Source organism: Thiomonas sp., from assembly GCF_054608695.1.
This window is the reverse complement of sequence record NZ_JBTRXV010000030.1, coordinates 1-43940: the sequence shown is the minus strand read 5'-3', so window position 1 is coordinate 43940 and position 43940 is coordinate 1. Positions and strand designations below refer to the sequence as shown.

General features: G+C 64.8%; 35 protein-coding genes, 3 tRNA genes and 1 pseudogene. 28 read left to right on the top strand and 11 right to left on the bottom strand.

Annotation, left to right across the window (positions count from 1 at the left end; all coding sequences use genetic code 11):
• Positions 1 to 180 precede the first annotated feature (180 nt).
• Complete coding sequence (locus ACYCUK_RS11605; RefSeq protein ID WP_461594917.1) at positions 181 to 1380, top strand: IS4-like element ISCARN35 family transposase; 1200 nt, start codon at positions 181 to 183, stop codon at positions 1378 to 1380.
• Between the two features lie 303 nt (positions 1381 to 1683).
• Positions 1684 to 2025 (top strand): annotated as a pseudogene (locus ACYCUK_RS11600) (IS1634 family transposase); the annotation flags it as partial.
• Between the two features lie 351 nt (positions 2026 to 2376).
• Here ACYCUK_RS11600 and serB read toward each other — a convergent pair.
• Both serB and mfd read right to left on the bottom strand, forming a co-directional pair.
• Entirely contained in the window at positions 2377 to 3267 is an 891-nt protein-coding gene (gene serB / locus ACYCUK_RS11595) for a phosphoserine phosphatase SerB (protein ID WP_461594916.1), read from the bottom strand.
• Between the two features lie 78 nt (positions 3268 to 3345).
• Positions 3346 to 6999: a transcription-repair coupling factor gene (mfd, locus tag ACYCUK_RS11590; protein WP_461594915.1), complete on the bottom strand. Its 3654-nt coding sequence runs from the start codon at positions 6997 to 6999 to the stop codon at positions 3346 to 3348.
• Positions 7000 to 7054: 55 nt separating this feature from the next.
• Here mfd and ispD point away from each other — a divergent pair, with 55 nt between their 5' ends.
• The 7 genes from ispD (at position 7055) to pssA (ending at position 13781) form a co-directional block, all read left to right on the top strand.
• The gene (gene ispD, locus ACYCUK_RS11585; RefSeq protein WP_461594914.1) at positions 7055 to 7786 is read left to right on the top strand and encodes a 2-C-methyl-D-erythritol 4-phosphate cytidylyltransferase; all 732 of its coding nucleotides are present in this window, start codon (positions 7055 to 7057) and stop codon (positions 7784 to 7786) included.
• Positions 7779 to 8285, top strand: coding sequence for a 2-C-methyl-D-erythritol 2,4-cyclodiphosphate synthase (gene ispF, locus ACYCUK_RS11580; protein WP_461594913.1), 507 nt, complete (start codon positions 7779 to 7781; stop codon positions 8283 to 8285). The genes ispD and ispF overlap by 8 nt, the downstream gene beginning before the upstream one ends.
• Before the next feature lie 256 nt (positions 8286 to 8541).
• Positions 8542 to 10344, top strand: a complete 1803-nt coding sequence (locus ACYCUK_RS11575; RefSeq protein ID WP_461594912.1) for an acetolactate synthase 3 catalytic subunit — start codon at positions 8542 to 8544, stop codon at positions 10342 to 10344.
• A gap of 172 nt (positions 10345 to 10516) precedes the next feature.
• Positions 10517 to 11008: an acetolactate synthase small subunit gene (ilvN, locus tag ACYCUK_RS11570; RefSeq protein ID WP_112486392.1), complete on the top strand. Its 492-nt coding sequence runs from the start codon at positions 10517 to 10519 to the stop codon at positions 11006 to 11008.
• A gap of 33 nt (positions 11009 to 11041) precedes the next feature.
• Positions 11042 to 12058 carry a ketol-acid reductoisomerase gene (gene ilvC / locus ACYCUK_RS11565; RefSeq protein ID WP_112486391.1) on the top strand — a complete coding sequence of 339 codons (1017 nt, stop codon included), beginning with the start codon at positions 11042 to 11044 and terminating at the stop codon, positions 12056 to 12058.
• Between the two features lie 154 nt (positions 12059 to 12212).
• On the top strand, positions 12213 to 12866 hold the full coding sequence (locus tag ACYCUK_RS11560) for a phosphatidylserine decarboxylase (RefSeq protein ID WP_461594911.1): 654 nt from the start codon (positions 12213 to 12215) through the stop codon (positions 12864 to 12866).
• Positions 12867 to 12884: 18 nt separating this feature from the next.
• On the top strand, positions 12885 to 13781 hold the full coding sequence (gene pssA, locus ACYCUK_RS11555) for a CDP-diacylglycerol--serine O-phosphatidyltransferase (RefSeq protein WP_112486389.1): 897 nt from the start codon (positions 12885 to 12887) through the stop codon (positions 13779 to 13781).
• Positions 13782 to 13977: 196 nt separating this feature from the next.
• On the opposite strand, the gene wrbA is transcribed toward pssA, so the two are convergent.
• A complete protein-coding gene (wrbA, locus tag ACYCUK_RS11550) occupies positions 13978 to 14580 on the bottom strand; it encodes an NAD(P)H:quinone oxidoreductase (RefSeq protein ID WP_461594910.1) in 603 nt (200 codons plus the stop codon).
• A gap of 188 nt (positions 14581 to 14768) precedes the next feature.
• On the opposite strand from wrbA, the gene ACYCUK_RS11545 reads away from it, so the two are divergent.
• The gene (locus ACYCUK_RS11545) at positions 14769 to 15167 is read left to right on the top strand and encodes a winged helix-turn-helix transcriptional regulator (RefSeq protein ID WP_461594909.1); all 399 of its coding nucleotides are present in this window, start codon (positions 14769 to 14771) and stop codon (positions 15165 to 15167) included.
• Here ACYCUK_RS11545 and ACYCUK_RS11540 read toward each other — a convergent pair.
• The 5 genes from ACYCUK_RS11540 to fabI form a co-directional block, all read right to left on the bottom strand.
• A complete protein-coding gene (locus tag ACYCUK_RS11540) occupies positions 15164 to 16468 on the bottom strand; it encodes an SGNH/GDSL hydrolase family protein (RefSeq protein ID WP_461594908.1) in 1305 nt (434 codons plus the stop codon). The genes ACYCUK_RS11545 and ACYCUK_RS11540 overlap by 4 nt on opposite strands.
• Positions 16468 to 16560 (bottom strand) — tRNA-Leu (locus ACYCUK_RS11535). Before ACYCUK_RS11535 ends, ACYCUK_RS11540 begins: the two co-directional genes overlap by 1 nt.
• 44 nt (positions 16561 to 16604) lie before the next feature.
• Positions 16605 to 16678, bottom strand: a tRNA-Cys gene (locus tag ACYCUK_RS11530).
• 191 nt (positions 16679 to 16869) lie between these two features.
• Positions 16870 to 16945 (bottom strand) — tRNA-Gly (locus ACYCUK_RS11525).
• 53 nt (positions 16946 to 16998) lie between these two features.
• Positions 16999 to 17805, bottom strand: coding sequence for an enoyl-ACP reductase FabI (fabI, locus tag ACYCUK_RS11520; protein WP_461594907.1), 807 nt, complete (start codon positions 17803 to 17805; stop codon positions 16999 to 17001).
• Between the two features lie 113 nt (positions 17806 to 17918).
• Here fabI and ACYCUK_RS11515 point away from each other — a divergent pair, with 113 nt between their 5' ends.
• The 12 genes from ACYCUK_RS11515 to dusA all read left to right on the top strand — a co-directional run bounded on the left by ACYCUK_RS11515 (position 17919) and on the right by dusA (position 34138).
• Complete coding sequence (locus ACYCUK_RS11515; RefSeq protein ID WP_461594919.1) at positions 17919 to 19799, top strand: extracellular solute-binding protein; 1881 nt, start codon at positions 17919 to 17921, stop codon at positions 19797 to 19799.
• On the top strand, positions 19796 to 20845 hold the full coding sequence (locus ACYCUK_RS11510) for a microcin C ABC transporter permease YejB (RefSeq protein ID WP_461594906.1): 1050 nt from the start codon (positions 19796 to 19798) through the stop codon (positions 20843 to 20845). Before ACYCUK_RS11515 ends, ACYCUK_RS11510 begins: the two co-directional genes overlap by 4 nt.
• On the top strand, positions 20842 to 21915 hold the full coding sequence (locus ACYCUK_RS11505) for an ABC transporter permease (protein ID WP_461594905.1): 1074 nt from the start codon (positions 20842 to 20844) through the stop codon (positions 21913 to 21915). The genes ACYCUK_RS11510 and ACYCUK_RS11505 overlap by 4 nt, the downstream gene beginning before the upstream one ends.
• A 10-nt stretch (positions 21916 to 21925) precedes the next feature.
• The gene (locus tag ACYCUK_RS11500; protein ID WP_461594904.1) at positions 21926 to 23545 is read left to right on the top strand and encodes an ABC transporter ATP-binding protein; all 1620 of its coding nucleotides are present in this window, start codon (positions 21926 to 21928) and stop codon (positions 23543 to 23545) included.
• Between the two features lie 345 nt (positions 23546 to 23890).
• On the top strand, positions 23891 to 24520 hold the full coding sequence (locus ACYCUK_RS11495; RefSeq protein ID WP_461594903.1) for an LSm family protein: 630 nt from the start codon (positions 23891 to 23893) through the stop codon (positions 24518 to 24520).
• Positions 24517 to 25995 carry a transcription termination factor NusA gene (nusA, locus tag ACYCUK_RS11490; protein WP_461594902.1) on the top strand — a complete coding sequence of 493 codons (1479 nt, stop codon included), beginning with the start codon at positions 24517 to 24519 and terminating at the stop codon, positions 25993 to 25995. Before ACYCUK_RS11495 ends, nusA begins: the two co-directional genes overlap by 4 nt.
• 24 nt (positions 25996 to 26019) lie before the next feature.
• Positions 26020 to 28872: a translation initiation factor IF-2 gene (gene infB, locus ACYCUK_RS11485; RefSeq protein WP_461594901.1), complete on the top strand. Its 2853-nt coding sequence runs from the start codon at positions 26020 to 26022 to the stop codon at positions 28870 to 28872.
• Between the two features lie 114 nt (positions 28873 to 28986).
• Positions 28987 to 29355 (top strand): 30S ribosome-binding factor RbfA, encoded by a 369-nt coding sequence (gene rbfA, locus ACYCUK_RS11480; protein ID WP_461594900.1) that lies wholly within the window; start codon positions 28987 to 28989, stop codon positions 29353 to 29355.
• Positions 29356 to 29381: 26 nt separating this feature from the next.
• Positions 29382 to 30326 (top strand): tRNA pseudouridine(55) synthase TruB, encoded by a 945-nt coding sequence (truB, locus tag ACYCUK_RS11475; RefSeq protein WP_461594899.1) that lies wholly within the window; start codon positions 29382 to 29384, stop codon positions 30324 to 30326.
• 7 nt (positions 30327 to 30333) lie between these two features.
• Positions 30334 to 32160: a translational GTPase TypA gene (gene typA, locus ACYCUK_RS11470; protein ID WP_461594898.1), complete on the top strand. Its 1827-nt coding sequence runs from the start codon at positions 30334 to 30336 to the stop codon at positions 32158 to 32160.
• 41 nt (positions 32161 to 32201) lie between these two features.
• Complete coding sequence (locus ACYCUK_RS11465; RefSeq protein ID WP_461594897.1) at positions 32202 to 33131, top strand: DMT family transporter; 930 nt, start codon at positions 32202 to 32204, stop codon at positions 33129 to 33131.
• The gene (dusA, locus tag ACYCUK_RS11460; protein ID WP_461594896.1) at positions 33128 to 34138 is read left to right on the top strand and encodes a tRNA dihydrouridine(20/20a) synthase DusA; all 1011 of its coding nucleotides are present in this window, start codon (positions 33128 to 33130) and stop codon (positions 34136 to 34138) included. The genes ACYCUK_RS11465 and dusA overlap by 4 nt, the downstream gene beginning before the upstream one ends.
• A 61-nt stretch (positions 34139 to 34199) precedes the next feature.
• On the opposite strand, the gene mnmH is transcribed toward dusA, so the two are convergent.
• Both mnmH and ACYCUK_RS11450 read right to left on the bottom strand, forming a co-directional pair.
• Positions 34200 to 35258 carry a tRNA 2-selenouridine(34) synthase MnmH gene (gene mnmH, locus ACYCUK_RS11455; RefSeq protein WP_461594895.1) on the bottom strand — a complete coding sequence of 353 codons (1059 nt, stop codon included), beginning with the start codon at positions 35256 to 35258 and terminating at the stop codon, positions 34200 to 34202.
• Between the two features lie 6 nt (positions 35259 to 35264).
• Positions 35265 to 35912 carry an arylesterase gene (locus ACYCUK_RS11450; RefSeq protein ID WP_461594918.1) on the bottom strand — a complete coding sequence of 216 codons (648 nt, stop codon included), beginning with the start codon at positions 35910 to 35912 and terminating at the stop codon, positions 35265 to 35267.
• A gap of 63 nt (positions 35913 to 35975) precedes the next feature.
• Between ACYCUK_RS11450 and ACYCUK_RS11445 the strand changes: the two genes are divergently transcribed.
• The 3 genes from ACYCUK_RS11445 (at position 35976) to ACYCUK_RS11435 (ending at position 39975) form a co-directional block, all read left to right on the top strand.
• Positions 35976 to 36725, top strand: coding sequence for an ABC transporter ATP-binding protein (locus ACYCUK_RS11445; protein ID WP_461594894.1), 750 nt, complete (start codon positions 35976 to 35978; stop codon positions 36723 to 36725).
• Positions 36722 to 37480, top strand: a complete 759-nt coding sequence (gene rlmB, locus ACYCUK_RS11440; RefSeq protein ID WP_461594893.1) for a 23S rRNA (guanosine(2251)-2'-O)-methyltransferase RlmB — start codon at positions 36722 to 36724, stop codon at positions 37478 to 37480. Before ACYCUK_RS11445 ends, rlmB begins: the two co-directional genes overlap by 4 nt.
• Positions 37481 to 37602: 122 nt before the next feature.
• The gene (locus ACYCUK_RS11435) at positions 37603 to 39975 is read left to right on the top strand and encodes a DUF1631 family protein (protein WP_461594892.1); all 2373 of its coding nucleotides are present in this window, start codon (positions 37603 to 37605) and stop codon (positions 39973 to 39975) included.
• 9 nt (positions 39976 to 39984) lie between these two features.
• On the opposite strand, the gene ACYCUK_RS11430 is transcribed toward ACYCUK_RS11435, so the two are convergent.
• On the bottom strand, positions 39985 to 41268 hold the full coding sequence (locus ACYCUK_RS11430; protein WP_461594891.1) for a DUF3422 family protein: 1284 nt from the start codon (positions 41266 to 41268) through the stop codon (positions 39985 to 39987).
• Between the two features lie 313 nt (positions 41269 to 41581).
• On the opposite strand from ACYCUK_RS11430, the gene rpsB reads away from it, so the two are divergent.
• The 3 genes from rpsB to pyrH form a co-directional block, all read left to right on the top strand.
• Complete coding sequence (gene rpsB / locus ACYCUK_RS11425; protein WP_461594890.1) at positions 41582 to 42340, top strand: 30S ribosomal protein S2; 759 nt, start codon at positions 41582 to 41584, stop codon at positions 42338 to 42340.
• A 71-nt stretch (positions 42341 to 42411) separates the two neighbouring features.
• A complete protein-coding gene (gene tsf, locus ACYCUK_RS11420) occupies positions 42412 to 43320 on the top strand; it encodes a translation elongation factor Ts (protein WP_461594889.1) in 909 nt (302 codons plus the stop codon).
• A gap of 37 nt (positions 43321 to 43357) precedes the next feature.
• The coding region (gene pyrH, locus ACYCUK_RS11415; RefSeq protein ID WP_461594888.1) for a UMP kinase at positions 43358 to 43940 on the top strand (583 nt) is incomplete at its 3' end.

The window sequence follows — 43940 nt, the reverse complement described above, 5'->3', positions numbered from 1 at the left end:
TCCGCTGGACATTTCCAGCCCATTGCGGCAGCGCCTGCGTTTGCTGGCGGCCCACCGGAGTTCGACAGTTCGCACCCGAAATCACCTGAAATCGGTCTTTGCGGTCTAGGCCCAATACTGTTCAGATAGAAGAAACTCATTGATAATCCATGTTTGTCGAAACTGCGATGGGCATGGACGATGGCGAGAACCCGCAAGGCGCTACCAGCGAAGGTGGACGTTGCGCATCTGATCAGCGCTGGTGTGCTGGCCAGCGTGTGCCCACGAGCGTTGATCGAGGAGGTGCTGGCCGAGACGGGCAAGGCGAGTCAACGCGAACGCCTGCTGCCGGCACCGGCGGTCGTGTACTACGTGATGGCGCTCGCCCTGTGGCGCGAGGCGCCGCTGGAGGAAGTGCTGCGGGTGGTGTGCGAAGGCCTGCAATGGCTCGGCGGCGGCGAGGCGGGCGCGGTGCAGGCCAGCAAATCGGCGATCTCTCAGGCGCGTACCCGGTTGGGCCCGCAGGTCATGCGCCGGCTCGCCGAGCGCGTGCTGCGGCCACTGGCCGATGTGGGGACGCCGGGCGCGTGGTACCGAGGGCTGCGCATCATGGCGCTGGACGGCAGTTGCATGGACGTGGCCGACGAGGCGGCCAACGCCGAGTACTTCGGCTATCCGGGTGCCTCACGCGGCCAGAGCGCCTTCCCGCAGGCGCGCTTGCTGGGCCTGGTGGAGTGCGGCACGCATGTGGTGACGGCCGCCGAGGTGGCCCCCTATGGCCATGGCGAGCAGGCCATGGCCGCGCAATGGCTACCGGCCAAGCTCCAGCCCGACATGTTGGTGTTGGCCGACCGCAACTTCTACGGCTTCAAGCTCTGGCGCATCGCCTGCGCCAGCGGCGCCAAGCTGGCCTGGCGGGTCAAATCCAACCTCAAGCTGCCGGTGGAACAAGTGCTGCCCGATGGCTCGTTCCTCAGCACCGTCTTCGACAGCGCGGACAGGCAGCGCCGCGAAGGGCAGATCGTGCGCGTGATCGAGTACACGCTGCACGACTCAGCCACCGCGGTGCACGACAGCTACCGGTTGGTCACCAACATCCTCAACCCCGAACAGGCGCCGGCGCTGGAACTGGCCGCGCTGGACCACGAGCGCTGGGAGATCGAGGGGGTGTTCGACGAGTTCAAGACGCACCTGCGCGCCAACAGCACCGTGCTGCGCAGCAAGACGCCAGAGCTGGTCCAGCAGGAGTTGTGGGGCTTGCTGCTGGCGCACTTCGCCATCCGGCAGTTGATGGCGCAGGCTGCGTGGCCGCGCGGCCTCGACCCGGACCGCTTGAGCTTTACGCACGCCGTGCGCGTCATCAAACGCAAATTGCCGCAAGCCGCGGCCGTTCCCCCCTGAGCGTTTGACGGCGTGGCGCGACGCCGTGCTCGATGAGATCTCGCGCGGTCGCTGCGTCAGCAGTCGCGGACGCTTCAACCCACGCGGTGTGAAGCGCAAGATGAGCAACTTCAACGTGCGCCATCGAGGCGAATTGCTCCACCAACGGCATCAGCCAACGCCAGCGCTACGTATCTGAACAGTATTGGGTCTAGGCGCGACGCGCACTGACGTGCGATTGGGGCCGAAGTGCGTGTGGTGGCACGTTTGCATCCGCATGCTGCCTGACTTCCATGCGTTGGAGGAAGGCCGCATGGTGGCGGCGTGTTCGTGAAAGCCACCAGTTCAGGCGGCCGCCGCGAGGGGCAACGCGTCGCGTCGCATCGCGACGAGGCCGGGCGGGTCAAGCCGCAGCGCACGGTGGCCACGCTCGGGCGCGCCGATCAGGCTGGCGGACAACTCGACAGCGTGATTCGGGGCCTGCAGCGGCTGCGCGGCCAGACGCCGGTTGGCGAAGCGCAAGCTGCCGGCGGGCCTGCCCTGCAGAACGTCGCGTTCGCGCCCAGCCGCAACCTCGGCGACGTGTGGGCGCTGACCAAGCTTTGGGAGGAACGGGGATACGGCGAGTTCAGGCGCGTGTTGCGTCGCACGCGCCGCCGCTTCGATGGTGCTCAACCGACGGCGCGATCCGACATCCAAGCGTGTTGCGCTTCACTCTTGAAACCGCCATGTTCTGAGCCAACTCGGAAGGATTGAGAGGGCTATCTGCAATCTTGCGCAGCGCTTTCGGCGCGTCCTCCATGGGCGGATCTCCCACCGAATAGTCGCCAATATCAGTTCGTTTTTTTACCACTGGGGTAAGTCTTCGAGACAGCGATGTGACCCGTAAGGCTAACACGGGGGTCTACGTCACAATAAACCCATCTTAGTGACACTATTGCAGAATCTATAGGCCTGCTGCAACGCATATGTTGTGAGTTGTTTCGGTCATTGGTTCGACCGTGTTGGAAGGCGCGCTCAGGCCTCGAACAGCCACAACGCTCCATCCAACCCGCAAACATTCAGCGCCGCGTTTGCCGCATCCTGCACCGCCGGCTTGGCGTGGTAGGCCACGCTGAGGCCTGCGGCGTCCATCATCGCGAGGTCGTTGGCGCCGTCGCCGATGGCGATGGCTTGTTGCGGGATGCAGCCGATGCGGGTGCAGGCGTCGAGCAGTGCTCGTCGTTTGCCTTGGGCGTCGACGATGGGGCCGAGTGCGTGGCCGGTGAGCTTGCCGTCGTGCATCTCCAGGGTGTTGGCGGCGACGAAGTCCAGGCCCAGGCGCTGCTGCAGGCGTTCGGTGAACCAGGTGAAGCCGCCGGTGGCGAGCAGCACTTTGAGGCCGGCGGCCCGGGCTGCAGCAATCAGCGCCTCGGCGCCGGGGTTGAGGCGCAGCCGGGCGTACACCTCCTCCAGCGCGCTCTCGGGCGTGCCGGCGAGCAGGGCGAGGCGGCGGCGCAGGCTTTCGGCATAGTCGGCAATCTCGCCGCGCATCGCGGCTTCGGTGATGGCGGCGATCTGCGCTTTCTTGCCGCTGGCGGTGCCGAGTTCGTCAATGGTTTCCATGTCCACCAGGGTGGAGTCCATGTCCAGCACCAGCAGCTTGAAGTCGGCCAGGCGCAGGCCGGCGGGGACGACGGCCCAGTCGATGCCGTGCTCGCGGGCGATGGCTGGCATGAAGCCGCGCACCACATGCGGGTCGACGCCGATGTCGCGCAGGCGCATGGCATGCGCGCCCCAATCACCTTTCGGGCCTTGCGGGCCGGGGAGTTTTTCCAGCCCGCCGGGTTGGGCGTGCTCGGCGATGCGCGCGACGAGGTCGGCATTCAGAGTGATGGGTGCGGGAACTTGCAGAACGAGGTGGTGCATGGCTGGGGTTGTGGTGCCAGATCGCGGCGGATGGGGCGGGGTGGGTTTGGGAAGGAAGGGGCGTTGAGCTGAACGGCCTCAGGCCGCCAGGGCCTCGCCGCGCGGCTCGCCGAGCAGACGCAGGGTGTCGCGCACCAGGCGGGCACGGGTGGGCGCGTCTTTCGCATCGCGCTCGATGCGCAGCCGGTCGTTGCCGGCCAGGCGCACATGGCGGTGGTTCTGCACCAGCCAGATGATGCGGGCGCCATCGATGGGCGGGTTGGGGCGGAACTGGATGAGCGTTTGCTTGTCGGCCGCATCCACCTTCTGCACGCCGTAGCGTGCGGCCAGCAGGCGCAGGCGGTGGGTCTCCAGCAGGTTGAGCGCGGCGCTGGGCATGCGGCCGAAGCGGTCGACGATTTCTTCCGCCACGTCCTGCAGCTTGGCTTCGTCACCCGCGCTGGCGAGCCGCTTGTACAGGCTCAGGCGCGCGTGCACGTCGGGGCAGTAATCGGCCGGCAGCAGGGCCGGTTCGTGCAGGTTGATTTCGGTGGTCACGCCCAGCGGGTGCAGCAGGTCGGGCTCGCGCCCGGCTTTGAGCGCCTTCACCGCTTCGCCCAGCATGTCGATATACATCTGGTAGCCGACCTCCTGCACATTGCCGGATTGCGACTCGCCCAGCGCCTCGCCGGCGCCGCGAATTTCCAGGTCGTGCATGGCGAGGTAGAAGCCCGAGCCCAGTTCTTCCATCTGGGTGATGGCGTCCAGCCGCTGCAGCGCGGTTTTGGACAGCGACTGCACTTCCGGCACCAGCAGATAGGCATAGGCCTGATGGTGCGAGCGCCCGACGCGGCCGCGCAACTGGTGCAACTGCGCCAGACCGAACTTGTCGGCGCGGCTCATGACGATGGTGTTGGCGGTGGGCACGTCGATGCCGGTTTCGATGATGGTGGAGCACAGCAGCACGTTGAAGCGCTGGGCGTGGAAGTCGCGCATCACGCGCTCCAGGTCGCGCTCGTGCATCTGGCCGTGGGCGATGGCGATGCGCGCCTCGGGAATCAACTCGGCCAGCATCTCGCGCCGCCGCTCGATGCTCTCCACCTCGTTGTGCAGGAAGTAGACCTGTCCGCCGCGCTTGATTTCGCGCAGCACCGCTTCGCGAATCACCGCCTTGCTTTCGTTGCGCACGAAGGTCTTGATCGCCAGGCGCTTTTGCGGCGCGGTGGCGATGACGGAGAGGTCGCGCAGTCCTTCCATCGCCATGCCGAGCGTGCGTGGAATGGGCGTGGCGGTGAGGGTGAGCATGTCCACCTCGGCGCGCAGGGCTTTCAGCGCCTCTTTATGGCGCACGCCGAAGCGGTGTTCCTCGTCGACGATGACCAGGCCCAGTCGCTGGAACTTCACGTCGGCCGACAACAGCTTGTGGGTGCCGATGACCACGTCCACCGTGCCGGCGGCCATGCCCTCGAGTGCGGCTTTCACCTCCTTGCTGGTGCGAAAGCGCGACAGCTCGGCAATCTTCACCGGCCAGTCGGCGAAGCGGTTGCGGAAGGTTTCCACATGCTGCTCGGCCAGCAGCGTGGTGGGCGCGAGCACGGCCACCTGCTTGCCACCCATGATGGCGATGAAGGCGGCGCGCAGGGCCACCTCGGTCTTGCCGAAGCCGACGTCGCCGCACACCAGGCGGTCCATCGGCCGGGGCGAGATCATGTCCTGCACCACGGCGTGAATGGCGGCGCGCTGGTCCGGGGTTTCTTCGAAGCCGAAGCCGGCGGCGAAGGCCTCGTAGTCTTGCGCGGCGTAGCGGAAGGCATGGCCGGGACGTGTGGCGCGGCGGGCATAGATGTTGAGCAATTCGGCCGCGGTGTCGCGCACCTGTTCGGCCGCTTTGCGCCGCACCTTGTCCCACTGGCCGGAGCCCAGGGTGTGCAGCGGCGCGTTGTCCGGGTCCACGCCGCTGTAGCGGGCAATGAGGTGAAGCTGGGCCACGGGCACATACAGCGTGGCCGCTTGCGCATAGCTCAGGTGCAGGAACTCGGCCGGGCCGTCGCCCAGGTCCAGCGAGGTCAGGCCCTGGTAGCGGCCGATGCCATGCTGCTGGTGCACCACCGGGTCGCCGGGCTTGAGTTCGGAGAGATCGCGAATCAGGTTCTCGACATCGCTGGCGCGCTCTTGCGTGCGGTGCCGGCGCTGGCTCGGGCTGAGGGCGAACAGCTCGGTCTCGGTCAGCAGGGCGATGCCGGCATCGGGCAGGGCGAAGCCGGCGGCGAGCGGGGCGACGACGAGGCCGAAGGCCGAGTCGGCCGCGGCGAAAGCGGCCCAGGACTCGGTGACGCGCGCGTCGAGCCTGGATTCGCGCAGCAACTCCAGCAGGGTTTCACGCCGCCCGGCGGACTCGGCGCAGAGCAGGACGCGCAGCGGATGCTGGGCATCGCGTTGCCCCGCCTCGAGCCAGGCCTGCAGGCGGCGCAGGGGCTGCTCGCTGCGCCGCTCGATGGACAGGTCGGGCAGGGCGCGCGCGGGCAGGCCGGGCACGGGCTTGGTTTGCAGCGCCGCAAGGATTGGGGACGCCGAGGATGGCAAATCGGATGGCGTTTCGGCAGAGGCTTCGGGACTTGCAGCCGGTTCGGCGGCGCCCGGCGCTTCGGACTCGTCAGCGGCCAGCTTCGCCGCGAAGGTTTGGGCGCCGCTGCGCAGGCCGAGCTGCGCCAGGGGCTTGATGCGCAGGAAGAATTCTTCCTCGCTCAGGTACAACTCGCCGGGAGCCAGCGCCGGGCGCTCGGGGTCGTGGCGCAGCAGGCGCCAGCGGTCGGTGGTGTCGGTCCAGAACTGGCGCATGGCGCCGGTCACGTCGCCCAGCAGCACGACGCCGGCATGCGCGCCGGCGTAGTCGAGCAGGGTGGCGGTCTGCTCGAAAAACAGCGGCAGGTAGTACTCGATGCCGGGGCCGGCCACGCCGCTGGCCATGTCCTTGTACAGCGGGCTGCGGCTCGGGTCGCCCTCGATGCGCTCGCGCCACTGGGCGCGGAAACGCTGGCGCGCGGGTTCGTCCAGCGGAAACTCGCGGCCCGGCAGCATGCGCACGGTCTCCACCGGGTAGAGGCTGCGCTGGCTGTCGGGGTCGAAGGTGTGGATGGACTCCACCGTGTCGCCGAACAGGTCCACCCGCAAGGGCAGGGCGCTGCCCATGGGGTGCAGGTCGAGCAGGCCGCCGCGCACGGCATACTCGCCCGGCGCCACCACCTGGGTCACATGGGCATAGCCGGCCAGCACCAGTTGCGCGCGCAAGGCGGCTTCGTCGATGGCCTGACCCTTCTGGAAACTGAAGGTGGTGGAAGCGAGAAAAGCCGCTGGCGGCAGGCGCTGCAGCGCCGTGGTGGCGGGCACCAGCACCACATCCAGCGCCGCGTGGTGCAGCGTCCAGAGCGTGGCCAGGCGCTCGGAGACCAGATCCTGATGCGGCGAGAACGCGTCGTAGGGCAGGGTTTCCCAATCGGGCAGCACGCCGCAGCGCAGGCCGGGCGCGAACCACTGGATTTCGGCCAGCAGGCGCTGGGCGTCGGCCGGGTCGCCGGTGACGACCACCCACGGCCCGCGCCCAGAGGTTGCGGGGCTGCGCGACTGCGCCAACTCGGCCAACAACAGGGCGTCGGCGCTGCCGGCGGGCTTGGGCAGGGCGTGGCGGTTGCCGGGTTTGAGCGTGGGCAGGCCGGGCGCGAGAAACAGAGGTTGCGGGGAGGAGGTTCGGGACATCTCTAGAATTTTCGCAGGTGCGGCCTTTCGCCGTGCGCAAAGCGAAGCGATGTCCATGCATGCCCTCATTCCCTGCGCGGGCTCGGGCGCACGCCTGCCGGGCGATGTGCCGAAGCAATACCGCCAGTTGGCCGGCGCAGCGGTCGTCGCCCATACGGTGCGGGCGTTTCTTGCCTGCCCGCAAGTCGCCTCGGTGCACGTGGTGGTGCAGGCAGGTGATGCGCAAGCGCGGGCGGTGCTGCCGACTCACCCACGCTTGCGCATCCACGAAGCCGGTGGCGCCACCCGCGCGCAGACGGTGCTGCAGGGTTTGCGCGGTTTGCGGGCGCAGGGTGCGGGTGAGCAGGATTGGGTGCTGGTGCACGACGCTGCGCGCTGCTGCATCACGCCCCAGGCCATCGCCGGCTTGATCGAAGCCTGTCAGCACGACGCCGTGGGCGGCCTGCTGGCCCTGCCGCTGCCGGATACGCTGAAACAGGCCGCAGCCGACGCCAATGCGCCGCAGACCGTGCGCGTTGCCGCAACCCTGCCACGCGACGGCCTGTGGCTGGCGCAGACGCCGCAGATGTTCCGCCTCGGCACCTTGTTGGCGGCCTTGCAGCAGAGCGATCCGGCCGGGATCACGGATGAAGCCTCGGCGGTGGAGCGCATGGGGCTGCGGCCCAAACTCGTGCTCGGCAGCGGCAGCAATTTCAAGGTGACGTTCGCCGACGACCTGATTCTTGCCGAGGCCTTGATCACGACGCGTGCCCAGCATGCCGCAACCCCAGGAGCCGAACATGCATGAACCGAAACTGGAATGGCGCGTGGGGCAGGGCGAGGACATTCATGCCCTGGTTCCCGGCCGCAGACTGGTGCTCGGCGGTGTGGAGATTGCGCACCACAGCGGCCTGCTCGGCCACTCGGATGCCGACGCGCTGCTGCACGCCATCACCGACGCGCTGCTGGGCGCGGCCGGGCTGGGCGACATCGGCACGCATTTTCCGGATACCGACCCGCGCTACAAGGGCGCCGACTCGGGTGCCTTGCTGCAGGCGGCCATGGCCGCGCTTGCCGCGCAAGGCTGGCAGGTGGTGAACGTGGACAGCACGGTGCGAGCCCAGGCCCCGAAGCTGGCGCCGCACCGCGAAGCCATGCGGCAGTCCATCGCCCGGCTGCTGGCCATTGCGCCGGAGCGGGTGAACGTCAAGGCGAAGACGGCCGAGCGCCTGGGCTTCGTCGGCCGGCAAGAGGGCATGGCCACCAGTGCGGTGTGCCTGTTGCAGCGCGAAACACCCATGTGCTGAAGGTCGCGTGCGCTTGGGTTGCGTCGGCTGGTGGCGCCGGTTTGTCGCAACGCGTCCTTGTCCGTGATGCGGCGCCGCATTACACTTGATGGTTTCGCCAGTCATCAACTTGCTGAGCGCGGGCCTCCTGTGTTGTTTTGGCCTACGCTTGAACCAGCAAACCCACAAACTGCGCGATGAAGCTTCAAGAGCAGGTCACAAGCCTGGCTGGAGAGGCGCCAACGGTCTTTCGTCAGAGAAATTCATCGAGGTGATCATGGACATGTCCAGAACTGAAATTCAATCGGCCGCAACGGCCGCTGCGCAGCAAACTCCTCACAAATCGTCTTCCGGCGCCGCTGAAATCACCGGTTCCGAGATACTCGTGCGTTGTCTTCAGCACGAGGGCGTCAAGTACATCTGGGGCTACCCCGGTGGCGCGGTGCTCTACATCTACGACGAGCTGTACAAACAAAAAACCATCCGGCATGTGCTGGTGCGCCATGAGCAAGGCGCGGTTCATGCGGCCGACGGCTATGCGCGCGCCAGCGGCGAAGTGGGCGTGGCGCTGGTGACCTCGGGGCCGGGTGCGACCAATGCCGTGACCGGCATCGCCACCGCCTACATGGATTCGATTCCGATGGTCATCATCACCGGCCAGGTGCCCACCTTCGCCATCGGGCTCGACGCCTTCCAGGAATGCGACACGGTCGGCATCACCCGCCCCATCGTCAAGCACAACTTCCTGGTGAAGGACGTGAAAGACCTGGCGCTGACCCTGAAAAAGGCCTTCCATATCGCCCGCAGCGGCCGCCCCGGCCCGGTGGTGGTGGACGTGCCCAAAGACGTGTCGCGCGACACCGCGCCGTTCCATTACCCCGAGCATGTGGAAATGCGCTCCTACAACCCGGTGCGCAAGGGCCACGGCGGGCAGATTCGCAAGGCCGTGCAGTTGCTGATGCACGCCAAGCGCCCCTATCTCTACAGCGGTGGCGGCGTGGTGCTGGCCAATGCCTCCGACAAGCTGCGCGCACTGGCCACGCTGCTGGGCCTGCCGTGCACCAACACGCTCATGGGGCTGGGTGCGATTGCCGCATCCGACCCGAAGTTCCTCGGCATGCTGGGCATGCACGGCACCTTCGAAGCCAACATGGCCATGCAGCACAGCGACGTGGTGCTGGCCGTGGGCGCGCGCTTCGACGACCGCGTCATCGGCAACCCCAAGGACTTCGCCCAGATCGAGCGCAAGATCGTTCACATCGACATCGACCCTTCGTCCATTTCCAAGCGGGTGAAGGTGGACGTGCCCATCGTCGGCGACGTCGGCGAGGTGCTGACGGAGCTGATCGAGCAGATCGAGCAGTTGAAGGCGGCCGGCCAGCGCCAGGACATGGCGGCCCTGGCCACCTGGTGGGGGCAGATCGAGGAGTGGCGCAAGCGCGATTGCCTGAAGTACGAGAAGTCCGATCAGGTCATCAAGCCGCAATACGTCATCGAGACGCTGTACGAGCTGACGAAGGAGCGCGAAACCTATGTCTGCTCCGACGTCGGCCAGCACCAGATGTGGGCGGCGCAGCACTACCGCTTCGACCATCCGCGGCGCTGGATCAACTCCGGCGGCCTCGGCACCATGGGCGTGGGCCTGCCTTATGCCATGGGCATCAAGCTGGCCAAGCCCGATGCCGAATGCGTGGTGATCACCGGCGACGGTTCGATCCAGATGAACATCCAGGAACTGGCCACCTGTCTGCAGTACGGCACGGCGGTGAAAGTGCTGCTGCTGAACAACGGCTACCTCGGCATGGTGCGGCAGTGGCAGGAGATTGAATACTCCGGCCGCTACTCGCATTCCTATATGGATTCGCTGCCCGACTTCGTCAAGCTGGCCGAGGCCTACGGCCATGTGGGCATGCGGGTGGTCAAGCCCGAGGACGTGCGCCCGGCGCTGGAGAAGGCCTTCGCCATGAAAGACCGCACCGTGTTCATCGACTTTGCCGTGGATCCGACCGAGAACGTCTGGCCCATGGTGCAGGCGGGCAAGGGCATCACCCACATGCTGCTGGGGTCGGAAGATCTCTGAACGGTGGGCTGGCCGCGGCCGTGCAGCGGGCTCACCCGTCCCCGCGCAGCGCGACGGTCGCCAGCCACTTGTGGAGCCGCCCCGTTTTTCATCCATTTCCATCCACCATCACGCCTCAAGAGCCAGGCCCCGCTTACCGGCGGCGCACGAAGCCTGAGGTGGGAGATTGCACATGAAACACATCATCGCCGTCCTGCTCGAAAACGAACCCGGCGCCTTGTCGCGCGTGGTCGACCTGTTCGCCGCGCGCGGCTACAACATCGAGTCGCTGTCGGTGGCGCCGACCGAAGACGATTCGCTCTCGCGCATGACCATCGTCACCAGCGGCTCGGACGAAGTCATCGAGCAGATCACCAAGCATCTGAACCGCCTGATCGACGTGGTGAAAGTGGTGGACCTCACCGAGGCCAACTACATCGAGCGCGAGCTGATGATCATCAAGCTGCGCGCCGTCGGCAAGGAGCGCGAGGAGATGAAGCGCATGGCCGACATCTTCCGCGGCCGCATCATCGACGTCACCGACAAGACCTACACCATCGAGCTGACCGGCGACGAAGCCAAACTCGACGCCTTCATCCAGGCGGTGGAGCGCACTGCCATTCTGGAAACCGTGCGCACCGGCGCCAGCGGCATCAGCCGCGGCGAGCGCGTGCTGCGCGTTTGAGCCAACCAACCCATTTCATCCCGAGGAGCTGACATGAAAGTGTTTTACGACAAGGACTGCGATCTTTCCCTCATCAAGGGCAAGAAGGTCACCATCATCGGCTACGGCTCGCAAGGCCATGCCCATGCCCAGAACCTGAACGACAGTGGCGTGAAGGTCACCGTCGGTCTGCGCAAGGGCGGTGCGTCCTGGGACAAGGCGAAGAAGGCCGGGCTCACGGTGAAGGACGTGGACGACTCGGTCAAAGGCGCCGACGTCATCATGATCCTGCTGCCTGACGAGAACATCGCCCAGGTGTACCGCGACCACGTCGAGCCCAGCGCCAAGAAGGGCGCGGCGCTGGCCTTCGCCCATGGCTTCAATATCCATTACGGCCAGATTGCGCCCCGCGCCGACCTGGACGTCATCATGATCGCGCCCAAGGCCCCCGGCCATACCGTGCGCAACACCTACACCCAGGGCGGCGGCGTGCCCCACCTCATCGCCGTGGCGCAGGACAAATCCGGCAAGGCACGCGATCTGGCGCTGTCGTACGCCATGGCCAATGGTGGCGGCCGTGCCGGCATCATTGAAACCAGCTTCCGCGAAGAAACCGAGACCGACCTGTTCGGCGAGCAGGCCGTGCTGTGCGGCGGCGCGGTGGAACTCATCAAGGCCGGTTTCGAGACGCTGGTGGAAGCCGGATACGCGCCCGAAATGGCCTACTTCGAGTGCCTGCACGAACTCAAGCTGATCGTCGACCTGATCTACGAAGGCGGCATCGGCAATATGAACTACTCGATTTCCAACAACGCGGAATATGGCGAGTACGTCACCGGCCCGAAAATCGTCACCGACGACACCAAGAACGCCATGCGCCAGGCCCTCAAGGACATTCAGACCGGCGAATACGCCAAGAGCTTCATCCTGGAAAATCGCGCCGGCGCTCCCACGCTCATCTCCCGCCGCCGCCTCACCACCGAACATCCGATCGAGAAGGTGGGCGAGCAGCTTCGCGCCATGATGCCTTGGATCAAGGCCAACAAACTGGTGGACAAGAGCAAGAACTGATTGGCCTTGAAAGAAAGGCAGTGCCGCGCCTGCAGGCGCGCTTCATGCCGGCCCTGTGCGACGCTTCGAACAGGGCCGGTTGTGCTTCGAAAGACCTGGAAATGATTCGAATGTCGCGGCCTGACTGGCCAACCCCCGCGACTACACTGCACCCATGCACTATCCCCATCCCATTCTTGCCCGCGAAGGCTGGCCGTTCATCGGCGGCATCGTCCTGATTTCGATTCTGGCCTGGCTGTTCGCCGGTTTCTGGTGGTCATTGCCGTTCTGGCTCGTCAGCATCTTCGTCATCCAGTTTTTCCGCGATCCGCCGCGTGCCGTGCCGCAAGATCCCTTGGCCGTGCTTGCTCCGGCCGATGGCCGCATCGTTGCCATCGAGCGTGCCCACGACCTCTACGCCAAGCGCGATGCGCTCAAGATCAGCGTGTTCATGAATGTGTTCAACGTGCATTCCAACCGCGCACCGGTCACGGGCATGGTGCTGGCCGTGAGCTACTTTCCGGGGAAGTTTTTCAACGCCGACCTCGACAAGGCTTCACTCGAAAACGAGCGCAATGCCGTGGTCATTCAGCACAACGCCCGCATCGTGACGGCGGTGCAGGTGGCTGGCCTGATTGCGCGCCGCGTGCTGTGCTACACCAAGCCCGGCGATCAACTGCAGCGGGGGCAGCGTTTTGGTTTCATCCGCTTCGGCTCGCGTGTCGATCTCTACTTGCCACTCGACACCGTGCCCCGCGTGTCCATCGGCGACAAGGTCTACGCCACCAGCACGGTGCTGGCGGCGTTCCCCGCCGACATGCCAGCCTGAATCCAGGGGGAACTCGCCATGCCACGTAACGTCACACGATTTCCAGACTCCGCCCAGCGGTCGGGTGGCGGCAGCAAGCGCGCGGCAGACGAGGACGAAGGCCTGGACCCAGGCCTGCCCGATCCGGGAGAAGACTTGCATCACCTGCCGCAGCGCCACCGGCGCGGCATTTACCTGCTGCCCAACTCATTCACGGCTGCGGCTTTGTTCGCCGGTTTCTACGCCATCGTCATGGCCATGGGGCAACGCTACGACCTGGCCGCCACGGCCATCTTTGCTGCGATGGTGCTCGACAGCCTGGACGGCCGGGTTGCCCGCCTGACCCATACCCAGAGCGAGTTCGGCGCGCAATTCGACTCGCTGGCCGACATGGTGTCGTTCGGTGCGGCGCCGGCGCTCATCATGTACCAGTGGTCCCTTCACGGTCTGGGCAAACTGGGCTGGCTCGCGGCTTTCGTCTACTGTGCCGGAGCGGCGCTGCGCCTGGCGCGGTTCAACACCAATATCGGCGTGGTCGACAAGAATTACTTCCAGGGCTTGCCCAGCCCGGCCGCCGCAGCGCTGGTGGCGGGGTTCATCTGGATCATGTCGGATGCCAGCGTTCTCGGCACCCATGTACCCTGGGTCGCCTTCGCCATCACCGCGTTTGCCGGCGTCACCATGGTGACCAATGTGCCGTTCTACAGTTTCAAGGCCGTGAGCCTGCGGCGCAGCGTGCCGTTCATCACGATGTTCCTGATCGTGCTGCTCATCGGCTTGATCGCCTACCGACCGCCGCTGGTGTTGTTTGGCCTGTTCGTGCTGTACGCGCTGTCGGGTTACGTGCTGTATGCCTGGCGCCGCTTTCACGGTAAAACGGCCAGCGTGATTTCCACCTCAACGGACGAGCCCGACGAGCGCGGGCTGCACGGTTAGGTCGCCGCGTCGTCACGAGCCAGCATGAAACGGCTGGCCAGCGGCCGATCATCATGCTCGGCGCGCTGATGGGGACGCCAATCAGCGTGGACATGGTGGGCGCAGCAGCCGCGCGCTGACCGGCCACGCCGCGTACTCGCAATGGACTGTCCATCACGCACCGTCTCCGGCGCCCACCCTGTGCCACGCTCCTGCTTCAGCCGAAGAGCTTTTTCGTGATGCCAGCGACATGCGCACCCTGAAACTTGGCAATGGCCAGTTCGTTGGCGCTTGGCATGCGGCTGCCGTCGCCCTTGCTCAAGGTGGTGGCGCCGTAGGGCGTGCCGCCAGAGATTTCGTCCATATTGGTGAGTTGGGGGCAGGCGTAGGGCACGCCCACCACGATCATGCCCTGGTGAAACAAGGTCGTGTGGAACGAGGTGATGGTGGTTTCCTGGCCGCCATGCTGGGTGGCGGTACTGGCGAACACGCTGCCCACCTTGCCCACCAGCTTGCCCTGCTGCCAGAGGCCGCCGGTCTGGTCGAGGAAGTTGCGCATCTGCCCGCACATATTGCCAAAGCGGGTTGGGGTGCCGAAGATGATGGCGTCGTACTCGGCCAGTTCTTCCGGCTTGGCGATCGGAGCGGCTTGCTCGGTCTTGGCGTGGATCGCGGCCACAGTCTCCGGGGGCATGGTTTCGGGCACACGCTTGATCGTCACGTCGACGCCCGGAACCGAACGCACGCCTTCGGCCACTTCCTGCGCCATGCGCTCGATATGCCCCCAGGTGCTGTAGTACAGAACAAGAACTTTGGCCATGAAAAACTCCTTGTAGGGTGGTGGTTGAAGACCTTATGATGCATTCATTGGTTGTAAAAATGAAGTAGGTACTTTTTAGTAACTACATGGTTTTACCAATGCTTACGTATCGGGCCCGTGGCGAAGTGGACATCTCAGCCGAGATTCGAGATGTCGTCGCCATCCTGGCGCATTCATGAGACCCAGCCATGTCAAGCGAAACCACCGTCGAATGTCCGATGAACGCGCTGTTGCGCATCCTGATGGGGCCTTGGACCAGTTACATCCTCTGGACCTTGCGGCAGCAGGGGCCGCAGCGCTTTGGTGTGCTCAAGCGTCTGATTCCAGGGATCTCCTCACGGGTCTTGACCGAACGGCTCAGGATGCTGGGCGACGCGGGCGTGGTTCACCGCGAACCGCTGATGACCATTCCGCCGCAAGTGACCTACAGCCTCACCCAGCGTGGCGCCGAGCTCTCGCCGGTGCTCGACGCACTGGACGCGCTTGCGCGCAAATGGAGCGAAGAAGATGTTCGCGCAGGCCGGGCCTTTCCCCAGCCAGCCTCCGCCAGCCCTGAGAAGACCACCGTGCTGGCGACAGCTGCCTAGCGAGTCTGTTCGGCAAGGCCCACGGCGCTGGGGGCAGCGAGTCGTAAAAATCGAATCGGCACGGCTGCCGCCATGGCGGCATAGCCAGCATCGCTGGGGTGCACGTGGTCGCCGCTGTCGAAACGTGGCAGCAAACGGGCTGGGTGCGCAGGGTCGCGCAGCGCCGCATCAAAGTCGATGACCCCATCAAAAGCGCCACTGCTGTGCATCCAGGCATTCACCGCCTGCCGGATGGCTTCGCGACTGGCTGGCAGACTCGCGGGGGTGATGGTGCCGCCATAGATGGCCACACCCTTCGCATGAGCTTGAGCAATCAAGTCCTCGTAGCCCGCGATCAGTTCGGCCGCGGTCACTTTCACATGCGGCACATCGCAGTCCAGGCCGGGGTGGGGTGGCACGAAGCCGAAATTGATGTCGTTGATGCCAACCAGGAGGATGACGGCGCGAACGCCTGGCTGCCCGAGCGCGTCGCGCGAAAACCGCTGCAACAGGCTCGGGCCATAGCAAGGCGAGTCATGGAGCAGACGGTTGCCGCTGATGCCGGCGTTGAGCACGGCCAGGTGATGCATGCCGGCCGCGCGCAAGCGTCTGGCAAGATTATCCGGCCAGCGCCGGTTGGCGTTGAGCGTCGAACGCATGCCATCGGTGATCGAGTCGCCGATGGTCACCAGCGCCGCGCTGTGCTCGCTCGGGCCGACCTCGACGTCCATGCCGTCGAGCCAGAGGTAGGCGGTGAAACGCCGCTGAAAAGCCGCGCCGCTGGCGTCCTTGCTGAAATTGCCATGGGCGGCAATGAAGTTGACCTGGCTGGCAATCTTGTGCCAGGTCGTGGGTGCGATGCGATCAGGCATCCAGAAGCTGACCGTCATGGCCTTGCCCGCCACGACCGGCAAGGCAACGGCATCGCTCAGCAAGGCCTGCCCGGCTGGTATCGACAGCGCGTCCCCGCCATCGAAGGTGACCTCGTGCAGCGTGTCCCGCCGCACGGCTGCGCCATGCGCGGATGCCGCCACGGTCACTCCGCCAATGCGCAAGGCCTGCGTGCCGAAACGATTGCTGATGCGCAGCCGCAAAGCCTTGCCTGAAAGCGTGGGCAGCACAATCTGGCGTACTGTCACCCCGTCCAGAGTCGGAGCGCGGTTGAAGCCCGGTGCAGCCGGGTTCAGCGACACAGCCTGAGGCGCCACCATCCATGAACCAACCCAGCGATCGGGCGACTTGGCGGTCAGCTGCTCAGCGCCCGAGGCCAGCGGGATGCTGCAGGCAAGCAGCACGCCCAGCGCGAGGCGAGGAAAGCTCATGGTGCCCGGAGCCGGGGTCGAACCGGCACGCCCCTTTTCAGGAAAGCGGCGGATTTTAAGTCCGCTGCGTCTACCAATTTCGCCATCCGGGCAAGTCGCATCGATGTAAGGCTAGCAAGGGCTGCTGCATGGATGCTGGAGGCGGGGGTCGGAATCGAACCGGCATAGACGGCTTTGCAGGCCGCTGCATAACCACTCTGCCACCCCGCCAAGGGTAGGCTGCTTAACGAAAGGTTTGGAGTCAACGCACAGGCCCTGCGAGACCGTATGTTCATGCATGCGCGTTGCAGGCCGTGGCGCCTTGCTTGTGCTGTGCGCACATGTCCAAATTCTCGCCGAAAAAAAAGGGAAGTGCAGGGCTTCCCTTGTTTGGAACAACAACATCAAACGCGTTCAATATTTGGAGCGGGAAACGAGGCTCGAACTCGCGACCTCAACCTTGGCAAGGTTGCGCTCTACCAACTGAGCTATTCCCGCGAAGCCAGAAATAATACCGCAAAAAGGTGCACTGTCAACTGAAAGCGCAAGCCTCAGATCTGCGCTGCCAAGCCGCCGACGACAGCATGCATGCCGGCGTCGACATGCAGGACTTCGGCGGTGATGCCGCTGGCCAGATCCGACAACAGGAAGGCGCTTGCGTTGCCTACCTGTTCGATGGTGACATTGTGGCGCAAGGGCGTGCTGGTTTCGTTGAACTTGAGCATCTTGCCGAAGTCGGCGATGCCCGAGGCCGCAAGCGTCTTGATCGGGCCGGCGCTCACGCCATTCACGCGCATGCCGCGCGGGCCGAGCGATTCGGCCATGTAGCGCACGGTGGCTTCGAGCGCGGCCTTGGCCACGCCCATGGTGTTGTAGTTGGGGACGACGCGCTCGGCGCCGAGGTAGGTCATGGTGATGAGCGAGGGCGAATGGCCAGCGGCCGCGCTGGCTTGGAGCATGGGCAATGCAGCTTTCGCCAGCGCCGGAAAGGAGTAGGCGGAGATGTCGTGCGCGACACGAAAACCTTCACGCGTCAGGCCGTCGATGAAGTCGCCGGCAATGGCTTCGCGCGGGGCAAAGCCGATGGAATGGACCAAGCCGTCGAGTTGCGGCCACTGTGCGCCAAGGTCGCGGAACAGGGCGTCGATCTGGGCGTCGTCGGCCACGTCGCAGGGAAAAATGAGCTGGCTGCCGAACTCCGCAGCGAAGCTCTTGGTGCGATCCAGGAAGCGTTCTCCCACATAGGTGAAGGCGAGTTCGGCACCCTCGCGGTGGCACGCTTGCGCAATGCCGTAAGCGATGGAACGGTTGGAGAGCAAGCCCGTGATCAGGATGCGTTTGCCAGCGAGAAAGCCCATGAGATGTCCTGTGGATGCGTATCGAGGAAGGAAGCCGCTGCGGGGTGCGGATGCGCGTTCAGATCGGTGCTCGGATGCGCGCGAAAGTCTGCGGTGTGTGCTGCGGCCTGGCGATGCGGCAGAATTCTCGCATGGCCCACGCACTCAGCCTCAGCCGGCGCACACTCTTGCAAGCCCTTGGGCTTGCGCTTGCGCCCTGGGCAGCGGATGCCGATGCTGCTACGCAAGACTCCCCAGCCCTGGCCTTGTATGACAAACCCAAATATCCGCCGGGATTTGCGCATTTCGACTATGCGAACCCGAACGCTCCCCTTGGGGGAACCCTCTGGCTGACCCCGCCGTCGCGCGCTGGCAGCTTTGACAAGCTCAACCCTTTCACCCTGCGCGGCACGGCGCCGCCCGGGATCAACACCCTGGTGTTTGAATCGCTGATGACGGCGAGTTGGGATGAGCCCAACAGCGTCTACGGCCTGCTGGCCGAAGACGTGGAACTGGCCGCGGATCGCCGCTCCGTGCGCTTTCGCTTGAACGCCGCGGCGCGTTTCGTGAACGGCGACCCCGTGACCGCGGACGATGTGCGCCACAGCTTCGACACGCTCGTTGGTCCCTACGCAGCACCCGGCATCAAAGTGCAGTTTGCCGATGTGGCGCGGGTCGTGGTGGAAGACATGCGGCATGTGCGATTCGACTTCAAGCGGGCCAACCATGAACTGCCCTTGATCGTCGCCGGCCTGCCCGTGTTCTCGCGCCAATGGGGTGCCGGCAAGCACTTCGACGAGGTGGTGAACGAGCTGCCCATCGCCTCCGGCCCCTACAGCATCGAGCGCATGTCGCAGAACCAGGACATCGTCTACGCCAGGCGCACGAACTACTGGGGCTGGAGCCTGCCGGCGCGTCGTGGCCAGTACAACTTCGCGCGCATCGGCTTCAAGCTTTACCGTGACGAAACCGCGCGCCTGGAGGCCTTCAAGGCCGGGGACTTCGACCTGATCCAGGAGTTCATCGCCAAGAATTGGGTGCGGCAATACACCGGGCCGAAATTCGCCAGCGGCGAACTCGTCAAGCGCGAACTGCCCAACCACAATCCGGCGGGTTTCCAGGGCATGGTGCTGAACCTGCGCCGTCCGCTGTTCCAAGACATTCGCGTGCGTCATGCGCTGGCTTTGGCACTCGATTTCCAGTGGCTCAACCGGATGTTTTTTTACGGCCAGTACAAACGCATCCATGGCTATTTCGCCAACAGCCCATTCGAGGCCAGGCATGCCCCCGGGCAAGACGAACTGGCCCTGCTTGAGCCGTTGCGCCCGCAGCTTGCACCCGAGGTTTTCGGCGTCCTGCCCACTTTGCCCAGCACCGATCCTCCCGGCAGCCTGCGCGCCAATTTGCTGGCAGCGCGCAGCTTGTTGCGCGAAGCGGGCTGGCACTACCGCGACGGGGCCTTGCGCAACGTGCGTGGCGAGGTCTTCACGTTCGAGTATCTCGACAGCCAGGGCTCGATGGCGCGGGTGATGACGCCCTACGGCCAAGCTCTTGCCAGGCTCGGCATTCGCATGCAGTACCGGCAGGTGGACTACGCCCTGTACCAGCGGCGCATGGACGGTTTCGACTACGACATGACCACGGTGCGTTATCTCGGCAGTCCCAGCCCCGGCAATGAATTGCGCGATCGCTTCGGCTCGCCCTCCGCCTCCATCGAGGGGTCCGACAACGTCTGGGGCATTCGCAGCCCCGCGGTGGATGCGCTCATCAGCCACGTCGTTCAGGCCCGCACCTGGGCGCAGTTGGTGGCGGCCTGCAAGGCGCTGGACCGGGTTCTGGTGTGCGGTTGGTATTCGGTGCCGCAGTGGTATGCGGCGAGCCACCGCGTGGCCTATCGCTCAGGCTTGTTCGGCATGCCGCGCACCTTGCCGCTGTACTACGAGCCCGAAGCTTGGGCCATGGCCTGCTGGTGGTCGCAGCCACGGGCAAAACCCGTTGCGGAGAAACAAGCATGAATCTCGGCTGGTATGTCGCCAAGCGCCTGTTGTTGATGGTTCCAACCCTGTTCGGCGTGCTCTTGCTGACCTTTGCGGTCATCCAGTTCGTGCCGGGTGGCCCGGTCGAGCAGATGGTGGCGCAACTGCGCGGCAAGGGGCAAACCGGCGAGGCTGCGGGAGGCCTGGCATACAGGGGACAGCAAGGCATCAACCCCAAGCAACTGGCCGAGATCAAGAAACTCTACGGCTTCGACAAGCCGCCGGCCGAGCGCTTTGTGCACATGCTGGGCCAGTTCCTGCGCTTCGATCTGGGTCGCAGTTACTTCTATCACGAGAGCGTCTGGCAACTCATCAAGGAGCGCATGCCGGTGTCCATCAGCCTCGGCCTCTGGACCTTCCTGCTCACCTACCTCATCTCCATCCCACTGGGCATCGCCAAGGCGGTGCGACATGGCAGCCGCTTCGATCTCGCCTCCAGTCTTGCGGTGCTGGTGGGTTATGCCATCCCCGGCTTCGTGCTGGGCGTGGTGCTTCTCGTGCTGTTCGCCGGTGGCAGTTTCTGGCAATGGTTTCCGCTGCGCGGACTGACATCCGACGGCTGGGCCAGTTTCACGCCGTGGCACAAGGTCACGGACTATTTCTGGCACATCACACTGCCGGTTTTGGCCATGGTGGCGGGAAGCTTCGCCGTCATCACCATGCTCACCAAGAACGCATTTCTGGAGGAAATCCGCAAGCAATACGTTCTCACCGCGCGTGCCAAGGGCGCCAGCGAGCGCCGCGTGCTGTGGCGCCATGTTCTGCGCAACGCCCTCATTCCGCTGGTGACGGGTTTTCCGGCTGCATTCATCGGCGCGTTCTTTGCCAGTTCCTTGCTCATCGAGACGCTGTTTTCCCTGCCCGGACTTGGCCTGCTGTCCTACGAATCGGTGATGCGGCGCGACTATCCGGTCGTCATGGGCACGCTCTACCTGTTCACGCTCATCGGTCTGGCGACCAAGCTCGTGTCCGACCTTTGTTATGTGTGGGTCGATCCACGGGTGCAATTCGAAAGCCTTCAATGAGCACTGTGCCCATCGCCTCTGCCTTGCGCAATGACGCACCTGCTCTTGCGCGCTCGCCCGCACAACTCGCCTGGGCCCGCTTCAAATCCCAACGTCTGGGTTATGTGAGCCTGTGGATTTTTGGCTTCTTGTTCGGCTTGAGCCTGTTGGCTCCGGTGTTGTGCAACGACAAGCCTCTGCTGGTGCGGTATGAAGGGCGCTGGTACATGCCGCTGCTGCACACCTATCCCGAGACGACTTTCGGCGGCGACTTCCACACCCCCACGGATTACCTCGACCCGCTGATTCGCAAGCACCTCAGCCAGGGCGGCAACTTCGCCATCTTTCCGCCCGTGCCGTATCGCTACGACACCATCAATTACTACGCCACCCAGCCCAACCCGGCGCCCCCTTCGGCGCAGAACTGGCTGGGGACCGACGATGGTGGGCGTGACGTGCTCTCGCGCCTGGTCTACGGCTTTCGTGTCTCGGTGCTGTTCGCGCTGGCACTCACGCTGAGCGGAACCCTGCTGGGGGTCGTGATGGGTGCCATCCAGGGCTATTTCGCCGGGCGCGCGGACCTCACCTTGCAACGCGTGACCGAGGTCTGGGGGGCGATGCCGGAGTTGTACCTGCTCATCATCTTCGCCTCCATCTTCGCCCCCAGCTTCCTGCTCCTGCTGGTGCTGCTTTCGCTGTTTGGCTGGCTGGGCTTGTCCGACTATGTGCGCGCCGAATTCCTGCGCAACCGCCAGATGGACTATGTGCGCGCCGCGCGGGCACTGGGTGCGAGCCATTGGCAAATCGTCACACGTCACATCCTGCCCAACAGCCTCACGCCGGTCCTCACCTTTTTGCCCTTCCGCATGAGCGGAGCCATTCTGGCGCTGACCAGCCTGGATTTTCTCGGACTGGGCGTGCCACCTCCCGCGCCCAGTCTGGGCGAAATGCTGGCGCAGGCAAAGGGCAATCTGGATGCCTGGTGGTTGTCGATCTCCGTGTTCATCACCCTGGTGTTGACGCTGTTGCTCCTCACCTTCATCGGCGAGGCGCTGCGCACGGCGCTGGATCCCCGCCGGGGGTTGCGATGAGGCCACGTCCATGAGCGCAATTCCCGACGCGACGCGTGAAGCGTCTTCGCAAACCGATGCGGCCTTGCTGCGCATCGAGGCGCTGAACGTGGACTTCGGTCCGCAGCGGGTGGTCCACGACTTGAACCTGGCGCTGCGCGCCGGCGAAAAATACGCCCTGGTCGGTGAGTCCGGCTCGGGAAAGACCGTCACGGCACTTGCCATCCTGCGCTTGCTGCAGGGCGCAACCGTCAGGGGGCGGGTGCTGTTCCAGGGGCAGGACCTGGCCAGCATGCCGGAGCGCCGTCTGCGTGGCGTTCGCGGCCGTGACATCGCGATGATCTTTCAGGAGCCGATGAGCGCGCTCAACCCGCTTCAACCCGTCGGTCAGCAAATCGCCGAGTCCCTCGAACTGCACGAGGCCTTGTCGCGCAAGGCCGCGTGGGCTCGCGCCGTGGCCTTGCTGGAGCGCATGGGCATCGCTGATTCGGCGCGCCGCGCGCAGAGCTATCCGCACCAGCTTTCCGGTGGCCAGCGTCAGCGCGCCATGATCGCCATGGCCCTGGCCTGCAAGCCCCGGCTGTTGCTGGCGGACGAACCCACCACGGCGCTGGACATGAGCGTGCGGGCGCAAATTCTTGCGCTGCTGGACGAATTGCAGCGCGAAGAGGGGCTTGCCGTCATGCTCATCAGCCACGATCTGCATCTGGTTCGCGGCTTCGCCCAGCGTGTCGGCGTCATGCAGCAGGGGCGCCTGGTCGAGCAGGGAGCCACTGCCGAGGTGTTCGCGCACGCGCAACATCCGTACACCCAGGCCTTGCTGGCCAGTTTGCCGCAGCGCGATGTTGAGCCGCTGTCGCCGCAGGCGCCCGTTGTTTTGCAAGTCGAGCGGGTCAGCGTGGCTTATGCCCAGGGCGGCTCGTGGCTGCGGCGGCGCCTGCACACGGTGGTGGATCAGGTGTCGCTTGAGCTTCGCGCTGGCGAAACCCTCGGGCTCGTGGGCGAGTCGGGCTGCGGCAAGACCAGCCTCGCCATGGCCCTGCTTGGCCTGCAGCCCATGGGGGAAGGGCGTGTCAGCCTCGCCGGGGTGGAACTTGCCGGCCTTGGCAGCCGTGGCTGGCGTGCCGCCCGGCGCAAGATTCAGGTGGTGTTCCAGGATCCCTTTTCTTCTTTGTCGCCGCGGCGTAATGTCGAGCAGATCGTGGCCGAGGGCCTCAACATCCATGAGCCTGCGCTCGATCAGGCAGCCTGTCGCGTGCGTGTGGTGGACACACTCCGCGACATGGGCCTGGATGCGAGCATCCTGCCCCGGTTTCCCCACGAGTTCTCCGGCGGACAGCGGCAGCGCATTGCCCTGGCGCGGGCGCTGGTGCTGCGTCCCAGCGTTCTGGTGCTGGACGAGCCGACCAGCGCACTGGATATTTCCGTGCAACAACAAATCCTGCGCCTGCTCATCAGGCTGCAACGCGAGCAGGGCCTGGCTTACCTGTTCATCACGCACGATATGGCCGTGATTGGCGCGATGGCCCACCGCATCGCGGTCATGCGCGAGGGCAGCATTCTGGAAACGGGCGAGGCTCTGGCCTTGTTGCGCCACCCGCAGCAGCCCTACACCCGGCAACTGGTCCATGCCGCCGGTGTTACCGGCTGACAGCGCCCAGGCTCCGACTCGAGGTGGGCGGAATCCGGCCCCTGGCAACTGCCCCCAAGACCGTCATAAGTCCGCGCAACTTGCCAGAATTCGCATTTTCCCTTATTATTTCAAGGCTGTAATCCATTTCTGCATGTGCGTTTGTTCGACGAGGCCTGAGCCTTGGCAGGGTGGATGTGTAAGAGCCGGGTTGGCCAGATGGGCGACACAAATGGGCGACACCAATCGCCCTTTTTTTTTGTCGGTACCTGGTGACGAGCCGGGCAGCGAGTTGAGTTCGGCAGCGAGTCGGGCGGTGGGTCTTTCAAAGCGGATGGTGGCTTCAGGGTGCAAGGCAGTCGCGGTATGCAGAAAACAGAGATCATCGAGACGACCGTCCGAGGGATGGGCTACGCCTGTGTCGAGATCGCCTGGGCTTCGGCAGGCCTGCTGCGCATCACGATCGACCGTCTCGACGGCGAGTTTGTCACGGTCGATGATTGCGAGCGCGTCACGCGCCAGTTGCAGTACGCGCTGGAAGTCGAAGGTCTGGACTACAGGCGCCTTGAGGTGTCATCTCCCGGGCTTGATCGCCTGGTGAGGCTGCCGGACGACTGGCAGCGTTTTGCGGGTTTGGAAGTGGAAGTGACCTTGCGCGCGCCGTACAAGGGCCGCAAGAAATACCGCGGTGTGTTGCAGGCCCCGACAGCGGCGGCCGCGGGCGGGAACGCAGAAGTGCCGGCGCAAGCTGATGGCTATGTCATCGTCTGGGACGATGCTTTGCTGGCAGCCGCTGCGGCGGCGAAGCCGGGCGGGAAAAAATTGAAGGCCACCAAGTCGGCTGCGGCTAAGAAGGCCAAGCCCGCTGGCGGGGATGGTGAGGCCCTGGGGGCGAATGACGCCACGGGGGATGTGCATGAATTGCGTTTTTCCATGGCCGAGGCGCGCGAAGTCCGTCTCGTGCCCGTGCTTGACTTTAGGGGTCGAAAATCATGAATCGCGAGCTGCTGATGCTGGTCGATGCGCTGGCGCACGAAAAGAATGTGGAGCGGGATGTGGTGTTCGGTGCGGTCGAGGCCGCGCTGGCTTCGGCCACGAAGAAGCGCTATCCCGGCGAGGTGGACATTCGCGTCGCCATCGACCGCGACACGGGTGCTTACGAAAGTTTTCGCCGCTGGCTCGTGGTGCCGGACGAGGCCGGGCTGCAGCAGCCTGACGCTGAAATCTTGCATTTCGAGGCGCTCGAGCAGATCCCCGACATCGAGGTCGGCGACTACATCGAAGAGCCGGTGGAGAGCGTGGAATTCGGCCGTATCGGCGCCCAGGCGGCGAAGCAGGTGATCCTGCAAAAAATCCGCGACGCCGAGCGCGAGCAGATTTTGAATGATTTCCTCGAGCGCAACGACAAGATTTTCGTCGGCACGGTCAAGCGCATGGACAAGGGCGACGCCATCGTCGAGTCCGGCAAGGTCGATGCCCGGCTGCGTCGCGGCGACATGATCCAGAAAGAGAACGTGCGCGCCGGCGACCGCGTGCGCGCCGTCATCTCGAAAATCGACCGCCAGGCCCGCGGCCCGCAAATCGAACTGTCGCGGACCTCGCCCGAGTTCATGAAAGAGCTGTTCCGCCTCGAGGTTCCCGAGATGGAGCAGGGCATGCTGGAGATCAAGTCCTGCGCCCGTGATCCCGGTGTGCGCGCCAAGATCGCCGTGTTGTCGCACGATCGCCGCATCGACCCCATCGGCACCTGTATCGGTGTCCGCGGTTCGCGCGTGAATGCCGTGAGCAATGAGCTCGGTGGCGAACGCGTCGACATCGTGCTGTGGTCCGAAGATCCGGCGCAGTTTGTCATCGGTGCGCTGGCGCCGGCCAATGTGCAGTCGATCGTTGTCGATGAGGACAAGCACGCCATGGAAGTGGCCGTGGATGAGGAAAACCTGGCCCTGGCCATCGGCCGTGCCGGGCAGAATGTGCGCCTCGCATCCGAGCTGACGGGCTGGGCCATCAACCTGATGTCGGCCGAGGAATCGCAAAACCGGCACACGGCTGAAACCGAAAGCATGCGCGAGCTGTTCCGAACCAAGCTCGATGTGGACCAGGAAGTCGCCGACATCCTCATCCAGGAAGGGTTTACCAGCCTGGAGGAAGTGGCTTATGTGCCGCTGCCGGAAATGCTGGAGATCGAGTCGTTCGACGAGGAAACGGTGCATGAACTGCGCAACCGCGCCCGCGACGCCTTGCTGACGCAAGAACTGGCCAGCGAGCAGAAACTCGAGGAAGTGTCGCAGGACCTCAAGAGCCTCGACGGCCTGTCCAGCGACGATATTGCGAAGCTGGCCGATGCCGGCATCCAAACCCGTGACGACCTGGCCGATCTGGCTGTGGACGAACTCACGGCCATTACCGGGGCTGAAGAAGCCCAGGCCAGCGCGCTCATTCTCCAGGCTCGCGAACATTGGTTCAACGCCTGAGAACTGCGGAGCAAGGAACCACCCATGGCACAAACAACCGTCGCGCAACTCGCAACAGAACTGCACATTCCCGCCACCCAATTGCTGGAGCAATTGGCGGCCGCCAGTGTGCACAAGCAAACGCCCGACGACCCGATCAGCGAGGTCGACAAGGCGCGTTTGCTCGACCACCTGCGGGTGGCCCATGGCGTGGTTGGCGCTGATCGCAAAAAAATCACGCTGACGCGCAAGCAGACCACGGAAATCAAGCAGGCCGATTCCACCGGCAAGGCGCGCACCATCCAGGTCGAGGTACGCAAGAAGCGCGTGTTTGTCAAGCGCGACGAAGTTGCGCCCGCGGAGCCTTCGGCCCCTGTCGTCACGCAGCCTGTGGTGGACGAAGCCGAGCTTCGTCGGCGCGAGGAAGAAGCCAAACATCAGTCCGAGCTGTTGGCGCGCCAGGCCGAGGAACTCGGCAAGCGCCAGCGCGAAGCAGAAGAGGCCGCCCAAGCGCGTGCCGCGGCGCAAGAGCGACTGGATGAAGAGCGCCGGTTGCAAGCCGAGGCCAAGGCCGCGATCGCGGCGGAACAGCCGTCCGAGCGGGACGATGACAAGTCGCGCAAGGCTGCCGAGCAGGAAGCGCAAGAGCATGCTGCAGCTGTGGCGAAGGTTGATGCCAAGCGCGCTGCAGACGCAGCAGCGTCCGTCTCCCGCGCGGCTGAACTCGAGTCCGTGCAAGTGCGTCGCAAGGCTGCCGAGAACGAGGCTGCGGCGATTCGCGACATGCTCTCCCGCCCTCGCGCGGTGTTGCATGCGCCCAAGCCTGAAGTGGCCAAGCCGGCAGAGGTCGCTGCCAAGGCGGGTGCCACCATCAAGGGCACCATCCACAAACCTGCTGCGGGCGCAGCCAAGCCCGCGGGCGCTGCAGCCGCCACCACGGCGGCAGGCGCGAAGGATAAAAAGCAGGTCAAGTCGGAGCAGTTGTCGTCGTCCTGGGCTGACGAGGCGGCCAAGCGCCGTGCCATCAAGACGCGTGGTGACGCCAGCGGCGGCACCGCTGCCTGGCGCGGCGCCAAGGGCGGCTCACGCCGCGATTCGCGCGAGAAGGAAGCGCCACGTTTTGTGGCGCCGGTCGAGCCGCAGGTGCGTGAGGTGCATGTGCCCGAGACCATCTCCGTGGGCGATCTGGCCCACAAGATGGCGGTGAAGGCTTCCGAGGTCATCAAGGTGCTGATGAAGCTGGGCCAGATGGTGACCATCAACCAGGTGCTGGACCAGGAAACCGCGATGATCATCGTGCAGGAAATGGGCCATACCGCCATTGCCGCCAAACTCGACGATCCGGAAACCTTCCTCGAGGAGGAAGGCCAGGTTCCGCAGGAACTGACCTTGCTTCCGCGCGCGCCGGTGGTCACGGTGATGGGCCACGTCGACCATGGGAAAACGTCCCTGCTGGACTACATCCGCCGTGCCAAGGTTGCATCGGGCGAGGCGGGTGGCATCACCCAGCATATCGGCGCCTATCACGTCACCACGCCGCGCGGCATGATCACCTTCCTCGATACCCCCGGGCACGAGGCCTTCACCGCCATGCGGGCGCGTGGTGCCAAGGCAACCGACATCGTCATTCTGGTGGTGGCTGCCGACGACGGCGTCATGCCGCAGACGAAAGAGGCGATCGCCCACGCCAAGGCGGCGGGCGTGCCCATCGTCGTGGCGATGAACAAAATTGACAAACCCGATGCCAATCCCGAGCGCGTGAAGCAGGAACTGGTGGCCGAGCAGGTCGTGCCCGAAGAGTACGGTGGCGAATCACCGTTCGTGCCGGTATCAGCCAAGACCGGACAGGGTATCGACGAGCTGTTGGAACAAGTGCTGCTGCAAGCCGAGGTGCTGGAACTCAAGGCCCCGGAAGATGCGCCCGCCAAGGGGCTGGTGATCGAAGCCAGGCTGGACAAGGGCCGCGGTCCGGTGGCCACGGTGCTGGTGCTTTCGGGCACGCTCAAGCGTGGCGACGCGGTACTGGCGGGCTCCAGCTATGGCCGCGTGCGCGCCATGCTGGACGAAACCGGCAAGCCGGTGCAGAGCGCGGGGCCTTCCATTCCGGTGGAAATCCAGGGTCTGACGGAAGTTCCCACCGCGGGCGAAGAAATCATCGTGCTGCAGGACGATCGCAAGGCGCGCGAGATCGCCCTGTTCCGCCAGGGCAAGTTCCGCGATGTCAAACTGGCCCGCCAGCAGGCCGCGAAACTGGAAAACATGTTCGACCAGATGGTCGAGGGCATGCAAACCCTGAACCTCATCATCAAGTCCGACGTGCAGGGTTCGCAGGAGGCGCTGGTGCATGCGCTCACCAGGCTCTCCACCGAGGAGATCAAGGTGCAGGTGGTGCATGCGGCGGTGGGCGGCATCACCGAGAGCGACGTGAATCTGGCGATCGCCTCGCAGGCCGTGATCATCGGCTTCAACACCCGCGCCGACGCCGGCTCGCGCAAGCTGGCCGAGCAGAACGGCATCGACATTCGTTACTACAACATCATCTACGAAGCCGTGGATGAGATCAAAGCTGCGATGTCGGGGATGCTCACGCCGGAGAAGAAAGAAGAAACCCTGGGCCTGGTCGAGGTGCGCGAGGTTTATCGCATCACCAAGGTTGGCACGGTGGCGGGTTGCATGGTGTTGTCCGGTCTCGTCAGGCGTTCGGCGCAAGTGCGGGTGCTGCGTGAGAACGTGGTCATCCATACGGGCGAACTCGACTCGCTCAAACGCTTCAAGGACGATGCGCGCGAGGTCAAGGAGGGTTTCGAGTGCGGCCTGTCGCTGAAGAATTTCCAGGACCTGGAAAAGGGCGATCAGCTCGAAGTGTTCGAAGTCAAGGAAGTGGCGCGCACGCTTTAACGCAGCAGCCTTGGCGCCGCGACCGTCTGAAAGCGGCCGCGGCGCGCGCTGTGCGCTGCGGCCGCCATTGCTTCGACGATTCCATCCCAGTTCTCATCGCGATTCACCCAGCCCATGCCACGTCAGGCCAGCAGTCCACACCGCGTTCACCGTATCGCCGACCAGATCCAGCGTGATCTGTCGGAGTTGATCCCGCGTGAGCTGCGTGATCCGCGCATCGGCCTGGTGACCATTGCCGATGTCCAGCTCACGCCCGATTACGCGCATGCACGCATCTTTTTCACCGTGCTGGGCGGCGAGCCGGAGCATGCGGCTGCTGCGCTCAACGAGCGTGCCGGCTATTTGCACAGCCTGTTGTTCAAGCGTCTGCGTATCCATACCGTGCCGACGCTGCATTTCGTGTTCGACCAATCCACCAGCAAGGCCAGCGATATGAATGCACTCATCGCCCAGGCCGTCGCCAATACGGCAAAGGACGATTGAGCGCCTTGCGCTCGGTCTGAAAGTCCATGGTTGCAGCCCAACAGCAACGGTCCAGCTGGCAGTCGGTGCATGGCGTCATGCTGCTCGACAAGCCGCGCGGCTGCACTTCGCAAACCGCGCTGCAGCAGGTGCGCCGCGCCTTGCGCGCCGAGAAGGCCGGTCACACGGGCACGCTCGATCCCTTGGCCGACGGCTTGCTGCCGCTGTGTTTCGGCGCCGCCACCAAGTTCGCCCAAATGCATCTGGACGCGGACAAGGCCTACCGTGCCGTGCTGCAACTCGGCGTCACCACCACCACCGACGATGGTGAGGGTGAGGTGATCGAGCGCAAAGCCTTGCCCGACTGGGGGACCGAGCAACTGCTGCAGGTGCTGCAGGGTTTCGTCGGCACCATCGCGCAGACGCCGCCGATCTACAGCGCCCTCAAGCGTGCCGGCAAGCCGTTGTATGCCTATGCGCGCGCCGGCCAGGAGATCGACGTGCCTTCGCGCCAGGTGCGCATCGACGCCATCGGCCTTGTTTCGCTGCAAGGCGATTTGCTGACGCTGGACGTGCGCTGCGGCAAGGGCACCTACATCCGTGCGCTGGCGCGCGACATTGGCCAGCAACTCGGCTGCGGCGCCCATCTTGCCGCCTTGCGCCGCACCGCAAGCGGCGGGTTCGACATCAGCCAGGCCTGCACGCTGGATGCAGTGCGCGGACTCGATGCCGGCGCCGCGCAGGCCCATTTGCTGCCGGTCGATTGTCTGGTGCAGGGTTTGCCGCGCATCGACCTGGACGCGTCGCAATCCGCGCGGCTGCTGCACGGCCAGACCCTGGTGCCTGAACTGGCGCCAACCTTGCCGTCCGGGCAGGTGCGCGTGCATGGCACGACCCCGACCCGTCATTCATTTCTCGGCGTTGCGCACTGGGACGGGCATGTGCTCTCCCCGCAACGCCTGCTGAGCAACGAGGAACTGCAAGCGCAGTGAACACACCATGACACGATCCATTCGCAACATCGCCATCATCGCTCACGTCGACCACGGCAAGACCACCATGGTGGACCAGCTGCTGCGCCAGTCCGGCACCTTCCGCCAGAACCAGCAAGTGGTCGAACGGGTGATGGATTCCAACGACCTCGAAAAAGAGCGCGGCATCACCATCCTGTCGAAGAATTGCGCGGTGGAGTGGAAGGGCACGCATATCAATATCGTCGACACCCCCGGCCACGCCGACTTCGGTGGCGAGGTCGAGCGCGTGCTGTCCATGGTGGACAGCGTGCTGCTGCTGGTCGACGCCGTCGAAGGCCCGATGCCGCAGACCCGCTTCGTCACCAAGAAGGCGCTGGCGCTGGGCCTCAAGCCCATCGTCGTCATCAACAAGGTGGACCGTCCCGGTGCGCGTGCCGACTACGTCATCAACGCCACCTTCGAGCTGTTCGACAAGCTCGGCGCCACCGAAGAACAGCTCGACTTCCCGGTGGTCTATGCCTCCGGCCTGAACGGCTGGGCCAGCCTGACTCCGGGCGAAGTCGGCACCGATCTGGCGCCGCTGTTCGACGCCGTGCTGCAGCACGTGCCTGCCCACGCAGGGCTGGCGACCGATCCGCTGCAGCTGCAAATCTGCTCGCTCGACTACTCCACGTTCGTGGGCCGCATCGGCATCGGTCGCATCAACAGCGGCACGCTCAAACCCATGCAGGAAGTGGCCGTGTACAACGGCCCCGATTCCACCCCGTTCAAGGCGCGTGTCAACCAGGTGCTCAAGTTCGAGGGCCTGGAGCGCAAACAGGCTGAAAGTGCCGAGCCGGGCGACATCGTGCTGATCAACGGCATCGAGGATGTCGGTGTCGGCGTGACCCTCACCAGCGTCGACAACCCGCGCCCCTTGCCCATGTTGTTGGTCGACGAGCCGACCCTGAACATGAACTTCTGCGTCAACACCAGCCCGCTGGCCGGGCGCGAAGGCAAGTTCGTCACCAGCCGCCAGATTCGCGATCGCCTCGACCGCGAGCTGCAAAGCAACGTCGCCCTGCGCGTGAAGGACACCGACGAAGACGGCATCTTCGAAGTCTCTGGGCGCGGTGAATTGCATCTCACCATCCTGCTGGAAAACATGCGCCGCGAAGGCTTTGAAATGGCCGTGAGCAAGCCACGCGTGGTGTTCCACGACGTCGGCGGCCAACGCCACGAGCCGATCGAGCTGGTGACTGCCGACGTGGAAGAGCAGCACCAGGGCGGCGTGATGCAAGCCCTCGGTGAGCGCCGTGGCGAACTCGTGAACATGGAACCCGACGGCATGGGCCGCGTGCGCCTGGAATACCGCATTCCGGCGCGTGGCCTGATCGGCTTCCAGAACGAATTCATGAACCTGACGCGCGGCACCGGGCTCATCAGCAACATCTTCGACGGCTACGGCGCCTATCGCGGCGAAATCGCCGGGCGCAAGAACGGCGTGCTCATCAGCCAGGATCAGGGCGAAATCGTCACGTACGCCCTGGGCAAGCTCGACGACCGCGGTCGCATGTTCGTCAAACCGGGAGATCCGGTGTACGAAGGCATGATCGTCGGCATTCACAGCCGCGACAACGATCTCATCGTCAACGCCGTGCGCGCCAAGCAGCTCACCAACTTCCGCGTCTCGGGCAAGGAAGACGCGATCAAGATCACGCCGCCCATCGAGCTCACGCTGGAGTATGCGGTGGAGTTCATCGAGGACGACGAGCTGGTGGAAATCACGCCCAAGTCCATCCGCCTGCGCAAGCGCTACCTCACCGAGCACGAGCGCAAGCGCGCTGGCCGCTCGGACGCGCAAGCCGCCTGAGGCGGCAGACTCAGCACCGCGCCAGCGTTGACGGGAAAGTCGTGTCGAACGCTGCCCGGCCCGATCACGCCAAGGCGGTACTCGCCATGGTGCTGGCCACGCTGCTGTGGAGCGTGGCGGGGGTCGTCACACGCCAACTGCATCAGCAGAATGGTTTGATTCTGGTGTTCTGGCGCAGCAGCTTCACGGTGCTCGCCGTGCTGGCGTGGCTGGCCTGGAGCCAGGGCCTGCGCCGCGCCTGGGTCGATGTGCGTGGCGCATCGCATCTGCTCTGGCTTTCCGCTTTTTTCTGGGGGGTGATGTTCACCGCCTTCATGGTTGCGCTCACGCTCACCAGCGTGGCGCAAACCCTGCTGACCGACAGCCTGAGCCCTCTCATCGCCGCCGTGCTCGGCTGGCTGCTGTTGCGTCATCGTCTGCCCGGCCGCACCTGGGCGGCCATCGCGCTGGCCATGCTCGGCATGGGCTGGATGGTTTGGCACGATCTGCAGTCCCCCACATCCAGCACGCAGTTGCTCGGCATGCTCATCGCCCTGGCCGTGCCCATCGCCGCGGCGTCGAACTGGGTCAGCCTGCGCCGTGCAGGCAGTGGGGTGCCGATGCAGGCCGCCGTCCTGATTGGCGCACTGCTATCGGCGCTCGCCGTGGCGCTGCCAGCCTGGCCTGTCGGTGTCGATTTTCACGACCTGTTCTGGCTGGGTTTTCTGGGTGTGTTCCAACTCGCAGCCCCGGGCCTGCTGGCGGTGTGGGCCGCGCAGCGCCTGGCGCCGGCCGAGGTCGGCTTGCTCGGTTTGCTAGAAACCGTGTTCGGCACACTCTGGGCCTGGCTCGGTGCGGGCGAACAGCCCAGCAGGGGCACGCTGATTGGCGGCGCCCTGGTGCTGACCGCACTGGCCGCAAACGAGCTTCTCGGTTGGCATCGAGCCCGCCGGCGCACCGTGCAAACCTGGCTGGACGCGGAGACGCCATGAACGCTTCCGCGTCCCACAACCCATGGCGCTTGACGGTTGCGCCCATGCTCGACTGGACCGACCGCCACTGTCGTTATTTCCACCGTCAACTCAGCCGCCATGCGCGCCTGTACACCGAGATGGTGACCACCGGCGCCCTGGTCCATGGCGATCAGTCGCGCCATCTGGACTTCTGTGCCGAAGAGCATCCCGTGGCCCTGCAGCTTGGCGGCAGCGAACCGGCAGATCTGGCGACGAGCGCAAAACTGGCGCAGCGCTGGGGCTATGCCGAAATCAATCTGAACTGCGGCTGCCCGAGCGAGCGGGTGCAGCGCGGGGCCTTCGGGGCCTGCCTGATGGCCGAAGCCGCGCTGGTTCGCGACGGTGTGGCTGCCATGCGCGACGCCATCGGCCATGCGCTGCCGGTGACGGTCAAGCACCGCATCGGCATCGACCGGACCGAGAGCTATGCCTTCGTGCGTGACTTCGTCGGGACCGTGGCCGAGGGGGGGTGCTCGGTGTTCATCGTGCATGCGCGCAATGCGTGGCTGCAGGGCTTGAGCCCGAAAGACAACCGCGAGATTCCGCCGCTGCGTTATGAGCTGGTGTATCAGCTCAAGCGCGAATTCCCCGGGCTCACCATCGTGCTCAACGGCGGGGTGAAGTCCGACGCCGATGTGCGCCAACACCTGGCCCATGTGGACGGCGTGATGATCGGGCGCGAGGCCTACCAGCGGCCCTGGTGGCTGGCTAGCTGGGATGCCGAGCATTTCGGCGCCGGGCTGACGCAGGACACGCCGGAGAGCGTGGAAGATCGCATGCTGAGCTACGCCCGGAGCATGGCGGCGCAAGGTACGCCGGCATTCGCCATCACCCGTCACATGCTCAATCTGTGGAAAGGCGCACCCGGCGCGCGCTTGTGGCGCCAGGTGCTGAGCGATCCCGCCTTGCGCAAGCTGGAGCCGGCGGATTTGTTCCGCCGGGCCACGCAGGCACGTCAGGCAGCGTTGCTGACGCTGGCTGGCTGAAACCCTAGGCGCGGCGTGGCTGCGCAGGCCGCCGCTCCGAACCGGCGCCACAAGTCAGAGGTCAAACCTGCGCGATGATCTGCGCGGCCAGCCGATCAAACGCGGCTGGACTGGCATCGTTCACCAGCCAAGTTGGGCTTGCCATCAGGTCTTGGTAGTTACGGGCCATCGAGTTGCCATAGCTCGGGTCGTAGTGCTGTGCCAGAAGCTCCTCCACCAGCGAGGGAAAGTCCCTGGCCTCCACCAATCCGCGCCAACGCGCCACCGTCTGCTTGCCCCGCAGTTCGGTGAGTGATTCAAGCCTAAACAGCAACTCGGCCGGATCTCGCGTGAGGGCCGCGTAGTCGTCCAGCAGGATGCGAACCCGGGTTGGCAGGGTGGCTTCGAGACGCATGCAGGGGCTGGCGTGCATGCGCTCCAGCAACGCGCTCGGCACCTGCAGTTTGCCGATCCGCTTGCTTTCGCTTTCGATGAACACTGGCAACGCAGGCTCAAGGCTGCGCAACACCGCCCAGATGCGCGTCTCGAAGTGCTTCTGGCTGGGTTGGGCCTCACCCGGCAGGGCGCCGAGCACGGAGCCGCGATGCGCAGCCAGCATTTCCAGGTCGAGCACTTGTGCGCCTTGGGCCTGCAGCGCATTCAGCAGGCGGCTCTTGCCGCTGCCCGTGGGGCCGCAGATGACGCGGAAGTTCAACGGCGGCGCCAGGGCATCGAGTTGCCGCACCAGCGCTGCGCGCAAGGCTTTGTAGCCGCCATGCACCAGATGGACGCGAAAGCCGATTTGCGCCAGCACATGCGCCATCGCCCCCGAACGGTTGCCGCCGCGCCAGCAATACACCAGCGGTGCAAACTCTTTCGGCCAGCCTTGGGCATGCTGCTCGATATGCATGGCGATGTTGCGCGCCACCAGCGCGGCGCCAATGCGCCTGGCCTCGAAGGCGCCGGTCTGCACATGCAGTGTCCCCACACGCACGCGCTCGGCGTCGTCCAGCACCGGCCAGTTCACCGCGCCGGGCATGTGATCGAGGGCGAATTCACCAGGGCTGCGCACGTCCAACACGGCGTCGAACTCGGCCAGCCGCGTCAGGGCCTCGTCGGCCGTCACACTACGCAAGCTCACTTGGCCTCACTTCACGGCATGTTGCTGCACGGCGCGCAGCAAGGGCAGCAGCTTGGGCCACACCGTGTTCAACATCACAGGCTGGGCGATGGCGGTGGGGTGGATGTTGTCGGCCTGGAACCAGTTCGGATGGTTCACCACGCCAGCCAGAAAAAACGGCACCAGCGCCACCTGTTCCGCCTTGGCCACGGCGGGGAAAATCGCCGCGAAGCGCTGGGTGTAGGCCGGCCCGTAGTTGGGCGGAATTTCCATGCCGAGCAAGAGCACACGCGCGCCCTTGGCCTTGGACTGCTGCACCATCGCGGTGAGGTTGGCCTGGGTCGTGCTCAGCGACAGGCCACGCAGCGCATCATTGCCACCCAGCTCAACAATGACAACGGCTGGGTGGTCGCGTTCGAGCAGCGCCGGCAAACGGCTCAGGCCACCGGCGGTGGTGTCGCCGCTGACGCTGGCGTTCACCACGCGCCAAGCCGGAAACTGTTGCGCCATGCGCCTGGCCAACAGGCTGGCCCAGCCCTTGCCCGTTTCCAGGCCATAGCCGGCGGACAAACTGTCGCCCACGATGAGGACGACCGGGTGGCTGGCTTGCCGTGCGGCTGCGGCAGTCGCTGCGGCCGTCTTCGCCGCCGCCATCGCCGCATGCGAGATACCCATCCCGGCCAGCAAGACCAGCGCAGTTCCTAAAATGAGCCACCCATTGCGGCGCACACTCTTCATATGACATCCACCGATTCGCAAACCATCGTTGCACAAGCTGCCATTGTCGCGCAGCACTTGAGCAAGACCGTGGTTGATGCCCAAGGTTCGCTGACCTTGCTCGACGACGTGAATCTGCGGGTCGGACGCGCCGCCAGTCTGGCCATCGTCGGCCCTTCCGGCTCGGGCAAATCCACCTTGCTCGGGCTTCTGGCGGGGCTGGATCTGCCGACCTCAGGCCGGGTCTGGATCGATGGCACCGACTTGTTCGCCCTGAGCGAAGACGGCCGCGCCGCCTTGCGCGCCCGCAAGCTGGGCTTCGTGTTCCAGAACTTTCAACTCATCGGCCACCTCAACGCGCTGGAAAACGTGATGCTGGCGATGGAGATTTCCGGCCAGACCGCGGCCTTGCGAGCCGATGCCCAAGCCATGCTGGAACGCGTGGGCCTCGGCGCCCGGTTGCGGCACATGCCCGCCACGCTGTCCGGTGGCGAGCAGCAGCGCGTGGCCTTGGCACGGGCTTTCGCCACGCGGCCTTCCTTGCTGCTCGCCGATGAACCCACCGGCAACCTCGACGCCGCAGGCGGCATGCGCATCATCGACCTGATGTTCAGCCTGCAACGCGAACAGGGAACCACGCTGGTGCTCGTGACGCACGACAACGCCTTGGCGTCACGCTGCGATGCCGTGGTCGAGTTGCAAGCTGGCCGCCTGGTGGAGCAGGCAGCGACGGCCTTCCCGGTCCAGGCCAGTTCCGAGGTGACGGCTTGAGCCTCAAGCTGCTGTACGGCTTTCACGCCGTGGGCGCGCGCCTGCGGGCCGCATCCGACAGCGTGCGTGAGCTTCTCGTCGACACCTCGCGGCACGACGCGCGCATGCAGCAATTTCTCGCACGCGCGCAGGACGCCGGCCTGGCCGTCATCGCAGCCGACGGTGCCCGGCTCGACGCCCTGGCTGGAACCCACAGACACCAGGGCGTGGTGGCCCGCGTCGAGCCGCTGGACAAAATGTCCACCCTGGATGCCGTGCTGGACGCGACGGCCGACACTCCCCTGCTGCTGGGTCTGGATGGCGTGACCGACCCGCACAATCTGGGGGCCATCTTGCGCACGGCCGATTGTGCCGGGGTGCACGCCGTGTTCGCGCCGAAGGACCGCGCCGTGGGCCTCACGCCCACCGTGGCCAAGGTTGCCAGTGGCGCGGCCGACACGGTGCAATACATCATGGTCACGAATATGGCGCGCACCCTGGCAGCCTTGCGCGAGCGCGGGCTGTGGGTGGTTGGCACCGCAGGCGAGGCGACGGATACCTTGTTCGATGCCAAGCTCGCCGAGCCCACCGCGTTGGTGCTGGGTGCCGAGGGCAGCGGCATGCGCCGCCTGGTGCGCGAGGGCTGCGACCAGCTCGTGCACATTCCCATGCAGGGCAGTGTGGACAGCCTGAATGTTTCGGTCGCGGCTGGCGTCTGCCTGTTCGAGGCCGTGCGCCAGCGTTGTTGTTTGGCCGCGGCATCCGGCAAGCTTTGACGCTTCGAAGATTGAGAAGCGCAGACGCTGGCCCTATAGTGATCCATCCAGTGAAGTGCTACAACCTGTGACGCCGAAGGATTGCATCCGAAACCCGGATGCGGCCCGACACCCAGATCGCCATGCTGCAATCCGACCCGCTACGCCAATGCATCGACGCCGCACTCAGCGACTCGGACGAGTTGATCCGCCGCGTTGCCCGGCAGGTGGTGGAAACCTTCCAGACCCATGCCGAATCGGCCTTGAGCAGTCGGGACAGACAGCATTACGACGACCTGCTGGTGGTCCTGCGCCAGGCCGAGGGCGATCTGGTGCGCGCTTTCGTCGGCCAGTTCAGCACTCTGCTGCAACAGGAAATCCAGGGGAAGCCCGCTGTGCCGGCCAAGCCGGTCGAACTGCGGCTCGATCAACTCTCTCTGGTGGATGACGCGAGCGTGCAGGAAGACGTGGAGGTGTCGCAGATCATCCGCATGATCGAGTCAGGCGCCGAGTGGGAAATTCGTGATCTCAACGCCCGCATGGAATCGCTGCGACAGAGCGACGGCCAACGTCGCGGCGGCGAGTCTCAGATGAACCCGTTGCGCCCCGAAGTTTTCGGCCGCTCGCTGCAACGCGCCCTCGGCAGCCTCGATGTCGACCACGAAGCGCGCCTGGCTCTGCTGCGCGCTTTTGGGGTGGCCATGACCAGCGCCTTGAAGGAGACCTACAGCACCTACAACGGTCGCCTCGAAGCTGCCCATGTCACGCCCGCACGCTACTCCGTGCGTACATCGGGCGTCCGCAGCCCTGTGCGGCCCCAATCGGCGCAATCTGCAGGGCAGGGCGGTGGGCAAGAGACCGCCCAGGTTGGGGCCGCCGGAGCCGACGCCATGACGGCAGTGGGTGCCGACGGCATCCTGCAGCTGCGCGATCTGCAGCGCTTGCTGCAAGGCTACGACGCGCCATCCAGTGTGCAGGGAAGGCAAAGCCTGCAGGCGGCGGCTTCGCCCGACGATGCAGCTGGCGGACCGCAGTCCACCTTTGGCCAGGCCATGCAAACGGCCATGCTGCGCTCCGCACTCGACCGCCTGACCCAGGCCAACCGACTGGGGGTGGGCGAGGGCTTCACGCAATGGTCCGGGCCTGGCGCCGTTGGTGGGCGGCCGGTCAACATCATCGAGCATTACCGGGACGAGCTGCAGTCAGCCACCACACGGCCGCTCGAGCGCCTGACCATCGACGTGGTGTCGCTGATGTTCGATCACATTCTGGCCGACCCCCGGTTGTTGCCACGCGTGCGCGCCGCGCTCGGGCGTCTGCAGATTCCCATCCTGCGCCTGGCGCTGAACGATGCCGGCGTGTTCAGTTCGCGCCACCATCCGACGCGTCGGCTCATCAACCGCATCGCCAGTTTCAGCGCGGGCTATGTCAATGCCGACGAGGTTGCCGCCAGTGGCTTCCTCGACTGGCTCGACGGCATGGTCGAGTCCATCGTCAACGCCGAGAGCGAAGGTGAGGAGGTCTACGCCCAGCAACTCGAGCGCCTGGAGGCCTGGATCGCGCGGCGCGCCGCGGAAACGCGGGAGAGCGAGCGTGACGCCGTGGAGGCGCTGCGCCGGGCCGAATTCCGCACTGTCCTCGGTTCAGCTCTGGGCCGTCATGTGTCGAGTCTGCTCGCCCATCTCGACATCGATACCTATTTGAAAGACTTCATGCGCGGCCCGTGGACGGCCGTTCTGGTCGAGTCCGTCCTGCGCCACGGCGAGGATGCCGAGCCCACGCGCAACTTCAAGCAAGCCGGCAGCGAACTGCTCTGGAGCGTGCAGGCCAAGATGGGTGAAAACCAGCGCAAGGACTTGCTGCAGCGGCTGCCAGGTCTTGTGCGGCAGCTGGAAGAAGGGCTGACCTTGATCAACTGGTCGCAGGATCATCGCGCTGCTTTTTTCTCCGCCTTGATGCGCACCCACGCCCGGGCGATTCGCGGCGAAGGCATGGCCTCGTCGGGCCAGGCGGCCGACGCCTATTTGCTGCAAAGCGAGTGGGATCGCCTGTTGCATCTGCCGCAGGGCCAAGCCGTGCTCGGCGCGCTCGAGGAAGTTCAACTGCCCGAGATCGATCGCCAGCGCGCCGGTTTGATCGACGACCTCGACCTTCAATTGGATCTGTCCACACCTTCCAGCCGGCCGGATGCGGCTCTGGGATGTGACATCTCTCCCACCTTGCAGGCCATCGACAATCCCGGTGCATTCATCGATTCCCTGGAGGAAGGCCATTGGGTGCACTGGCATTTGCAAGGCCAATGGACCCGGGCGCAGCTGGCCTGGCGTAGTCCCCAAGGACTGTTTTTCATGTTCACCAGCCGTGTGGGCGGCCACGCCCATTCGCTCACGCGCCGTGCTTTCGAGCGCCTGCTGAAAAGCGGCCACATCCTGCCGCTGGAAGACAAGAACCTGATGGACCGGGCGGTGGAGGGCGTGTTCAGCGGCCTGCGCCAGCGGGCGCGCGAAGCCGCCTGAGGGCCAGGCTCACCGATCCATCTTGGCCAGCCGCAAGTGGGCGCGGCGCAGGCCCAGCCATACGGCCAGCGCGATGATGGGGATGGACCAACCCTGCGCCACGGCGGCATCCACATGCAGCCAGCGATGCATGGCCTCGAACAGGTGCCCGACCAGCGACGAGGCGTAATAGGTGATGGCCGCCACCGACAATCCCTCCACGGTCTGCTGCAGGCGCAGCTGCAGGTATTGGCGCCGGTTCATCGACGCCAACAGCTCCCGGTTTTGCTGCTGCATTTGCACTTCCACGCGGGTGCGCAGCAGGTTGCTGCAGCGCGAGATGCGTTCCGACAAGCCCTGCAGGCGCCGAATGGCGTGCGAGCAGGTCTGCATCGCCGGGGCCAGGCGCCGGTCCATGAATTGGCCGAGCGTTTGCAGGCCCATGAACTGCTGCTCGCGCAGATCGGCGATGCGACGGTTCACCAGGTCGTAGTACACGTTCGACGCGGTGAAGCGCGCATGGTGCTGGGCGTAGAGGCTTTCGACGGTGGAGGCCAGCTGCGACAGCCGTTCCAGGGTCTGGCGGTCGCGCTCGGGCTGGCTGCTGCGGATGGCATCCATGATCTGGGCCAGTTCCTGTTCATACTGGCCCAGCAGGGGGGTGATCTCCCGCGCCGCCGGCAGTGCCAGCAAAGAAAGCATGCGGTAGGTTTCGATCTCCAGCAGGCGTTGCGCCAGTCTGCCGCGGCGGCGCGGAGAGATTGCACGGCTGACGATCACGAACCGGGCGAAGCCGTCGGCATGGATGCGCAGATCGGTATAGACACGCGCCTGACCGTCGGCGACTTCCGATGCCACGAGAGCATCGGCGTCGAGCACTGCGGACAGATCGTGCAGCGGCCAGTCGTCGCCCGGGTGGTCGGGCAGCAAGGCGATGTGGTTGGCGCAGATCAGCGCGCCGGGAATGGCTTCGCGCCACGCGGCCGAGATGTCGGCGCAGGCGCAATGTTCGAACCAGGACTGTTCGTCGGTCGCCAGTCCTGGTCTGATGAAGGTGTAGGACGTGAATTCCCCGTGGCGTTCCCAGAGCAAGCGCACCTGGCCGATATCGGCCACGTCAAAACTGCTGCCCTCGGTGGGCAGCGGAAGATGGTGGTTCTCCAGCAGCCGGCACAGATGCACGTGGGCCTGCGCCTGGACTTGCGCGTCGGCCAGGAAGGCCATGTGGCTGATTTGCAGCGGCGTGAGCAGGCGCTCGTAGGGCCGGGCGTGGATTTCGTTGTGCAGCTGTTGGCGCAACACGTGTTCATGCATGGTTGCCAGGGACCGGAGGTGAAGTGCGGACGGCACCAAGCATACCCGGAAGGCGCCAAAACGCCTGGGGGAGCCGGATTCCCGAACCATGCCGGGCAGGCCGCCAAGGCCGCATCGCCCCATTCATGAATGCACGATGCGGCTTATAATGCACAGGTTTTGTTGAGTTCGCCCCGGCGAATCCTGTAAAACAAATAGCAAACTGGCCTTACCAGGTGCCCGATGGCAGGGTTCGATGTGCTTCGCATCCGCGGATACATCGGCCGCTTGCCCCGGGTTCTGGCCAGATTTCAGACCCAACCTAGGACACATCATGAGTGTTTCAATGCGCGAAATGCTGGAAGCGGGAGTGCACTTCGGTCACCAAACCCGTTTCTGGAACCCCAAGATGGCCCCGTATATTTTCGGCCATCGCAACAAGATCCATATCGTCAACCTCGAAAAGACGTTGCCGATGTTCCAGGACGCCTGCAAGTACGCCCGCCAGATGGCGGCGCGTCGCGGCACCATCCTGTTCGTCGGCACCAAGCGCCAGGCGGGCGAGCTGGTGCAGGCCGAGGCCGGGCGTTGCGGCATGCCGTTTGTGAATGAGCGCTGGCTCGGTGGCATGCTGACCAACTTCAAGACGGTCAAGGGCTCCATCAAGAAACTCAAGGACATGCAGATCCAGGCTGCCGAAGGCGCGCTGGAGCACATGACCAAGAAAGAGCAACTCATGTTCCAGCGCGAGCTGGACAAACTGGTGAAGTCCATCGGCGGCATTCAGGACATGGCTGCACTGCCGGACGCGTTGTTCATCATCGATGTCGGCTATCACAAGATCGCGGTGGCCGAAGCGCACATGCTGGGCATTCCGATCATCGGCGTGGTCGACACCAACCACTCGCCCATCGGCATCGACCATGTCATTCCTGGCAACGATGACTCGGGCAAAGCCGTTGCGCTCTACACCCGCGGCATGGCGGATGCCATTCTCGAGGGCAAGAACGACGCGCTGCACGAAGTCGTGCAAACGGCTGCGGACGAGTCCGGCGAGTTCGTCGAAGTGCAGGACGAGCCGCACGCTGCCTGAACCCAGCCTCGCGTTTTTCGATCTACCGAGGGGGCTGTTTACAGCCCCCTTGTTCAATCCAGGAGAAGAATATGGCGGCAATCACCGCATCCATGGTCGCAGAACTGCGCGCCAAAACTGACGCACCCATGATGGAATGCAAAAAGGCCCTCACCGAGGCTGAAGGCGATATGGGTCGCGCTGAAGAGTTGCTGCGCGTCAAGCTCGGCAGCAAGGCCAGCAAGGCCGCGTCGCGCGTCACCGCCGAAGGCATCATCGCCATCCACATTGCGGGCACCAGCGGGGCGATGGTCGAAATCAACTGCGAAACCGACTTCGTCGCCAAGAACGACGATTTTCTCGCCTTTGGCAAGACCCTGGCGCAACTCGTCGCCGAGCACAAGCCGGCTGACGTCGCCGCGTTGTCGGCACTGACCGTCGACGGCACCACCATCGAAGCCCGCCGCGCGGTGCTCATCGGCAAGATCGGCGAGAACATGTCGATCCGTCGCTTCAAGCGTTTTGCCGGCGATGCCAAACTCGCCAGCTATCTGCACGGCACCCGCATCGGCGTGGTGGTCGAGTATGCCGGCGACGAAGTGGCCGCCAAAGACGTGGCCATGCACGTGGCCGCCATGAAGCCGGTGGCGCTGTCGGCCGCCGACGTGCCTGCCGCCCTGATCGAGACCGAGCGCTCGATTGCCATGCAAAAGGCTGCCGAAGACGCCGAAAAGGCCAAGGCCGAGGGCAAGACGCCGCAACCGGCCGAGATCGTGGCCAAGCGCGTGGAAGGCAGCGTGCAGAAGTATTTGAAGGAAGTGTCCTTGTTCAACCAGGCTTTCGTGAAGAACGACAAGCAGACGGTCGAACAGATGCTGAAGGCGGCGAACACCACCGTGAAGGCGTTCACCCTCTATGTGGTGGGTGAGGGGATCGAGAAAAAATCGGAAAATTTCGCCGATGAGGTCGCCGCGCAGGCCGCTGCTGCCCGCTCCCATTGAGCATTCGATCAACCTTCCTGCAAGCGAGGCATCACGCATGAGTGGCTATAAGCGGGTTTTGCTCAAACTCTCCGGCGAAGCCCTCATGGGCGATGATGCTTACGGCATCAACCGCGCCACCATCGTGAAGATGGTGGAAGACATCGCCCAGGTCACGCGCAGCGGTGTGCAGGTTGCCATCGTCATCGGCGGTGGCAACATCTTCCGCGGAGTGGCGGGGGGCGCCGTCGGCATGGACCGCGCCACGGCCGATTACATGGGCATGCTCGCGACCGTGATGAACTCGCTTGCCTTGGCCGATGCCATGCGCCATGCCGGACTGGTGGCGCGCGTCATGTCCGCCATCAGCATCGACCAAGTGGTCGAGTCCTACGTGCGGCCCAAAGCCTTGCAATATCTGGAAGAAGGCAAGTCGGTGATTTTCGCCGGCGGAACCGGCAATCCGTTTTTCACCACGGACACGGCCGCAGCGCTGAGAGCGGCGGAAATCGGCGCCGAAGTCATGCTCAAAGCCACCAAGGTGGACGGCATCTACACTGCAGATCCGGCCAAGGATCCAACGGCAACGCGTTACCCCAGCATCAGCTTCGACGAGGCCATCATCAAGCGCCTTCAGGTCA

Coding starts and splice junctions, on each gene's coding strand:
- serB (WP_461594916.1), bottom strand. CDS start 3,267: ATGCACCACCTCGTTCTGCAAGTTCCCGCACCCATCACTCTGAATGCC.
- nusA (WP_461594902.1), top strand. CDS start 24,517: ATGAATCGCGAGCTGCTGATGCTGGTCGATGCGCTGGCGCACGAAAAG.
- ACYCUK_RS11575 (WP_461594912.1), top strand. CDS start 8,542: ATGGACATGTCCAGAACTGAAATTCAATCGGCCGCAACGGCCGCTGCG.
- ACYCUK_RS11540 (WP_461594908.1), bottom strand. CDS start 16,468: ATGAGCTTTCCTCGCCTCGCGCTGGGCGTGCTGCTTGCCTGCAGCATC.
- ispD (WP_461594914.1), top strand. CDS start 7,055: ATGCATGCCCTCATTCCCTGCGCGGGCTCGGGCGCACGCCTGCCGGGC.
- ACYCUK_RS11545 (WP_461594909.1), top strand. CDS start 14,769: ATGTCAAGCGAAACCACCGTCGAATGTCCGATGAACGCGCTGTTGCGC.
- mfd (WP_461594915.1), bottom strand. CDS start 6,999: ATGTCCCGAACCTCCTCCCCGCAACCTCTGTTTCTCGCGCCCGGCCTG.
- ACYCUK_RS11450 (WP_461594918.1), bottom strand. CDS start 35,912: ATGGGTATCTCGCATGCGGCGATGGCGGCGGCGAAGACGGCCGCAGCG.
- ACYCUK_RS11445 (WP_461594894.1), top strand. CDS start 35,976: ATGACATCCACCGATTCGCAAACCATCGTTGCACAAGCTGCCATTGTC.
- ACYCUK_RS11500 (WP_461594904.1), top strand. CDS start 21,926: ATGAGCGCAATTCCCGACGCGACGCGTGAAGCGTCTTCGCAAACCGAT.
- wrbA (WP_461594910.1), bottom strand. CDS start 14,580: ATGGCCAAAGTTCTTGTTCTGTACTACAGCACCTGGGGGCATATCGAG.
- infB (WP_461594901.1), top strand. CDS start 26,020: ATGGCACAAACAACCGTCGCGCAACTCGCAACAGAACTGCACATTCCC.
- ACYCUK_RS11505 (WP_461594905.1), top strand. CDS start 20,842: ATGAGCACTGTGCCCATCGCCTCTGCCTTGCGCAATGACGCACCTGCT.
- ACYCUK_RS11515 (WP_461594919.1), top strand. CDS start 17,919: ATGCGGCAGAATTCTCGCATGGCCCACGCACTCAGCCTCAGCCGGCGC.
- pssA (WP_112486389.1), top strand. CDS start 12,885: ATGCCACGTAACGTCACACGATTTCCAGACTCCGCCCAGCGGTCGGGT.
- ACYCUK_RS11435 (WP_461594892.1), top strand. CDS start 37,603: ATGCTGCAATCCGACCCGCTACGCCAATGCATCGACGCCGCACTCAGC.
- ilvC (WP_112486391.1), top strand. CDS start 11,042: ATGAAAGTGTTTTACGACAAGGACTGCGATCTTTCCCTCATCAAGGGC.
- ACYCUK_RS11605 (WP_461594917.1), top strand. CDS start 181: ATGGCGAGAACCCGCAAGGCGCTACCAGCGAAGGTGGACGTTGCGCAT.
- fabI (WP_461594907.1), bottom strand. CDS start 17,805: ATGGGCTTTCTCGCTGGCAAACGCATCCTGATCACGGGCTTGCTCTCC.
- ACYCUK_RS11430 (WP_461594891.1), bottom strand. CDS start 41,268: ATGCATGAACACGTGTTGCGCCAACAGCTGCACAACGAAATCCACGCC.
- rpsB (WP_461594890.1), top strand. CDS start 41,582: ATGAGTGTTTCAATGCGCGAAATGCTGGAAGCGGGAGTGCACTTCGGT.
- tsf (WP_461594889.1), top strand. CDS start 42,412: ATGGCGGCAATCACCGCATCCATGGTCGCAGAACTGCGCGCCAAAACT.
- dusA (WP_461594896.1), top strand. CDS start 33,128: ATGAACGCTTCCGCGTCCCACAACCCATGGCGCTTGACGGTTGCGCCC.
- ilvN (WP_112486392.1), top strand. CDS start 10,517: ATGAAACACATCATCGCCGTCCTGCTCGAAAACGAACCCGGCGCCTTG.
- ispF (WP_461594913.1), top strand. CDS start 7,779: ATGCATGAACCGAAACTGGAATGGCGCGTGGGGCAGGGCGAGGACATT.
- truB (WP_461594899.1), top strand. CDS start 29,382: ATGGTTGCAGCCCAACAGCAACGGTCCAGCTGGCAGTCGGTGCATGGC.
- typA (WP_461594898.1), top strand. CDS start 30,334: ATGACACGATCCATTCGCAACATCGCCATCATCGCTCACGTCGACCAC.
- ACYCUK_RS11495 (WP_461594903.1), top strand. CDS start 23,891: ATGCAGAAAACAGAGATCATCGAGACGACCGTCCGAGGGATGGGCTAC.
- ACYCUK_RS11510 (WP_461594906.1), top strand. CDS start 19,796: ATGAATCTCGGCTGGTATGTCGCCAAGCGCCTGTTGTTGATGGTTCCA.
- ACYCUK_RS11560 (WP_461594911.1), top strand. CDS start 12,213: ATGCACTATCCCCATCCCATTCTTGCCCGCGAAGGCTGGCCGTTCATC.
- rbfA (WP_461594900.1), top strand. CDS start 28,987: ATGCCACGTCAGGCCAGCAGTCCACACCGCGTTCACCGTATCGCCGAC.